Raw genomic sequence first — 56,946 nt, forward strand, 5'->3', positions numbered from 1 at the left:
TGGAAACGTCACGGACCGGCCCCATGGCTGCATATACATAGACCATCAACAACACGCGATCACTGCCCGCCGGAAGCCTGTCCAGCCTGAGCGTACAGCCAACATCCTGAGGGCCGCCGCTCCACTCCATCCAGCTCTGTTCCTGGTGCAGCAGCGCCGGGTCGCCCATGGGCTGGCGCTTGTCGTTGACCGCCAGCAAAGCGACTGCTGCGTACTCACCAAAAACCGAAGATTTGCCGCTCTCCAGATTCCAGGTGCAGTGGGCGTTTGCTAAAGCAGTGTTTGCACCTGGCGCAAGAAGCTTCATGCCCGATCCTCCCTGATAAGAGCGATTAGTGATAGCAAAAATCTATTATCCCGATCAAACCGTGGCCCGTACAGCGACCGTGATGGCCTTCACGCGGATATCCTCAAGCCAATGTGTTTCCGGTTCTTTCAAGCCGAGACGGCGTGTCACAAAAATACCCGGCAGGTTGACGCCGGTTTCACGCGTATAACCGATCCCGCCGGAGTAACGCGGGTTGATTTCCAGCAAACGCGGCTTGCCGTCAGCGTCGTCACGGGTCTGCACATTGATCAGCCCGTCGCAGGCAAAATGCTCCGCTGCGCGCACCGCCAGTTGCACCGCTTCGCTGTCGCGCTCGAAGGTCTGATTCAGCCCCACCTTGCGCCGCCCGACGAAAGCAACCGCCTTGCCGTGCTCGCAGACCATGTCCACCGAGCATTCACTGCCGGGCATATACGGCATCAGCAGCATCGCCGGTACGTCTTCGGCCTGACGATAAGCATTAAGGTACGCCTGAAAAGTCGTTTCACGCGCATCCGGATTGGCGAAACAGCGAAAATCGTCGACATCGGCCTTGAACCGCCAGAAGCCCCGCCCGTAAATCCCGACCACCGGCTTGATACACACCTCGCCAGATACCGACAACGAATCGTAAGCCGCCTGCAACTCCTCGGCGCTGCTCGCGGCAATTCCGGGAATGCAAGCCAGACCCGCCGCCTCGGCCGCCGCCGTGAAGCGGCTCTTGTCATCGACATTCATGAAGGTCTGCTGGGACGTTCCGCCCGTGACGAGGTCCAAACCCTCGGCAACAAAACGTGCACGCTGAGCTTCGTAAAAGCTGCCTATACGCCCGGCGACAATAGTCCGGACGCCCAGCGAACGAGCGGTCTCCAGCACCCAGTCGATACGCTCTTCATTATCGACAGGCTCTTGCAGTGCCAGATGGGCCTGCCCGGTAATTTCGGAGCGCTGCTGGCGATGCGAGGCGATAATCTGCACCGACGCAGGCAGCGCATCACGCGCGCCCATGATCACTTCACGCTGGCTGGACTGCCCTTCAAGGAACCAAATCATGTAAATCTCCGGAAGACAACGCCATCTGCAACGGCCTTGTCGAATTTTGTAATAACTGTTTTGCTTCGAAATGTTCGGATTAGGGCAAAGTCACGCAATTTTAAACAGAGGACGCTGGTATGAAGTGGCTGAGAAGGTCGATTTGGCTTGTGGTATTCGTGGCACTCGGGATCGGCGCATTAAGCCTTTATTACGTCTTGCCGCGCCATGATGTCGTGATGATCACCGGCGTGGAAGTCAAAAGAATGGACGCCGACGGCGTCATCAACGCCGAAAACCCGGCAGACGGCCCGACCCGCGACGTGTACTTCATCAACACCGAAGACCCGGACACCAAGAAAGTCGTGGTCTACCGCAACGAAGACACCGGCTGGAGCTTCCCGTGGTACTTCAAATTCGACTCCGCCGACATCCAGGCCAAAGCCCAGGGCTACTCGCGTGATGCCCAGCAACTGGCGCTGATTCGTTATTACGGCTGGAGGATAACGATCCTGTCGATGTTTCCCAACGTGACAGAGGTTGAGGCGGTGACGAGCCGTGATCAGCCGTTTCCGATTTTTAATACGATCTTTTTTGTGGTGGTGGGGTTGCTGGTGGTGATGGTTGTGGTTGGGGTGAGGAGGCGGTTTAAAGGGCGGGCTCGGGTTGATGGGGTTGTGCGTTAGCACTTAGCTCTGACTTACGGCCCTCGGCGGATAGTTTAAGGCGAGGGCCTTATTGAGCAGACGTGTCGTGCTTTACTGCGAGCATACCGCCCAGTAACAACCAAAGAGTGAGTAGAGCTTCGGAAGCCACGGTGGCCCATGCGGCGCCAAGGGCTCCATGAACAGGTACCAACCAAGCGTTGAAACACAGATTGACCAGCAGTGAAAACGCGGCACTGATCATGAAAAAGCGCTCACGATGAGTTGCGATTGCGCACTGAACGAGAACCAGATTCGGTAACTCGAAGATCAGAGAAATCGATAACCACCCCATGACAGGTCGAGTCTCGTCGGCATACGCGCTGCCAAACATCAGACCAACGCCCCATTCGCCCGAAGTCCAGCCTATACCCGCCAACGCGATACCGATTGCGAGGGCTACGAAGACAGCGTTACGGCTGAAGCCGACGCTGCCTTCCGGCGTCGCAGCCAGCCGCCGCATGCGTCGAAACATGACCAAGGCAATCGGTGTGGCTAGCAACATGACGCCATCGATCAGACGGCAGGCAACGGCGTAATAGCCGACCTCCCGCACGTAGCCCAGAACGCTGTGGAGAATGACTATGTCTACGCGATGGTAGATCGTGGTCAGCAGGTTCATCAGCAAAAAGACAAACGCACTGCGGTAAGCCCACACAGGCAATGCCAGCCGGATTCTGGGCAGCGCAGGCAGATCCCGGCGAAACCAGACGAAGGTCAACAGTAGACCAACCCCCCAGGCAGAAAAGATCACTACTGGCGTCAGGCCGAAAATAGCAATGCTGCTCAGGATCATCAGCGCGCTCAGGCTTCGCGCGCAAACCTGGAAAAACGCGTCCCTGGCAAAATCCCCGGCCCCCTTTAGCCACGAAGAGAGCCACATGACCAGTGTCATTGCGCCAAAACAAAATACGGCAGCGGCCAGTGACGTGCCATCCAGCCAGCGCGACGCCAGATAAGCACCCAGCATCAGCACCGCACTACTGATCACCAGATGCAGCAACGCTTGGCTTGGCAGGACCTGATTCAAAGTCTCTAGCGCAGCTGTGGGGGATGTCCTCTCACGCAGCAGCAGGGTTTTGAGACCCGCATCCTGGATCAACGCCAAAAACATCGCCAGAACATAAATGTAGGTGTAAGCGCCAAACGCGTCAGGCCCCATGCTACGTGCCAGGAAAATTGAAATGCCAAGCGACATCGCAGCGCCGTAAATCGTTGACATCCACTGAGCGATCAGAGGACTGCTTTTCCTCAGTAAAGAAAATAGCGAGAAGCCCGACGTGATTTCCGCACCCTGTAAAGGCATCTTTGGAGACATTGAATACTTCCGAAAGAAAGGGCTCTATTTACACGGTAAAAGGAACCCAGCTATCAAATATCACCGGGCTGAGCGAGTGGATATATGGAAAATGCTAGCACAAGCCAGGGGCTTACCTCCCAGATGGATGCGCAATAACCCCCTGCATCCAGAAACGTGGAAGATACCGACCACCGAAGTCTTCACCAAATTGCTGCATGCGTGTGTCCATGTCGGGTAGGTCGCGAACAATGGTGTAGAGAATCATGCCTGTCGCAAGCGTCAGGCAAAGCAGCCAAGCACGACTGAGCGCAACACTGGCCGGACGAGGGGCTGTTTGCCATTCATGCAACGCCAGTAGCCAGCCTACAATGATCGCCAGCCAGAGTTGTGAATAGGGCATGACGATCACGCCGTCGACCATCGACTGGGTCAGGGCACCAACGAGACTGGCGAACAGGCACAGGCGCATTAGGTCTACAGGCTCAAGAGACAGCGCGCGCTTGTGCAATAGTACCGCGGTGGTGCTCAACCCGTATAACGCAAGGCCTGCCACGCATAACGTCGAGGGAATCCCCCACTCACAGGCCCATTGCAAAATGGCCTGATGTGGGTGCGCTGCCACGGCATTCCATATATCAGCGAAATGCATGGGACCAAAACCAAGGAGCGGGCGCTCTTTGATCATTTCCCATGCTTGCTGCCAGAGAATTTCACGTGCGGACAGTGAGGTCGTCAGGCGGTCGCCTGCGAAATTGCTGACTTCGATACCCAGCAGGCCTGGCAGCACGTTGAACAGCAGGGTAAACAGCAGAAGCCCCGTCGAGGCCGCGCCCATCTGCCAACCAGCCCAACGGCGTCCGGCACGGCCGAGGCAGAACACAACTGCAACTGCGGCGGCCATGCCCAGCCATGTGCCCCGAGTCCCCCCACTGATCGCGATCATCCACCAGAGGCTGGTCAGGCAGAACAAACCGACCTTGATTGAGCGTCGCGTGGAGGGCAGTAGTAGTGGCAGCACTAGTAAGGGCAGAGTGAAGGTCTGAAATTGGCCATAAAAGCGCTTGTTGGAAAAGCCGTCGAGTAGCAGGTCAGTGTCCAGGGTTGGGGCGGAGCTGAGGAATGCTGCGGTGGAGGCGGATAGAAACTGGATTGTTTTAACAGTGCAGATAAGGATGACAAAGCCTATAAAGGCGCGATCCAGTTGGGCACCGTGATGTTGTCTTTGCAGTGTGAATGCAGTGGCAATTGCGCAGGAGAGTAGTAGAGTTGATAGTTCTGTCAGTGCCCAAGTTGGTTGATGAGCCATAAGACTGGACATAAGCCCTACCAATAGCAGACCTTGAAAAGCAACCTTGACCCAAAAAATAAAAACGCCACTGCTGGTAGCTTTCATTACGCGATGAAAAAAAAGAAAGGCAAGGGACATCACCCCAATGACACATTGACCCAACCTTTGAACATCGTGCGAAGCAAAACCATCAGTGTATATACTGACAAAAAGAACGGTGTAACATATTAGAAAAAAAGCATGAGTTCTCAGCACTGCTAGCAAAAATAAAACTCAACTAAGATATAGACTAAAAGCCCTCACAAGCCTGCTTTTTCTTGCAAGCGCACTGCGCATCTGCGAGGTGGTTATTTAAATTGATACGCCAAGTCAAAAACTTTTCAAAACAGTCTAAAACCACACATTAACAAATTGCAGTGATTTATAGTGACCGGACATATAACTTTATTGAAAAATAAGCACATTAGGGGCTCACCACCCTATCAGAGTGATGAGCCAGCCTGAACGTCAAGCTAGTTAGCTACCGGCGGCGCATGTGCTGGAAGCAGACTTGGCATTACTTACCGAGCAAGCCCAAGTCACCCCACTTGTAGTAAAGGTAGGAGCCAAAGTAGCGGTAGTTGCAGAAGTACCATTCCCAACCGACGCGCTAACCAACTTGCCCGTTGTACCATCACATGTAGCACTTGTAGGCAGGGTCACGTTAGTGCAGAGAGCAGTGAGCCCTTCTTGCGAATTGACTCCTACTTGAGTTTTCGCGGCATCAAGCGTGGCGACAGCGCTGGCGCCATTCGCGCGCGCGACATAGTTCTGGTATTGCGGAATTGCTACCGCCGCCAAAATACCGACGATCGCAACAACGATCATCAGCTCGATCAGTGTAAAGCCTTTTTGTGCGTTCATTTCTACTTCTCCGAGGCGTCAATTAGGTAGTGCCTTGGGAGCGTTGAAGCACAGGTCGTGCCAAAACCTATTCTCGGTTGCTGACATCACCAGCGCCATCTATGAGCGACAACGGACGTTCTGAAATCAGTAGAAACTGACAATTTTCGTCACATGCCTCTCTGCCATTTGGCAGCACAGCCCGACTGCGCTATAACCCACCCATTGTCTGTGTCTGGTGGTTTTATGACTGATGCTGTCCTCACTGGTTTGGCCAAACAGTTGGTCCACGCCGAGCTACTTACCGAATCTGTTGCGCAGCAAGCGTATCAGCAGGCGCGCCGTGACAAGATTTCGTTGGTGAGCTATCTGGTCCAGAGCAAATTGGTCAAAAGCCTGACGCTGGCAGAAATGGCTTCCGACCAGTTTGGCGTGCCATTCATGGACCTTGCCAGCCTGGACAAAGAAAGCCAGCCTAAAGGCCTGGTGAGTGAAAAGCTGGTTCGACAACATCACGCACTGCCGCTGTGGCGGCGCGGCAATAAACTGTTTATCGGGATTTCGGACCCGACCAATCATCAGGCGGTGACTGATATTCAGTTCAGCACGGGCCTGAACACCGAAGCTATTCTGGTCGAAGATGACAAGCTGACTATTGCTATAGATCGCTTTTTTGACAGTGATAGCGGTCTGGGCAATCTGGAAGATGTAGATCTGGGTCTGGACATCGAACCGGCTGACGGCAAGGAAACCTCCCTTGCTACTCAGAGTGACGCTGACGACGCCCCGGTAGTACGCTTCGTCAACAAGATGCTGATGGATGCTATCCGATTAGGGTCATCCGACTTGCACTTCGAACCCTACGAAAAGATCTTCCGCGTGCGGTTGCGTACTGACGGCATCTTGCATGAAGTCGCCAGACCGCCGATTCATCTGGCAAACCGTATTGCCGCGCGCTTGAAAGTCATGGCTAGCCTAGATATCTCGGAACGGCGTAAACCACAGGACGGACGTGTCAAGTTACGTGTGTCCAAAACCAAAGCCATCGATTTTCGTATGAATACCTTACCCACGCTATGGGGAGAGAAGATCGTGATGCGGATCCTCGATCCGACCAGTGCGCAGATGGGCATTGACGCTCTGGGCTACGAGCCAGAACAAAAAGCGCTTTATCTTGAAGCGCTGAAGCAACCACAAGGCATGATTCTTGTGACCGGCCCCACTGGCTCGGGTAAAACCGTTTCCCTATACACTGGCCTGAACATTCTCAACACTGTGGACATCAACATTTCCACAGCTGAAGACCCGGTAGAGATCAACCTGGAAGGCATCAATCAGGTCAACGTCAACCCGCGTCAGGGACTGGACTTTTCTCAGGCATTGCGCGCATTCCTGCGTCAAGATCCCGACGTAATCATGGTCGGCGAGATACGAGACCTGGAAACTGCCGAAATCGCCATTAAAGCATCACAGACCGGCCACATGGTGTTATCTACTCTGCATACTAACAGTGCCGCAGAAACCCTCACTCGCTTGCATCATATGGGCGTCGCAGCGTTCAACATCGCTACGGCGATTAACCTCATCATTGCCCAGCGGCTGGCGCGCAAGCTATGCAGCCATTGCAAGAAAGAGCTCGACATACCCCGGGAAACGCTCATCCAGGAGGGGTTTCCAGAGGAGAAGATCGGTACGTTTAAAATCTATGGCCCAGTAGGTTGTGAGCATTGCAACGGCGGCTACAGGGGCAGGGTCGGCATTTACGAAGTAGTCAAGAAAACACCAGAACTGGAACGCATCATCATGGAAGAAGGCAATTCGCTGGAGATTTCCAGGCAGATGCGCAAGGACGGCTTCAATGATTTGAGGACCTCCGGACTGTCGAAGGCCATGCAAGGTATTACCAGCCTTGAAGAAGTCAACCGCGTGACCAAGGATTAAGCATGGCCAGCAAGGCAGTTAAAGTCAGTGTTTACACATGGGAAGGTGTGGACAAGAAAGGCGGCAAACTCAGTGGCGAAGTGAGCGGGCACAATCTTGCGCTCGTAAAGGCTCAGTTGCGCAAGCAAGGTATCAACTTCACCAAGGTACGTAAAAAGCCCGTTTCGATCTTTGGCAAGGGCAAGAAGATCAAGCCGCTGGACATCGCATTCTTTTCTCGGCAGATGGCGACCATGATGAAGGCAGGTGTGCCGCTTCTGCAGTCATTTGACATCATTGCCGAGGGTGCGGAAAACCCGAACATGCGTGCACTGGTTGGCTCACTGAAGCAGGAGGTGTCGGCAGGGAACAGCTTTGCGACGGCTCTGCGACAGAAACCGGAATACTTCGATGACCTGTTTTGTAATTTGGTCGATGCGGGCGAGCAAGCAGGTGCACTCGAGAGTCTCTTGGACCGCGTCGCTAGCTACAAGGAAAAGACTGAAAAGCTCAAAGCAAAAATCAAAAAAGCCATGACATACCCTATTGCTGTGTTGATCGTCGCAATTATCGTGTCAGGTATTTTGCTCATCAAAGTGGTGCCGCAGTTTCAGTCAGTTTTTGCAGGCTTTGGCGCAGAGCTACCCGCATTTACTCTCATGGTAATCGGCTTATCAGATATCGTACAGAAATGGTGGTTAGCAATAGTGGGTCTTTTTTTCGTAGGCGCTTTTTTGTTCAAACGAGCTTATAAGCAGTCTGAAAAATTTCGCGATAATATTGATCGGTTTCTGCTGAAAGTACCGATCATTGGACCGCTTATTTTCAAGTCTTCCGTAGCTCGCTACGCGCGGACGCTTGCAACAACATTCGCAGCAGGCGTTCCTCTAGTGGAGGCACTTGACTCAGTTGCAGGTGCTACCGGCAATGTTGTTTTCAGAGACGCTGTAAACAAGGTCAAACAAGACGTTTCCACAGGCATGCAGTTGAATTTTTCGATGCGATCGACCGGTGTTTTTCCAAGCTTGGCAATCCAGATGACGGCCATAGGCGAGGAATCAGGCGCGTTGGACAATATGCTGGACAAGGTAGCGACCTACTACGAGGATGAGGTCGACAATATGGTCGACAACTTAACCAGCCTGATGGAGCCCATGATCATGGCTGTGCTGGGTGTCATAGTCGGCGGCCTTGTTATCGCCATGTACCTCCCCATTTTCAAACTCGGAAACGTCGTCTGACATGCCCCTCCTCGACCTCCTGGCCAGCTCACCGCTGGCCTTCGTCATTACCTGCTGCATCCTCGGCATGATCATCGGAAGCTTCCTCAACGTAGTCGTCTACCGCCTCCCCAAAATGATGGAGCGCGACTGGAAAGCCCAATCCCGTGAAATGCTCGGCCTGCCCGCCGAACCTGATCAGCCTGCCTTCAACCTGAACCGCCCCCGCTCCAGTTGCCCGCACTGCGCGCACAAGATCCGCCCGAGGGAAAACCTGCCGCTGATCAGCTATCTGCTGCTGCGCGGTAAATGCTCACAATGCAAAGCCCCCATCAGCATGCGCTACCCAATGGTCGAGCTGACCTGCGCAGTGTTGTCGGCCTACGTCGCCTGGCATTTCGGCTTCGGCTGGCAGGCAGCGGCGATGCTGGTGTTGAGCTGGGGCCTGCTGGCGATGAGTCTGATCGACGCCGACCACCAGCTGTTACCTGACTCTCTGGTGCTGCCACTGCTGTGGCTGGGCCTCATCGTCAACGCTTTCGGGCTGTTCACCTCGCTGAACGATGCGCTGTGGGGCGCGGTGGCCGGCTATCTGGCGCTGTGGTCGGTGTTCTGGCTATTTAAACTGGTGACCGGCAAGGAAGGCATGGGTTATGGCGACTTCAAGTTGCTGGCCATGCTTGGCGCATGGGGCGGCTGGCAGATTCTGCCGTTGACCATCCTGCTGTCATCGCTGGTGGGTGCGGTGCTTGGGGTGATCATGATGCGCGTGCGCAGGGTTGAAAGCGGTACGCCGATCCCCTTTGGTCCTTATCTGGCCATTGCGGGGTGGATCGCTTTGCTCTGGGGTGGTCAAATAACCGACTCTTACATGCAGTTTGCCGGTTTCAGATGACTCACCCTGATCAAAAACCCTGGATTCTTGGCCTGACTGGCGGCATTGGTAGCGGTAAAAGCGCAGCGGCGCAGTGCTTTACCAACCTTGGCATCGATACTGTGGATGCCGACCACGCCGCCCGCTGGGTAGTCGAGCCAGGGCGTCCAGCGCTGGAGCAGATAGCCGCGCACTTCGGTAAAGGCGTTTTGCAGGCCAGCGGCGAGCTGGATCGTGGCGCGCTGCGCAAGGTGATCTTTGAAAACCCGGAGCAGCGACGCTGGCTGGAAGCGCTGCTGCACCCGCTGATCAATCAGGAAATCGTCAGCCATCTGTCCAAGGCCAAATCGCCGTATGCCATTCTGGTTTCGCCGCTGCTGATCGAATCCGGACAATCCCGGATGGTGCAGCGCCTGCTGGTTATTGATACTCCGGCACACCTGCAAATAGAGCGCACGATGCTGCGCGACAGTTCCAGCCAGGAGCAGGTCGAAACCATTCTCAAGGTGCAGATCCAGCGTGAAGACCGTTTGCGCCATGCCAACGATGTGCTGGTCAATGACCGCGATCACGCCTGGCTGAACAGCGAAGTCGAGCGGCTGCACCACTTTTACCTTACTTTGCGTGGAGGCCAATCATGAGCCAACCAATGACCGTCCAATGCCCAACCTGCGATGCCCCGGTGGAATGGAGCGCCGCCAGCCCGAGCCGCCCGTTTTGCTCCGAGCGCTGCAAACTGATCGACCTGGGAGCCTGGGCTTCTGAAGAGCATTCGATTCCGGTGAGCCCGGATGCTGAGGATGAATTGTTCTCGGGTGATCTGGAGGCTCCGCACCGGGGGCATTGATACATTCCGGGATGCATGCACACGCTCTGCGCTCATCGTTCTACTCAACTACAGCTGACTCTCGTGCCAATGCTCCGCGTTGGCATGCATTCCGTGACGCTCCGCGTCACAAATCTGCGCCGCACCGCACATTCCAGGTTGGACGCAGAGCGTCCAGAAATGCATTCCCACGCGGAGCGCGGGAACGATAATGATCGTATTTACGGCCAAGGCTTCTCCAACGCAGTCCTCAACGCATCAGCATTGCCAAACTGCTGCTGACTGACCAACTGCCCGTCGCGCAACTGTAACCACAGCCCTTTATCGTCATCGCCTGCGTACTGCGGCACGATGCGCACCTCTCGATCAAGCATGACGCGATAGCTGTAATCGCGCATTTTGGGAATGGCGAACGTCTTGGCGATGGATGGCATTTTCTGGATGTCAGCGACGAACACCGTGTGGCGTGATCTCAGAACGCCTTTTGGCTTGTCCTGAAGAGCCTCGATAAAAGCAGCGCCTGCGGGCATTTTTCGCAAGCGATCAAAAAATGAATTGCCAGCCTACACACCTGCATTCACTCTTCCAGTCATGGCAACTTGAACGCTAAGCTTGGCCCTATGGATGACTCAGACTACCTACGCCTGTTGACGATCCAGGCCGAACAAGCCAACGCCTTTCTTTCCAATGCGCGGAAGTGGGAGCGTGAGCGTTGGGTTTGTCAGCGCCTGTTGCAGGGGCTGAACATTGCGCATCGCAACGAGGACTTCACGCCTGCCACTCAGGAGCCGCCGGATGTGCTGTTTCGTGACGGGCGTTTCGAGGTGTTTTTTGTGCTCGATGAGGGCCGTCGTCTCAATGATGAGTGGCGTGAGGAGCTGGCGCGACGACGTAGCGCTTTTTCGTTGAGCCAACTGGTACGTCGAGAGGCCAAGCCCAAACGGATTCCCGCCTCTGAACTGCTGCACCGACTCGCCCCTACCCTGCGCAAGAAATCCACCAATTATCGCGAACGCGGCATTGACCTGGGCGGGCTGGATATCATCGCCTTCGCCAGCCTCAAGCGCGAGGTGCTGGACCTCAACAGTCATTTTCCGCCACCGACCGAGTACCTGCGTCAGGGCTGGCGTTCGTTGTCGCTGGTGGGGCCGACCTTTGCTCGGGTATTGTTCGCGCATCCGGGCGCTCCGGACTTTTTGCGTACCAACCTGGGGCGCAGTGTCGTTTTCGATGTTGGAATCAGTTTATGAGCCCCTTGCAGGAACTGCTGGCCGATGTGCCTCAACAAGGCCGTGTGCGCTGGATTGGTGTGCGCCCGGAGTCGCGGGCCGAGATGATCGAACTGGACGCGGTGGAAGCGAGGCGCGAAGCGGGGCTGACCGGCGATCATTCGCGACCTGGCCCGCGCAATGCACGGCAGGTGACGTTGATCCAGTGGGAGCATCTGGCTGTGGTCGGTTCGTTGCTGAACCGCTCTGCGGATAACCCCATCGTGCCGCAGGATTTGCGGCGCAATCTGGTGATCAGCGGCATTAACCTGTTCAGCCTGAAAAACCGACGCTTTCGCATCGGCCAGGCGATTTTTGAAACCACTGGCTGGTGCCAGCCTTGTGCGCGTCTGGAGCAGCGCCTTGGTCGCGGAACCTTTCAGGCGGTGCGTGGGCATGGCGGAATCACTGCGCGAGTGTTACAAAGCGGCATCATCCGCCTGGACGATGTGTTGCAGGTAGAGCCGCTGGAAATCACTGATCCCTGGCCCCCTGCCCGTCAGCACGCTTGAGACAACGCATAAATTGAGCCGCCACCTGAACCCGGAACCGCAAAGGTGTGTCGAAGAGTACCTTCAGGCAAACCGGCATCCAGTCGAGCGCAGGCCGCTCCTGATCCCGGTGTTGCCGTGATGAACCCGTTTATTGAGCCTTCTGACGCTATGAGCTGCCTTGCGCTCGCGAAGATCAGGCTCCCCGCGAATTCCTTAAACCTTCCGAGTAATCCTTATGACGCATCGTATTGTTATCGTTGGCGGCGGCGCTGGCGGTCTGGAGCTGGCGACCAGCCTGGGTAAAACCCTGGGCAAGAAAGGTACGGCCAGTGTCACCCTGGTCGACGCCAACCTGACGCATATCTGGAAACCGCTGTTGCACGAGGTCGCGGCCGGCTCGCTCAACTCGTATGAAGACGAGCTGAACTACGTGGCTCAGGCCAAGTGGAACAACTTTCAGTTTCAGCTCGGGCGCATGATCGGGCTGGATCGCGCCAGTCGCCAGATTCACCTGGCCGAGACGCTGGATGAAAACGGTACCGAACTGGTTCCGGCACGCAGCCTGGGTTACGACTCGCTGGTCATCGCCGTGGGCAGCACCACCAATGATTTCGGCACCACGGGCGCGGCGGAACATTGCCTGTTTCTCGACAGCCGCAAACAGGCCGAGCGCTTCCATCAGCAACTGCTCAACCACTATCTGCGTGCTCACGCAGGTCAGGCTGACAGTGCTCAGGAAATCACCGTGGCCATCGTTGGCGCAGGTGCGACGGGTGTTGAACTGGCGGCAGAACTGCACAACGCGGCGCACGAGCTGGCGGCTTACGGGCTGGGCCAGATCAAGCCGGAAAACCTGCGCATTACCGTGATCGAAGCCGGGCCTCGGGTGCTGCCTGCATTGCCAGAGCGTATCGGCGCGCCGGTGCACAAGACACTGGAAAAACTTGGCGTGACGGTGCTGACCAATGCCGCGGTGAGCGAAGTGACCGCCGACGGCTTGATCACGGCCAGCGGGCAGGTCATTCCGGCCAGTTTGAAAGTCTGGGCGGCAGGTATTCGTGCCCCGGCGTTTCTGCATGAGCTGGATGGGCTGGAGAGCAACCGGATCAATCAGTTGCAAGTGCTGCCGACGCTGCAAACCACCCGTGACGAGAATATTTTCGCCTTCGGTGACTGCGCCGCCTGCCCGCAAAAAGGCACCGACCGCAACGTCCCGCCACGCGCTCAGGCTGCTCATCAGCAGGCGTCGTTGCTGGCAAAATCGCTGCGCCTGCGGATCGAAGGCAAGACCTTGCCGGAGTACACCTACAAGGACTACGGATCGCTGATCTCGCTGTCGAGCTTCTCGGCAGTCGGCAATCTGATGGGCAACCTGATGGGCAGCGTAATGCTTGAAGGCTGGCTGGCGCGGATGTTCTATGTGTCGCTGTATCGCATGCACCAGATGGCGCTGTACGGCACCTTCCGCACCCTGATGCTGATGCTGGGCAGCAAGATCGGCAAAGGCACCGAGCCACGGATGAAGCTGCACTAAGGCCCGCCAGCCGAGAGGCGTGCGGGAACACACCATCGTGCCCATGCTTCGCGTGGGCATGCCCTTCTGCGCGCCCTGCGTCCTCTCTTGAAGTGACCTGTGCAGCGCAGTCCGCAAGAACACCATCGTGCCCATGCTCCGCGTGGGCATGCCGTTCTGGACGCTCTGCGTCCTCCTTGAATTGACCTGTGCAGCGCAGACTGCAAGAACACCATCGTGCCCATGCTTCGCGTGGGCATGCCCTTCTGCGCGCCCTGCGTCCTCCTTGAATTGACCTGTACAGCGCAGAACTTGCGACGCAGAGCGTCGTGAAATTCATTCCCACGCTGGAGCGTGAGGAACGAGAGGCGTGCGGGGAGAACACTATCGTCATGCCGCTCTGGACGCTCTTGAGTGCATCTCGCTCTGCGCTGACTTGCAGTGCCCTGAATACCCGCTATTTTTAATCTGACCGGGCTCTGCGCGATGCGATCGGACGGAAGGCGCTCGTACAGGTATCAAGTTCGTCTGCACCGCGCAGATAACCATTGAGTCGTGTACAACGCTGCACTGTTCAAGGATCGAACCCATGATGTCGAATCATTCCAGCAGTACTCCTGCGCAAAGTCGTCCGCATTTCATCTGGTTTTCTCTGATTCCCGTCATACCTGCCGTTGCCTGGATCCTCACGCAATCCGGTACAAGTACGACCAATCTGCTTGCTTGTGCGGCACTGCTCGCTATAGGTCTCGGTGCCTGTGCACTGGCTGCCCGCACCCAGCAGAACGACGTGCGTCGCGCTGTTGCCCAAGCGCTGGACCATCACCAGGCACATAACGCTCAAACCAGTGCCATGTCCTCCCATGCACAGCTCAATGAAGTCTTTCTCGGTGCCATGCCGATCTGGGCCAAACAGGTCGAAAGTTCGCGCCAGCAGACCGAAACCGCCATTGTCGAGCTGAGCAGCCGCTTTATGGGAATTTCCGAACGCTTGCAGGAAACCGTGCAGGCCTCGCAGCACGCTGCCGGTGAGCTGGACGGTCAGAATGCCGATGGCGCTCTGAAAGTCCTGTCCCAGAGCGACAGCGAGCTGAGCCAGGTGATTGACTCCCTTAAAGCCACCCAGGCCAGCCGCGACCAGACGCTCTCCCAGGTTCGCAGCCTGACCGCCTACACAGGCGAGTTGCGCACCATGGCCGCGGACGTCGCAGCGATTGCTGCACAGACCAACCTGCTGGCCCTTAACGCCGCGATTGAAGCGGCGCGCGCAGGTGAAGCCGGCCGTGGTTTTGCCGTGGTCGCCGACGCAGTGCGCAGCCTGTCGAGCAAGTCCAGCGAAACCGGTCAGCAGATGTCGGCCAAGGTCGACATCATCAACAATGCCATCACGCAACTGGTGCAGGCCGCCTCCAGCGGTGCTGATCAGGACAGCCATTCGGTGGCAGCTTCCGAGCAAAGCATCCAGAACGTCCTGGAGCGTTTCCAGAGCATTACCGGTCGCCTGGCCGAATCCGCCGACCTGCTCAAGCAGGAGAGCTTCGGTATTCGCGACGAAATGACCGAAGTCCTTGTAAACCTGCAGTTTCAGGACCGGGTCAGCCAGATTCTCGCTCACGTACGCGACAACATCGACTCTTTGCACGCGCATCTGTTGCAAGCCAGCCAGTCTCCCGATGAGGCCGTCGCCATCGACGCCCGGCAATGGCTGGCGCGCATGGAGTCCACCTACGCGACCGACGAGCAACGCCGCACTCACCGCGGCGAATCGGCAGCACAGCAGAGTTCGCAGGAAATCACGTTTTTCTAGGAGTAGATCATGGCTAAGAGTGTATTGGTGGTCGACGATTCAAGCAGTGTCCGGCAGGTTGTCGGCATCGCGCTGAAAAGTGCCGGATACGACGTTATCGAGGCCTGCGATGGCAAAGATGCACTGGGCAAGCTGACCGGGCAGAAAGTGCACCTGATCATCAGCGACGTGAACATGCCGAACATGGATGGCATCACGTTCGTCAAGGAAGTGAAGAAGCTGGCCAGTTACAAGTTCACGCCGATCATCATGCTGACCACCGAGTCTCAGGAATCGAAAAAGGCAGAAGGTCAGGCGGCAGGTGCCAAGGCGTGGGTCGTCAAACCGTTCCAGCCAGCGCAGATGCTCGCAGCGGTTTCCAAGCTGATCCTGCCCTGAGACAACGGGCCATGGAGGCCAGCATGCCAACCCCAGACGACAATCAGCCTGACGCCACCCGCGTGCAGATCGACGGCGAGCTGACGATCTACACCGTGACCGCACTCGCCGCCCGTTTGCTGCCACAGATCACTGGTGCGGCGCGAGTGGAAGTCGACTTGTCGCAAGTTACCGAGATGGACGGTGCCGGCCTGCAATTGCTGGCAGTCATCCAGCGCGAAGCCGGCAAGACCGGGACCTCGCTGCGCATGACCGGGCAAAGCAAGGCAGTCACCGAAACCTTCGAATTATGTAATCCCGGTGTCGTGCTGTAGCGCGTCCATTTGCATTATTGCCGAGTGATGGATCAAGGAAGTCATCGTGAGTATTAATCTCGATCAGGCACAGCAGACGTTCATCGTTGAAGCGCGTGAGCTTTTGCAGGCCATGGAGGAATCTCTCCTGCAACTCGAAAGCGAACCGGGCGATCAGGACGCGATTGGCGCAGTGTTCCGCGCAGCGCACACCATCAAGGGTTCGGCCGGGCTATTCGGGCTGACGCCTATCGTCAGCTTCACCCACATCGTTGAAGACGTGCTCGACCGCCTGCGTGAAGGCAGCGTGTCGGTGGACGCCGGGCTGATCGCAGTGCTGCTCAAGTCCGGCGATCACATGCTTGAGTTGATCGACGTAGTGGCCAGTCGTGGCCAGACATTGCAGCCACCAGCACTGGAACGCGAAGCGGCGCTGCGTCAGGCGTTACAGGTCTATCAGGCGCCGGGCAATGCCCAGCCTGCTGACGAGGCGCAAGCGCCGAGTGTGATCGATGAACAGGCTGCCGAAGTGCTATGGCATATCTCGCTGCGTTTTGGCGTGGATGTGTTTCGCAACGGCATGGACCCGCTGTCGTTCCTGCGTTACCTCAATACGCTGGGGCAAATGGTTCAGGTCACTACCGTCACCGACAGCATCCCGGCGTTGGAAGCGTGGGACCCGGAATCCTGCCACCTGGGCTTCGAGATCGATTTTCGCTCGTCTGCCGGGCATGCCGCGATCAACGAAGTGTTCGACTTCGTGCGGGAAGACTGCGCCGTAGAAATCACCTTGATGAGCGAGACAGCAAACCACGTCGACCCCACTGGCACAGACCTGGTCTCGCAGACCGGACAAAGTCCTGCGGTTGCCAGCGGCGAACTGCTGGGTGACCAGCGTGCCGTGCCGCGTGCGCCTGCTGCGGCAACAGCTTTAGAGCGCCCTTCTTCGGCCAGCGAGCAGAAAAACAAGGACGGTCGTTATGTGCGCGTCAATGCCGACAAGCTTGATGAGCTGATCAATCTGGTCGGCGAACTGGTCATCGCTAGCGCCGGGGCCAGCCTGCTGGCCCGTTCGTGCGACAACGACCCGCTTCAGGAAGCCAGCTCGACCGTGTCGGGGCTGGTCGAGCAAATTCTGGATGGCGCGCTGCACCTGCGCATGATCCCCATCGGCGACACCTTCAATCGTTTTCGCCGCGTAGTACGTGATGTCAGTCAGGAACTGGGCAAGGACATCGACCTGATTATCAACGGTGCGGAAACCGAACTGGACAAAACCGTTGTCGAGAAGATCGGCGACCCGCTCATGCACCTACTGCGCAATTCCATGGACCACGGCATCGAAAGCGCCGAAGCACGTCGCGCGGCAGGCAAGCCGGCAAAAGGTCATTTGAGCCTTAATGCGTACCACGACTCCGGCAGCATCGTCATTGAAATTGCCGACGACGGTGCGGGGCTCAACCGCGAGCGGATCCTCGACAAGGCCCAGCAGCGCGGGCTGGTGGCAGCTGGCGCAAGCCTCACCGATCAGGAGATCTACAACCTGATCTTCGAGCCGGGTTTTTCTACCGCCGAGGCCGTCACCAACCTGTCAGGGCGTGGTGTCGGCATGGATGTGGTGAAACGCAATATCACCTTGCTGCGCGGCACTGTGGACCTGGACAGCCAGCCCGGTCAGGGCACCATCGTGCGCATTCGCCTGCCGCTGACGCTGGCGATCATCAATGGTTTTCTGGTCGGTATCGATCAGTCGACTTACGTGATCCCGCTGGACATGGTTCAGGAATGCATCGAGCTGGACGAACAGAATCGTCACCTGACCCGCGACAGCGGCTACCTCGACCTGCGTGGCGAAGTGTTGCCGCTGGTCTACCTGCGTGATCACTTCAACCATGAAGGCCCCGCTGCACGACGCCAGAACGTGGTGGTGGTGCGCTACGCCGAACACAAGGCCGGGTTGGTGGTAGATGACCTGCTCGGCGAGTTCCAGACCGTTATCAAACCTCTGGGCAAGCTGTTCGGCGCACTGCGCGGCATCAGCGGCTCGACGATTCTGGGCAGCGGTGCGGTGGCGTTGATTCTCGACATACCGGCCTTGCTCAACCAGATCGTACAAATGGAAGCCCGCTCGACCCAGGCGCCTCAATCCCTATTGCCCACTTCTCGCTGACGGATTTGCAATTCCCAAGGAGTTACTTCAATGAAATGGTTTTACGATCTGAAGATTTCCACCAAGCTGATTACCTCGTTTCTGGTGGTTCTGGCGTTGACCGCGGCCATGGGAGTCTTTGCCATTATCCAGCTGGGCCAGGTCAACCAGGCCGCCCAGGACATCAAGGAAAACTGGATGCCGTCCATGCGCGCGGCGTCGGGCATGCGCTTTTACGCAGCCAACTTTCGGCTGAAGGAAAACCGCCACATTGCTGCCGACTCTGCCCAGGAAAAGACGCAGATGGAGCTTGAGGCAGCAGAAGCGCGCAAACAGTTTGAAACGCGGCTGGCCACTTACGACAAGTTGATCGTCAGCGATCAGGACCGGCAGATGTTCAGTGCCGTGAGTGCCTCCTGGTCCGCCTACCTGAAAGTCAGCGACAATCTGTTCGCTCTCTCCCGGCAGGGCCAGGAGACCGAAGCGCGTGCCTTGCTGCGCGGCGAGTCCAAACTGCACTTCGACGAAGTCACCAACCAGTTGCAAAAGATGGTCGAGCTCAACGACGCTGGCGCGACTGCCGCTGGCGACAAAGGCACGAGCCTGTACGAAAGCGCGCGCATCTCGATCATTGCCGTTCTGGTTGCAGCCTTGCTGGTCGGCCTGGGTCTGGCGCTGTTCATTGCACGGATCATTTCCCGCCCACTGAAAGAGGCAGCGACTGCCGCCGAGCAACTGGCCGAAGGCAACCTGAACGCCCATATCGGGCACGGTTCCAAGGATGAAACCGGCATGGTGCTGAACGCCATGCGCAACATGGTCGGCAAGCTGTCACACATTATCGGCGAAGTGCGTAACGCCGCCGACAACCTGGCCAGCGCTTCGGAAGAAGTCAGCGCCACCGCGCAGTCAATGAGCCAGGCTACCAGCGAACAGGCGGCCAGCGTCGAAGAGACCAGCGCGTCGGTCGAGCAGATGAGCGCCAGCATCAACCAGAACACCGAGAACGCCAAAGTCACCGATGGCATGGCCAGCAAGGCTGCCAAGGAAGCGACTGACGGCGGCGAATCGGTGCAGCAGACCGTCGTGGCGATGAAGAAAATCGCCCAACGCATCAGCATCATCGACGACATCGCTTACCAGACCAATCTGCTCGCCCTCAACGCGGCCATCGAAGCAGCCCGTGCGGGCGAACATGGCAAGGGCTTCGCGGTAGTGGCCGCCGAGGTGCGCAAGCTGGCTGAACGCAGCCAGGTCGCGGCTCAGGAAATTGGCGAGCTGTCGTCCAGCAGTGTGGAAATGGCCGAGAAAGCCGGCAAGCTGCTGGACGAAATGGTGCCGTCGATCAACAAGACGTCAGACCTTGTGCAGGAAATCAGCGCGGCGTCAGAGGAACAGGCTGCCGGTGTGGCGCAAATCAACACCGCCATGACCCAGCTCAATCAGGTCACCCAGCAGAACGCTTCAAGCAGCGAAGAACTGGCCGCCACCGCTGAAGAGATGAGCAGTCAGGCCGAACAGCTGCAACAGGCCATGAGCTTCTTCACCCTCGATGCATCGCCAAGGGCCGTCGCACAAGGCAGCCCTGTCGACGGCCGCAGCAGCCCGAACCGCCAGCCCCCGCGCCCACCGCAACAGGCTCCGCGCAAGGCGTTTGCGCAAAGCATGGCGGGCGCCCCGGACGAATCGGAATTCACTCGTTTCTGATGACTGGCTGCTGATTGCCGGCCTCGATAGCGATTCACAGGGAGAACGACATGGGCTCATTGGTCACGACTCGACAGACCGCCACGGCGGTCGAGGAAGAGGCGCAGTACCTGACTTTCATGCTCGGTGGCGAGATGTTCGCCATCGGCATTCTGGGCATCAAGGAAATCATCGAATACGGCAGCCTGACGGTGGTGCCGATGATGCCCGCCTTCGTGCGCGGAGTGATCAACCTGCGCGGTGCTGTAGTGCCCGTGGTTGATCTGTCGGCGCGCTTCGGGCGACAGAACTCGGACATCACCCGGCGCTCGTGCGTCATCATCATCGAGGCCAGCAGCGAGGACGGCCAACCGCAGGACATCGGCCTGCTGGTCGATAACGTCTCGGCGGTGCTGGAAATACCGGCCTCGCAGATCGAACCGCCACCGAACTTCGGTGCGCGCATTCGTGCCGACTTCATCAGCGGCATGGCCAAGGTCGACGGCAAGTTCGTCATTGTCCTTGAGGTCGATCGGGTGTTGTCTATCGATGAAATGTCCAGCCTCGCCGAAGCAAGTCAGTCGCTGCCTTCCGACGCCGACGCGACGTGAGGCCTGCACATGCCTGATACAGCGTCGCTCACCGATCGCGAATTCGGCCAGTTCCAGAACTGGCTGTACAACGCTGCGGGCATCAAACTGACGCTGGCCAAGAAAGCGCTGGTCGCCGGCCGTCTGTTCAAGCGTCTCAAGCATTACGAGCTGGACAACTATGGCGAGTATTTCAAGCTGATCATGAACGATCAGCGCAACGGCGAGCTGCAAGTGGCGCTGGACCTGCTGACTACCAACGAAACGTACTTCTTTCGCGAACCCAAGCATTTTGATTTTCTGCGTCAGCAGGTGCTGCCCAAGGTGGCGCCGGGCAAGGTATTCAGGGTCTGGAGCGCCGCCAGTTCATCTGGCGAAGAGCCCTACAGCCTGGCAATGACGCTGGCGGAACAACTGGGCACCACGCCCTGGGAAGTGATCGGCTCGGACATCAGCACCCGCGTGCTGAGCAAGGCGCGCAGTGGGCATTACCCCATGGAACGCACCGAAACCCTGCCCCAACCGTTGTTGTTCAAATATTGCCTGAAGGGCATTGGCCGTCAGGAAGGCACGTTTTTGATCGACAAATCGCTGCGCAGCCGGGTCAGCTTCGTGCAGGTCAACCTCAACGAGACCCTGCCCGATCTGGGTGAGTTCGACGTGATCTTTCTGCGCAACGTGATGATCTATTTCGATCAGGAAACCAAGAGCAAAGTCGTGGCGCGTTTATTACCGCGCCTCAAGTCCGGGGGGTATTTCATCATCAGTCATTCGGAAAGCCTCAACGGCATAAACGACACGCTGAAACTCGTCTCCCCTTCGATATACCGCAAGCCATGATCAAGCCCGTCGGCGTGGCCGAAATAGTCCTGGCTCCCGGCGAAGTGGTCTTCGAGACCCGGCCTGCGCGCTTGCGCACATTGTTGGGCTCGTGCGTAGCAATCACGTTCTGGCACCCGTGGCGGCGTATCGGTGGTATGTGCCACTTCATGCTGCCAGGACGTATTCGCAAGGGTCAGCCACTTGACGGCAAATACGCTGATGAAGCGATGGAGATGCTTATTAGCCATGCGCTGGCCAGCGGGACGCTTCCGGAGGAATATCAGGTCAAGCTGTTTGGCGGCGGCGAGATGTTTCCGGCGCAGCGCCACGACCAGCAGATGCAGAACGTCGCAGATCGCAACATCAATGCGGCGCTGACGCTGGCCGACCGGCATCGCCTGAAGCTGATGGCTCAGGACCTGGGCAGCACCGGCCATCGCAACATCATCTTCGACCTGTGGAACGGAAACGTATGGGTCAGGCACCAACCAATGGAAGCAATCGAAAAAGATGCCAAACAAAAAAATCAGCGTATTGCTGGTCGATGATTCGGCCGTCGTTCGCCAGGTACTCGTGGCCATTCTCAACGACACCCCCGATATTCATGTCATGGGCGCGGCGTCGGACCCGATATTTGCCATGGCCAAGCTGGCTCAGGAATGGCCGGACGTCATCGTGCTGGACGTGGAAATGCCCCGCATGGACGGCATCACCTTTCTCAAGAAGATCATGAGCGAACGGCCGACACCAGTGGTGATCTGCTCGTCGCTGACCCAGAAAGGCGCAGAAACTTCGTTGCAGGCGCTGTCTGCCGGGGCGGTGGAAATCATCACCAAACCTACCACCGGCCTGAAGAACTTCCTCATTGATTCAGCCGCCGAGCTGGTCGCGGCAGTCCGCGCAGCGGCGAACTCCAACGTCAAAAACCTCGGTAAGCGCACGGCTCCGCCCGTTCTGGCCCCGGCAAGCAAACTCACCGCAGACGCCATTTTGCCCGCAGCCAGCGGTCACGCCATGGCGCAGACCACCGAGCGCATTGTGGCCATCGGCACCTCGACCGGCGGCACTCAGGCACTGGAAGCGGTGCTGACTGCCCTGCCCAGAGTCTGTCCGGGCATGGTCATCGTTCAGCACATGCCGGAAAAATTCACGGCCTCGTTCGCCGAACGTCTCAACGGCTTGTCGCAGATCGAGGTACGCGAAGCCAGAAACAACGACCGCATCCTGCCCGGCCTGGCCCTGATTGCGCCCGGCGGCAAACACATGATGGTCACTCGCAGCGGTGCCTATTACCACGTTCAGGTCATCGACGGCCCACTGGTCAACCGCCACCGCCCTTCGGTGGACGTGCTGTTTCGTTCGGTGGCCAAATTCGCCGGCAAGAATGCTACGGGCATCATCATGACCGGCATGGGCGACGACGGCGCACGCGGTTTAAAGGAGATGCTTGATGCCGGAAGCTCGACAGTGGCTCAGGATGAAGCCAGTTGCGTCGTGTTCGGCATGCCCAAGGAAGCCATCAAACTGAATGCTGCGCAGAGGATCATGCCACTGCAGGAAATTCATCAGGCGATATTGCACCGGTGAGATTGGAGGAGCGCCCTGGCTTGGGAACATATCAAGGTCAGGTTCGCCCGCATCATCGTGAAGACAGGCCCGGGAGAGCCGAGCATGGCCCACAAGGTGGATGAGTATTGTGAGGTCAGCAAACTTCAACAGTGCGTCGAGCTGTATGACGGTTTGATCGAAGACTGGGCAAACATTCAATCCACCGCTGCAGCACAACACACTAACGCATCACAATAATAGCCTTTTAATATTAAGCCACTGTCTTAGCACACCTGTACTATTTCTTTAGCCTGCGCACTGGTTAAGTATTGTAACGGCCACTTACACTTATCAGGCAATGACTGAAATGCCTGTAATGCGCTAATGGCTTACTGACCAGAAGCTTTGAAATAACACGACAAACAGGTGATTTCAAATGAATAAGGAATTAATGATGCGCGAACTCGACAATGAAGAACTGGCACAGATCGGTGGCGGTATGACAGTAACAGAAGGCTTGACAGCCATCGGTGTAGTAGCCGCTGCTGTGGCGGTGGCTCCGGTGACTGCGGTCGGTGCTGGTGTCATATTGGCCGGCGTGGCAGGTGCCAGCGCGATTGACGCCTTTCAGACCTACCAGATGGCGCAATAACACGCCTTGCCATTTCGGGTGGGCAGCGCAGTGCAGGCACCTACCGGGAAAACAGGAGAACATTATGATGCCCGATCGTCATAAGCTCTTTGGGAAAACCGTCAATTCGTCGAGACTGTTCTGGCTGGCAGCGCTCGCGTTTCTTATTGCCGCCAGTATTGATTTTCAATGGCATTACATTGGCCTTGCCGGCATGTTTACAGCGCTGGCCGCCACCGCTCGGCGTCGGCAGGAAACCTGACAAGCCCAGACTCATGATGAATGACTTGATCATCTAACCTCTTGCAACGGTTGGTCCGGCTGCAAAACTCACAGACCGCCAGCGCCTGGATACAACCGATTGCACACGAGGATCAAGCCGCCCGACCGCCCACTTGGTTTATAGTATTTTTCAATAACGACCACGAGGTTTGACATGATTATCCGCAATCAGAAAACCACTGGAACCACCGTCGACAATTATTCGGTTCATGCTCATGTACTGACCGACGCCGAGATGTACAGCGTCTCCGGTGGTGCCGATTTCACCATCATGCCGGTGCCTGGCATTGGTGTGATCAAACCGGACCCGATCTGCGTGTATCCATTCCCTGACGTGCCCCCGCCGTCGGATATTCGCGGGCCATTCATTACTGCCTGATGCCCCGTTATTCCCTGGCCCGTATGCACGCAGGTCAGGGAGTACTCATCCGCCGCTCGCGAATCGAGAGCAGGTTCAGACGCAGTTCCGAAGGCCGCAACGGCTTGGACAACACTGACACTTCCGCGCCCTGCATTGACTCAAGCACGACTTCCACTTCCCTCCCGGTAACAATCAGCGCAGGCACATCCCAGCCACGGGCAGCTCGTATACTCTCGATGCAGTCCAGACCATTGGCCACTGTGCCCAGATCGTAATCGGCGACGATAATGTCGCAATGAGTGGTGAGCCCCTCCGCCGATCGGGCGGTCTGCACTTCGCATCCCCACCTTTCAAGCAGCGCTGCGGTGGCCATCAGAACGTTCTGGTCGTCCTCCACCAGACACACCCTGACCCCTTTGAGCAGGCTCTCGCCCAATGCCTTCTTGGGTACCACCCGAACAGGCGCGCTCACCTCTTCAAGCCCATGAATGGTGACCGTAGTCCCGCGGTCTATTCGCGAGGCAATCGCGATTTGCACATTGAGAATCTGGCTGAGCCTTTTGACGATTGACAACCCCAACCCGACGCCCTCCACGTCTTTGTCGCGCACATGGCGGATGCGGTAGAACTCGTCACAGACCCTGGGCAGATGTTCGGCAGCAATACCCCGGCCCCGGTCATACACGCTGATCGACAGACGCCCCGCATGGCTGCGCACACCGATCAGCACCGGGTGATCAGGGGCATATTTGAGCGCATTGGAAATGATGTTCTGCACCATCGTGGCGAGCAACGTGGCATCGACCCTGACCCAGCGTCGACAAGGTCGCACCCGAAGCTCTACACCGGCCCAGCGGGCAGCCGCAGTGTTCTGATGAGCGACTTCATTGAGCATGTCACCCAGATTGACCACATCCGACTTGGCTGAAACCTTGCCGCTGTCCAGCGTGTAAATATCCAGAATCGAGCGAAACAGCTGCGACACGTTGTGCAGGGAGCGATCGATATTATCGACCAGTTGACGCTCATAATCGCCCAGCGGGCTGGACCGCAGGCAAGCGGTAAACATGCCGATGGAGTGGATGGGCTGGCGCAGGTCATGGCTGGCCTGAGCCAGAAACCGCTCTTTCTCGCGATTGGCCACGGTCGCCTGCTCTGACGCCTCGCGAGCCCTCACCAACAGAATGTGCGCATAGCCAGGCACCAGAATAGTGACGGCGACAAGCATCAGGACCATAAATGGCTGCGCCTGCCAGTACGGCGTCAATTGATAGATGACCAGTATCGCCAACAAGGCCAGGGACGCCGCAATTGCAAGATATCGCGAACCAAAGCGCATGCCGTTGCCTAGAGTGACCCAGACCATCACGCTGAAAACCGGCAGTGTTGCCTCCCCGCCAACGATCAGTCCGACGGAAATGGCAGTGTAGTCATGCACCATCCCGAATACACGGCGCAACGCAAATACACCTGGATAGCTGATGATGTGCTGGCGCAAGATCAGAGAAACCACCAGAAAGCCCGCATAATAGAAAATGATGGGCTGATAGGTGGCAACCTTGAGCCCCGGCAGAAGGCCAATCAACGATACATAGCTGATCGCGAACGTCGCCACGATCAACCGCAATGTGGCCTGATCCAGTTCAGCGTTTTTCTTTCGGTCTTTCATGGACGCACCTCGTTGTGCAGGGAGCGCAGTACATTCTTGCGTCCATGCAGTCGATCACCCGGGCCTGTGACGGCATCAGTCGCCGATGTTCAGGCTGCCAAGGTCAGATGCCAATTGCAGCTTGGCGTTATGCCAGTTGACCAGAGACTCCACGCGTTTCTGGGTCGCCGCGCTCAGATCGTTTTGCGAGCGCAGAAGCTCAAGAATACTGCCAACGCCTGCTTTGTAACGACCCTGGGCAATTTCGTAAGACTTGCTGGCACTCTCGACAAAAAGACGACTGATTGCCAGCGCCCTTGTTCTGGACTCCAGGGTCTGTCGACTCTTCCAGACACTGAGCGCAATACTGTTTTCAACCTCGTGCAGGGCCTGTTCGCGGGCGGCGCTTTCGTAACGGGCGGCCCGCGCTCTACGCCGATTGAGAAAGCCATCGAAAATCGGCACGGTGATTTGCACACCGATAGTCCAGGTGTTCACCTCCTGACGGGTTGAAACCTGCTCGATGGGTGTGTCCTGACGGCTGTAATTGCTGAACAGCGACACCGTCGGCAGCCCCTGGGCTTTTGCCGCATCGGCCTTGGCCTGGCTTGCCGCCCAGTCGGCGCGGGCCTTTTCGATAGCCGGATGGGACGCTCTGGCCTGCTCCATCAAACTATTGACGTTGCCCAGAAACACCCCTTCATCAGCCCCGGGTTCATCCAGTTCAACCAGCTTGAGCGGTGCTGATGGCGACAGCCCCAGTTGGCTGGCCAACTCGCCTTGTACCGCCGCCAGATCGCCCTCCGCCATGACCCTGTTCAATTGTGCTTCGGCATAACTGGATTGAGCCTGGAGACGATCCGTCTGCTCGCCGGCACCCTCGCGATACTTTGCGTCAGCGGCTTTCAGACTGTTGGCCGCCAGACGCTCGGCGCTGATTCTGGCGTTTAACAACGCCATGTTCGCCTGTACTTGATAGAAAACCCGGGCGGTGGCAAGCATCGACTTCTGCACCTCTTCGATCCGGCTGCTACTGGCGACATCCAATAACTGCCGGGCGCTTTCTACTTTGGCGGCGCGCAGGCCAAAGTCGAACAATACCCAGCTCAGGTTGAGGCCGTAGACGCTGGTGTTGGAGTTCAACCTGGAGTCGGCTTCGGGAAAACCCGGGTAGCGCGTGGTCTTGCCAGCCCGCCCCTTTTGAAACTGCCCCTGCACGGTCGGATAGTAAGCCGAATGCTCGGCATCCAGGTCAGCCTGCCGTGCCAGCTCGGTCAGCCAAACCTCACGCAATTTCGGGTCGGCACACAGCGCGACAGACACGGCCGTTGCCAAACTCAATGCGTCTGGCAGACGACTGGAGCCGGGGCATGCGTCCACACGGGCATCGGCCATGCACAACGACGTCATTAACAGGCAGAACGCGCTCAACATACACCGCCAGCCAGCGCAACGAATCATGCCCCGCCGCCTCACGCTGAAGGAGCCTCATTGAGCACCGGGCCGTCGTAGGCAACCCGGCCTTGCGCAAGTGCCACGACCCGATCCGCCGTGCGGATGGTTTCCGGACGGTGGGCAACTATGATGCGGGTGATGTTCAACGTTTGCAGCGCCTGATTGACTGCGGCTTCCCTGTTGATGTCCAGGTGGCTGGTCGCTTCATCGAGAAACAGGAGTTGCGGGCGCTTGTAGAGGGCGCGGGCCATTAGCACCCTTTGCTTCTGCCCACCGGACAGTACCGTGCCCATGTCGCCCACCAGCGTGTTATAGCCCATCGGCATCTGCGCTATATCATCGTGGACTGCAGCGAGATGCGCGCATTGCTCGATCCATTTCTGATCGGCACCGGTCTCGAAAAAACAGATGTTGTCGCCGATGGAGCCGGCGAACAGCACATCGTCCTGAAGCACCGTGCCGGTGATACGGCGCAGCCTGCCGATGTTTTCCGGCCCGACCGGCAAGCCATCCAGCAGAACACTGCCCGCGCAGGGTGCCAGAATGCCCAGCATGACATTGAGCAAGGTACTTTTACCGCCACCCGAGGGACCGACGATGGCTACCGATTCGCCTGCGCGGATATGAATCGACACGTCGTCCAGCACATACGGTTCATGCTCGGAATAGCGAAAGCGCAATTGCCGTACTTCAAGGCTGGGCACCCTGTCGTTGCACGCGTCATCGAACGTATCCGGACCGGCAATCGGCTCGGCATCGTGCAGCACGATGTCGGCGAGCCGCTCACCGTGCAGGCGCAACATGATCACGTCGACAATCTTGTCGATCAGACCAGCCACCCGACCGTTGAACTGCTCCTTGTACGAGTTGAACGCAATCAGCATACCGGCGCTGAATTGCCCTTCCAGAACCAGTCTGGCACCCATCCAGATAACAATGATCGTGACCAGCCCGAACAGCACGCCGTTGAAGGCCCGATAGGCCAGTTGCAGTTTTTGCGGGTGCAGACCGGCATTGATTTCCTCGACCAGTAAAGCGCTCCAGGCACTGCAACGCTGCTCATGCCGATTGAACAGCTTGATGGTGCGCACGCCGCGCGCGCTTTCCAGAAAGTGCGACTGCTGACGAGCAGCATGGACTAGCTGGTTCTCGCTGGCACGCCGCAACGGCCCGAACCAGATCCAGCGCGCCAGGCCGTAGATAATCATCGCCACCACTGCAACAAGCGCCAGCTTCGGGCTATAGGCAATCATCAGCCCCAGCGTGACGACCGTCATCAGCCCATCCAGCAGGGCCTCAATGAACGATGTGGTAACGGTCTGCTGGATGGCCTTCAGAGAACCGAAGCGCGAGACGATATCGCCCAGATGACGACGCTCGAAAAATGCCACCGGCAGGCGCAGCAGATGGGTAAAGACATTGATCTGCCACTGTGACCCGAGCATCGTGCCCAGGTACATCAGCGCCCACGCACGGGCCAGCGCAACGGTGTGCTGAATGATCAGCAATAGGCCAAAGCCGATCGCCAGCACCGTCAGCAGGTCCAGGTCTGCGCTGACCAGCACCTTGTCGATAACCGTCTGCATGAAAAACGGACTGAGGATGGTACACAGCTCCAGCGCCAGGGCCAGAAGCAGCACCTGCGTCAGCACCCGGCCAAAGCCCTGTACTCGCCCCAGCAGTTTGCGCAGCGGGATCGGCGGCTGTGCAGCGGCGGGCTGAAAATCACTTTCCGGCCACAACTCCAGTGCCACGCCGGTGAATGCTGCCGACACCTCGTCAAGCGTCAGCTTGCACAGGCCACGCCCCGGATCATGCACCACAACACCGCGTGCATTGACCTCCTTGAGCACTACGAAATGGTTGAAGTTCCAGTGCAGCACGCAGGGCAACTGCAACTGACCGAGCGCATTCAGCTCGACCCGCAACGCACGGCTGCCCAACCCGAGCCGCGCAGCCATGTGGGTCAGTTGCTTGAGGTTGACCCCTTTCATTGAGGGCGAGAGACGTTGCCGCAACGACAAGAGGTCACTGTGCTGGCCGTGATAGCTGGCGATCATGGCCATGCACGCCAGGCCACATTCAGTGGCTTCGGCCTGGAGCACAACCGGCAGCTTTCTCCCCACACCAAAAGCGAAGGTATTTCTCAGGTTCAAAGCCGCTTTCCTATTCCGCGCAAAGGCTCCAGCATCCACTCATAGAGCGGCAGCCTTTCCTGCATGATGTCGGCGTCCAGTTGCATGCCGGAACGCAAGCGCTCGTGCATGCCCTGGCCGTCGATGGTTTGAGACGCCAGGGCAACCGTGACCCGGTAGAAAGGCCCCTGTTCACGCATCGGCTCAGAGACGTTGCCCAGGGTCATGACTTCATCGGCCGGCAAGGCGGTACGCGAGATCGATGACACCCTGCCCGGTTGCAGTCCAAAGCGTTGATAGGGATAGGCCTGGTAACGCAACATCACCGTGTCACCAGTGCGCACGAACCCCACGGAGCGGCTGGGCAGATACAGTTCGGCGTGCAGTTTTGCGTCGGCAGGCACAATGCTCAGTAACGGTCGCGTACTGTCGACTCGTGATCCATTGGAGACCGCGATCGCCGTGGCCTCACCCAGCGTCGGTGCGGTGATGAAAATCTCTCGTTTGGTTTCACTTTCGATCAAGCGGTCCTGATTCTCGGCCAGCCTGCGTCGCAGATCGGCAAGCTGCTTGCTCTGGTTGAACGGCAGCTCGACCAGTTCCGCCCGCAGCCTGGTGCTTTCGGCACGAACCGTCAGCAGCGAGCGATTCAGCTCTTCGCCCCGCAAGCGCATGTCCAGAACTGCATCCTGCTTTTCCTGAAGCTGGTCACGGGACACGTAGTCCTGGCGTTGCAAGTTGGCGTAGCGCTCGGCAAGGCCCTTGGTCAAAGCCAGCCGCTGACGCGTCAGGTCGATTTGCGCGAGTATTTTCTGCTGCTCGGTTTCAAGCGCCGCGACCTGACGTTTCTTGCCCTCCAGCTCCTGAAGATGCAGAGCGAGCGTCTCGTCGATTTCCTGAGCGAGGCTTTCCTGACGACGTTTGATCGACAGGCTGATCGCCCGTTGCGCGCCACCCGCCTCACCGCTTTGCGTGTCGCTGGACAAGGCCATCAGCACGGCGCCGTCTGTAACGTGTTGCCCCTCGACGATGTCGAGCCGGGTGATCACGCCAGCTTGTGGTGAGTAGATCCTGATCAGGCCGGTTTCAGGCAGCAGTACGCCGCTTGCGGCTGTACGTTTGGTGTAGGTGGCGAAGGTCAGGAACAGGCCCATGCTGATGCAGAACAGCAACGCCACCGCAGCGGCCAGCCTCATCGACAATGGACTGACCAGCAAAACCGTCCCCAACGTACTGCGCTTTTGCGCATCAAGCGCCTCAGATCGAAAGAGCATGAATGACCATCGCTTCAATCATCAGGAATGCTCCATAAAACAGGCACCATAAACGGGCGACGCATTACAGCCCTGACGACAAGTAACCTCAATAGCACACATGAACTAATGGCCAAAAGACACACTAAAAAGTAGCTCATTTGTGCTATTGAGGTGTTTGTAAGCGGTGACTTTAATGATGCTGTCTTCCGTCGTTCAACGGTACGGAAGCCCTGATTTATCAATGACACTTTCAGAGGAAACAACGCCATGACTCAAGCAGTGAACCCACAACAGGCACATAATGCGCTTCCTGCCGGACCAGCACTTCGAGTGCTGAACGAGACCGAGTTGAGCCAGGTCGGCGGTGGTATTGAATTCAGCGCATTTGGTTACACCTTCGCAGGCGGAGAGTCATTTGCGCCAGGTTTCAATTATGCATCCATCACCAACTCGCGGGGTATTCCGGTTTATTACACAACCTGGCAGAACTGACAGCGTTATCAATGCGCGGCTTACAGAACCCGGACATTGTCCGGGTTTTATGCTGACGGCTTCTATTTCTGAAGTGTGAATTCGGCTTTGTCAAAAGACAGCCAGCAAGCATCATTGTCGGTCCACTTTGATTCACTGGTGCCCAACACACCTTTCACAAGAACCCTGTCGCCCTTCTTGAAGCTGCTTATTTTTTTCTTGTTGACCAACAGGTCATCGCGGGTCAAGCCCTGGCCCGTGCATTTGGGATTGGACGGATCGCTGAAGATGACCGCAATCTGATTCTGACCGACCGCCGTCCCGGTTTTAGTAATGCGCTGTACGACGCCAGGAATGATCAGTGTTTGAGCGTCCCATTTTTCTTTCGCGGTAACCTCATTGGTCTGCCAATCGCGCCATATTTCTGTCAAGGTTGTTTCTCTGGCTTCGGCCAGCCCTCTGAAATCCCCGCTCAGTACATCACCCGTTTGATCAAGAACGCCATTGGTCATTGACATGGCCTGATCAAGACCCGCACACCCCGACAATGCCAGAATCAACGGAAACAAGGCTACACTTTTCATTCATACACTCCACTGACTGGCACACCAGACACCTAACGCTGCCACCCATTATTTAAATAATTAACGTCGAATAATTTCGCACGCAACCGTAGTCACGGCATAACAGAATATCAATAGTACAGATGCACTACGCCATCCCTGACTAGCTGATCAACCCAGGCATTAATATGTGCCACTAGTACATACGCGTACGTGCCACTAGTACATACGCGTACGTGCCACTAGTACATGCGTGCTATTTCCATTCAACCTTCGCCTCTCAATACTCCCGTTGTTGGCACCCCGCCGAACGGAAACGCCTAAGCCCTCAGGGCTGGCAGCCACCCCTTGTGGTTTTTATGGAGTATCTGGAGTCGCTATGAACCCCTTATTCAAACTATCCCCGCTTGCTTTTGCGGTTACTCTTGCACTGCTTCCAGATGCTCAGGCAGCGGATTACGTTCTTACCAATGGTCAGGAAACCTTTAACAGCGACCGTTTGATCGATGGCGCGATCGACGTCAATGCAACTGACGGCAACACTTCTACCCTGACAATCAACAGCGGCGCAACCGTGACCAGCGAAGGTGGCAGCATCGTTGGCCAAGGCAGCAGAACCGGCGTCAATATGGCTCAGGCCAATGTTGTGGTTGAAGGGGCAGGTTCGCGCTGGGTAGTACCGCGTACCTCATTTGTACTGGGTAACACGATCGTTGTCGGTGGGGTCGGTCAAGGCGACCTGAACGTGCGCAACGGGGGTCAGGTGTCGGTGCGGGATCTGGATCTGGGTGAAGTCAACGGCTCCCGCTCCAACGCATTTTCAAACGCGCAGTTGCTGGTGAGTGGCCAGAACTCCCTGGTCGACGCGGTCAATATCGAAGCCGGTGGGGTGTTTGTCTACAGGTCGAGCATAACGGCCAATGATGGCGGCAAGATCAACAGCCAGCAGGTAGACATCGACTCCGTCGTCAATCTTTCCGGTGCCGGAACCCGCTGGGACAACAGTGGCGCGTTCAGAAACAGAAACAACCTTACTCTCGATAACGGCGCAGTACTGACCACCGACTCGCTCTTACTGGGTTCGGCCATCATCGGCCGCAGCAATCAGGTGAGTATTTCCGGACAAGGCACCCGCCTGGCAGCGCAAAGCATGACGCTCGGCACCAGTGACTCTCGCACTTACCTGACGCTGTCCGACGGTGCCGAGCTGAGTTCTACCAACGGTATTCTCATCAGCACCATCAGCAGCATCAACAATCCGACACGCGGCACGCTTGCTGTGGGCGGTCCGGTCGTGACCGACCCCAACCGTACCGATATCGATTCGACGACTGCCGGAACAGCTCAGGCGGCCGGCCGACTGGACCCGCAAACCGCCATTAATTTCGGCACCGGCAACGGGGGGCATTTGGCGTTCAACCATACCGATACTGATCTGCAGGTTGCCAACACGCTGAACGGAACGGGCCGAGTGTATGCGTTCAACGGCAACACCACATTGAGCGGCGACCTTACCGGGCTGGCCGGCAGCGTCGTTGTGCGCGGCGGGCGACTGGTGCTGTCGGGGAACGTCGACCAGGTCAATCAGCGCGGCAATACAGCCACCACCCAAAGCCTTTCGCGGTTTAACGTAGGCAATGGCACCCTGGTGGTCAATGGTATTGCCGGGCGCACCGAATTCGGGACTTATACCAACAGTGCCCAGGTACTGGACGGCGGTGTTCTGGCCGGCGTCGGTCAGGTGGGTACTACGCAGGTAGCTTCCGGCGGTACCCTGTCGCCCGGCGAAAGCGCCATAGGTGCGCTGGCCATACAAGGCGACCTCGACATGGCCGCAGGCTCACGTTACGCCGCGGACATCGCAGGCGACGGTAGAGCCGACAAGATCAACGTAAGCGGCACAGCCACACTGCGCGGTACGCAGGTCAACGTCACTGCGCTGGATCCTGCGCAGAGCTATCAGAGCGGCAGGACTTACACCCTGCTCTCTGCTCAGGGCGGTGTGGTCGACGGTGCCGCCGCAGGCACCGCCTATGCCCAGGCGCTGACCAACTCGGCGTTCCTGAATGTCGGACTGCAGCGCACCGCCAATGATCTGAACCTCACCATCGAGCAAAAAAGCGTAGAGCCTACACCTACGCCAACTCCAACTCCAACTCCTGAGCCAACTCCAACTCCAACTCCAACTCCAACTCCAACTCCAACACCGACACCGGAGCCAACTCCTACTCCTGAGCCGACACCGACACCAACACCGACACCAGAGCCTACACCTACGCCCACTCCAGAACCCGCACCTGCTCCGGGCATCTTTCAGACGGTCATGCTGACTCAAAACCAGTTCAATACCGCTGGCGCGCTGAGCGTACTCGAGCAAAGCGGTGAGCCGCTGCGCCTCTACAACAACCTGCTGGTTCTGGATGCCGAAAGCGCTCGCAACGCAGCCGATCAACTGTCTGGCGACTACCTCGGCAGTACCTCGACGGCCCTGATCGCCAATAGTCAGGTGGTATCGGGAGTGCTGGGCACTCGTATGCGTAATCTTCTGGATACGGGAACATTGCGCATGCCAGCCATGGCACTCAATCTGATGCCAAGCACACCGACCACGCAAAACGGCGCCTGGGTGCAGCCATTCGGCAACTGGACCAAGACAAGCGGCAATAACGGTGCCGGTGGTCTGCACCAAAGCACTGGCGGCCTGCTGTTCGGGGCAGACGGTAGCTTCACACCGGATTGGCGCGGTGGCGTCTACGCCGGGTACAGCCGTTCGAAGTTCGACGCCGATGACCGCGATGCCGACGGCCACAGCGACAACTATCATCTGGGCCTCTACACCGGTGGTCAGATCGATGCCCTGCGCCTCAGTGCTGACGTCGGTTACACCTGGCACAAGCTGGAAAGTGAGCGGAACGTGGCGTTTGCCGGATTCAGTGATCACTTGACCGGCAAACGCAATGCCCAGTCGCTGCAGGCAAGTGGTGAAGCGGCCTACCGCATACCGGTCGGCAGCATGGCTCTGGAGCCTTTCGCCGGTCTTTCCTACGTGCGCTACGACGCCAAAGGCCTGCACGAAAAAGGCGGACCAGCCGCACTGGACGTGTCCAGCGATAAACAGGACACCTTCTTCTCGACACTGGGTCTGCGCGCGTCGTCGAGCATCAATGTGGCGAACGTCAATACGCAGGTTTACGGCTCAGTAGGATGGCGACGTGCCTACGGTGACCTGGACCCGCGCAACGTCCAGTCTTTCGCTGGCGGGCCAAACTTCGAAGTGCAGGGCGTCGCTCAAACGCGCGACACCGCCTTGACTGAAGTGGGCGCGAAACTGCGCTTGAACAGGCAGACCGATCTGGACCTGTCCTACCAGGGGCAGTTCGGCACCGACACGCGTTTCCATTCGGTTAATGCAGGCGTGACGGTTCGCTTCTGACCGTAGTTGTAGCGCTCGGCGTTATACACAAGTCTGCTCTCGATTCTGGCCAAAGGCCGTGGGAGCAAGCTTGCTCGCGAAGGGTCCAGTACAGCACCGAAAACGGGGCGTCTGGACCCTTTTTTGTTGAGCAGGCTCATCACGGACTTCAGGGTCGAACTCACTCTCGAATGAAGACAGATCGCACTTCTCGCTCCGCTGCCTGAAGAACCTCGAACGCAGCGTAGCGCCTGCGATGCTGGTCTGCGAGCGCTCCCTGTACCGGTGTAAATACGCGGTTCAGGCTCGCCATGCGTTCCATGACATCAAGCAGACGCAGACCCGCTTCAGCAGCAACGGAAATTCGGGCACCACGTGCAGACCGTCGGCCAGGCTCAGCGCCGCGCCGTGCTGCCGAGGGAGCCGCCCCCGTCCGCATGGGCGTCGATCAGGGCGGTGCTCAACGGCTCCTGGCGAAAACGACGGATCAAGGAGGCGACGGCGTAGCTCATCCAGTCTCTCGCTGACGAACACGGCTACAGCACCAATCTGCAGGCCCGTGGCCTGCGACAGTCTCGTTCCGGCCTGGTCGGGCTGATGCTGCCGCGATCCGCAGTTGGAGCTTAGTACCGTGGAGTCGCTGCTGGCCTACTCCATCGACGAGCTATTCATCGTCGACGCTACCGATCCGGACAGCATCCACAGCGCCTGCGCGCGTGCCGGCGTGCGGCATCTCAATCTCGACCTGCCGGGTACCCTCGCGCCATCGATCACCAGTGACAACTACCCCGGCGCCTTCGAGCTGACGCAGGCAATCCTCAGCGAACTGGCGCCCATCAGCGACCTGTCATCGACGGACCTCTGCCTGTTCGGCGGCTACTACGACTATGCCAGCCGGGAACGGATCGGCGGATTTCTGGCCGCCAAGCGAGCGCATTTCGGCGAAGCTACCAGCGATGACGTCTTCAGCGAGGTGCCCTATGTTCAAAGCGGTCTCGGCTGAAAATTTATCCTTGAACAAAAAAAGCGTCCCTGGGGACGCCTTTTCTGTTGAGCTCAATCTTCAAGTCGGGCTGATACCTGGCTCAAGCTTGCTCGTCTTGTTTGTCATCGTCGTCGTGCTTGAGTGCTGGCTTCATGCCTGGCTGAGGCGCGTGTTCAGCGTTGGGCGCGATTTCTTCGCCGTGGTTCTTTTTCTCTTGCTGAACTTTTTTGTCGTGGGCGACGTTACGTGGGTCGGTCATGGGAATTCCTTGATTGGGCAGAGGATTCAAGCACCCATCGACGTGATACGTTGGCTTTGAGCGCCGGGGCAAGATTTGGAGTCAGACTGGGCGGAGGCGTTCAGTGTATTTCTACCGGCGAGCACGCGACCACTCACGCTCATCTCTGATGAATGGAGGCAAGGACGACCGACCCCGGCAACTAACGCTTTTGGCCGTTTGTTCAATACCGGAGTACTAGCGCGAGGGCCAGTTGACCCGGTGTGCTGCCGGCAGAACACAAAACGTTCGCATTTATCCATCCTGCCAAGGTCAGATCCAGAGGATCCGTGCAAGCCTCTTCCCAATCCGTTCGGGTTCCATGCCTAAAGGACAATGTCATGGCGTCAATCGATAGCAAGGCCACCATCAACTACATCGTGCGAACAGGCCCGGGGACAGTGCAGGTCGACCCCTCCACGGGTAGCGATTCAAACTGGAGCATCATCCTTCAGCCTGACGGCAAAATCCTTGTCGGTGGCGAAAGCTTCCAGACTGCCATTGGCTATCCTGGCTCGCCGGGCGATGAAAGCTATGGTACGCGCGGCAGCTACACGGCGGTGCGCCTCAACGCTGACGGCAGCCTGGACAACAGCTTCGGCCAAGAGGGAATTGCCCTCGTGCCCGGCAACCTGGACCCGGAAGATTATGCTTACTACGTAATGGCGGTGCAGGCCGACGGTAAAGTGCTATCAGCACAGCCAGGGCTTGGCGGTTTGAAGGTAGAACGTTTCAACGTGGATGGCACTCTGGATACCACATTCGGCAATGGCGGTGCCGCGGGCCTTGATGTACCGATCGGCGCTGATGGAATGGCTATTTACGCCACAGCAGATGGCTCGGTGTACGTCAGCCTTCGCGGCACGTCCCAAGCGATCGTATTCAAGCTGGACAGCACCGGGGCGCCGGTCGAGGATTTCGGTGCCAACGGCGCACTTCTCCTCAACCCGACCGGGCAATACGGCACCGGCAATATCGCCACGGTCGTGCAGCCCGACGGCAGCGTATTGCTCGGCAGTTGGCTGTACGTGGGTGCCGACGGCCCCCACGACCCGGGCGATCCGGTTTATGCCGTTCAGCGACTTGCAGCCGACGGCAACCTGGATACCGCGTTTGGCGTGGACGGCGTGGTGTATTTCGATACCGCGCTGGGGCTGGACTACCGCGCTGCGATAACCGTGCAAGCCGATGGCAAGATCATTGTGGCCGGCGAGAGTAACGACAATAACGCCTTCAACGTACTGCGGCTGAATGCGGATGGCTCGTTCGACACCTCCTTTAGTAACGATGGCAAGCTGACGATCCAGGTACCCCAAGGCGCGTCGAACTATGCCCACTCGGCAATCGTTCAGCCCGATGGCAAAATCCTTATCGCCGGCGACGTGATCACCCGTCTGAACGCCGATGGCAGCCTGGACACCACCTTCGGCAGCCAGGATGGCCAATACCATGTGGACGGATCCAGCCAGGCCAATCACCTGATTGGCAACGACACGGCCGAGATTATCCGTGGCCTGGGCGGAGACGATGTGCTGCAAGGCGCGGGTGGCCGTGACGTGCTGGCAGGCGGGATGGGCGCAGATATTTTCCGCTTCACCCAGATCAGCGACAGCTACCGTACCGCTACCGAAACAGGCAGCGACCGGATTCTGGACTTCGACGCCTCTCAGGACCGTGTCGATCTGACTGCGTTGAGCTTTACCGGCATTGGCGATGGCCACAATGGCACGCTCGCCGTCCAGGCCAACGCCGAGGGTACTCGCACATACCTGAAAAGCTTCGATGCCGACGCCAACGGACAGCGCTTCGAACTGGCGTTCGAAGGCAACCTGACGGGGCAGTTGAACAGCACCAACCTGGTGTTCACGGCCCCCACCGTCGAAGGAACGGCTGGCAAGGACGTAATCACGGGGAGCGCAATGTCGGAAGTCATTTATGGCCTGGCTGGCAACGACCGTATCGACGGCGGCAGAGGCTCGGATGTGATCATCGGAGGCGCGGGCGCCGACTTGCTGATCGGCGGCGACGACCCGAACCTTTCGGTCTATGGCCGTAATGGCATCAATGACGCTGACGTGTTCCGCTACACGGCAGCCACTGACAGCTACCGCACGGACAGCCAGAGCTTCGTGGACCTGATTGCCCGATTCGCAGACAACAATGACAAGATCGATGTGTCGGCGCTGGGTTACACAGGGTTCGGCGACGGTACCGGCACTACGCTGAAGATGGCCTATAACGCGGATCTGGACCGCACCTATCTCAAGGATGTGGAACCTGACGCTGAGGGCCATCGGTTTGAGATTGCCCTCACCGGCGACTGGACCCAGGATCTGGGCAACAACGATATGATCTTTGCGCCAACCGCGCAGGTGTCTCTGGTGGGTGTGGCTAGCGCGGCCACCCAATCAATAGACATGGTGTAAACCAGGCATAACGCCTGCGGGGGTTGTAGGAAGCCGGGGGTCGCCTTGAGACGGTTGTGCGTAGCCAGACAGCGTGCAAGCAGTCTTACAGGCAACCCTCTAACGGCCAGACCGTAAACAGGTGGGGTCAGGCGTACGAAGTATTAATCGCTTCATGAGTGTTGTAGCTATAAATCTCCAACAAAAAAGGCGTCCCGAAGGACGCCTTTTCTGTTGAGCTCAAAACAATTGTTTTTGAGCTCTGATCTTCAACCCTGATACAGCTGGGCGAAAATGGTCGGGGTAAGGGGATTCGAACTCCTGACATCCTGCTCCCAAAGCAGGCGCGCTACCGGACTGCGCTATACCCCGATGATGCTAAAAAACACCTCCGAGGAGGCGTTTTCTATTTGGGTGACGCTTGTGGCGTCACTCCCTAAGATCCAGCCAGATACAAACTGACCAAAAATGGTGGGTCGTGTGGGATTCGAACCTACGACCAATTGGTTAAAAGCCAATTGGTTTCACACCCTCAGTTTAGGCAGAACCTCCTGATGAAGGCTCTGGATCCAATCCGCAGTCTCTAATGTCCCCATTAGAGGCTTCAAATCATGTACATAACCTCGCTTTTGTCCACCAAAGGTGGTGTCGGTAAAACCACTTTGGCTGCCAACATCGGCGGCTTCTGCGCCGACGCCGGCTTGAGGGTCCTCCTCCTCGACATGGACCCTGTACAGCCTTCACTGTCCTCCTATTACCCAATGGCACAGGAAGTCAGCGGCGGCATATTCGACCTCATCGCACATAACCTGACTGATCCAGAGCGAATCATATCGAGGACAAGCATCCCGAACCTGTCCTTGATCTTGTCGAACGACCCCAACAACCAGTTGATTAGCCTCCTGCTTCAGGCTGCGGATGGTCGTCTGCGATTGGCTTCTCTGCTGAAAGCTTTCGAGGGTCAGTTCGACCTGATTCTCATTGATACCCAGGGCGCACGAAGCGTCATGTTGGAGATGGTGGTTTTAGCGTCAGATCTTGCTGTATCCCCGTTGCCACCGAACATGCTCAGCGCCCGCGAGTTTAACCGTGGGACGTTGCAAATGCTTGAAGGACTGCGTCCTTACTCGAGGCTTGGACTGCACGTCCCTCCAATCAAGGTTGTAGTCAACTGCCTCGACCAGACCGTTGACGCTCGCGGGATTCATGACGCCATCAGAAAGACCTTCGCGGACAACATGGAAGTCGATGTCCTCAACAGCACAGTTCCTGCTTCAGTAATTTTCCGCGAGGGATCTACAGCAGGCATGTCGGCACATCGGCTCGAATACAAAAAACCTTCCAATCGACGCGCGCCTAGCGCGCTACAGGTCATTCGAGAGCTTGTGGTTGAGCTTTTTCCGCAGTGGACCGACCGTTTCGAGGCGATGACTGAATCCGCCGTAGAGGCCCTGGTAAAAGGGGGTCAATGAGATGGCAAAGACAAATCTCACGGAAGCTTCCGGCATTACTCCTCAGTTGATGCAGAAGCTCAACGAGCAGTACGACTCATCACAACTGCGCGCCGCTCAGACCAAGCTTACGAACACGTCACGTGAGCTCCGCAATTTAAGCTCCGGCCATAAGATGGGCCGCGGCTTGATTAGTCGACTGGGTGATTACTTGAGCGTGGAACAGCGTGAACTGCTCTCACAGGCCGCGCAGCTCCTTGAATCAGTGAACTCTCATGTCGAGCATGCCAAGGAAAAACGTGTACGCGACGAGAAAGCGGTTAAACGTCGGCAGGAGGCTCGGAACGCAAGAGCGAAACTACTGATTGCGGCCACATATCCCCTGCCCACTGAGAGCCTGGACCAGAAACTTGAGCTCCTGAAAACGGCGCTGTTATTCAACCGCATCGGCGCATATGACAGTTTCTACTCCGCAGTCGAGCTTAATAGCGAGATCCGAAGCACCTTACTGACGCCGTTCAGCAGACTGATAGGTTGGGGAAGCCTGACCGCTTACCGACTCAGTTGCCTAGACTCGCTTCGTATCCGGCTCGTTGAGGCACTGACTAATGACATCTCTTACGACGATGGATCTGAGGTCGAGGATCGGCTAGCCGCTCTGCAGTCAAAAGTCCGTGATGCGAATGCTAAAGCCGCGCTCACAGCTGAAGAACATGAAACCCTCAGACTCTGGAAAGAGGCTCTGGCAGTTGAGGCAGTACCGGAGGTACGGCCATGAGCATTGACCGCCAACGGATAATCGACAAAGTCATCAAATGCTTCGCACTGGCACGTTCTGCGGGTGCCTCTCCTAATGAGGCTGAGACAGCCCTGCGGCAAGGCCGCAAGCTTATGGAGCAGTACCAGCTCGAAGAGCTTGAGGTGGACGCCCACCTCGCACGTGAGGCGTCAGTATCTGCCGGCACAAAGCGAGCGCCAGCGAGTTGGCTGCACAGCCTGGCAGGCACGTGCGCGAGCGCTTTCGACTGCGATTGTTTTGCTTTCCCCTCACGGCCTGGAGACTGGCATTTCAAGTTCGTCGGGTTAGGTGTATCGCCCGATCTGGCGTGCTATGCCTATTCCGCTCTTCATCTGCAGCTTGTTTCGGCGCGTCGTCAGCACGTTTCGCAGCTCAAACGCTGCAATCCAACCACCAAAAGACGACGTGGACGGATTTTTGCCGAAGCATGGATCAATGCGGTGGCCACCAACGTTTACAAATTCGCCGGTCGACAAAATGCTGAAGCTCAGCAAGCGATAAGCGCTTACCTCAGCCTGCACCACCCCACCGTAGTCGAAAAAGAGCTTGTGCCCACCTCTGTTAAGGGCCACGACCTGAAATCTCAACATCAGGGCTGGACGCAAGGTTCTAGAGCAGCGTTGCACAGAGGCGTCGATCAGCACTCCCAGTCCCCGGCAAGAATCGGGAGGGCTTGATGGACATTTCTCATATGTCACCTCCCCACTCCGTTGAAGCCGAACAAGCTGTGCTTGGCGGACTGATGCTTGATAACGATTCCTGGGACCTGATCGCAGACCGTATTAAAGCCGATGATTTCTACCGGGCCGAGCACCGTCTGATATTCCAGAGCATTGCTGGGCTGGCTGAATCGAACAGGCCATTTGACGTGGTCACGGTTTCCGACTCCATTACAGCAATAGATGCTGCTGGGGGCTTGGCTTATCTCAGTGAGCTCGCCAAAAACACGCCTTCTGTGGCCAACATCAAGGCTTATGCAGAAACAGTGAGTAACCGAGCTCATCTACGCCGGATTATTTCACACGGCTATGCATGTACCCGGGAGGCTTCAGATCCTCAAGCGAATGCGTCTGAGGTTCAGGACGTCATCGAGCAGCAACTTTTTGCTTTGGGGCAAGGACGGCAGACTTCCGACTTTGTGGACGTCAACCAGATGCTTATGCAGGTGGTCGACAAGATCGATCTTCGCTTCAACGCTGGGGAGTCGGTCGTTGGATTGCCCACAGGGCTTTCCGATCTTGATGAATTGACGGGCGGACTACAACCAGCCGATCTGATCATCATTGCGGCCAGACCCTCCATGGGCAAAACCAGCCTGGCGCTCAACTTGGTAGACGCTGCGCTTCAAAAAGATACTCAGGCCACTGTTCAGGTCTACAGCCTCGAGATGCCGGCAGAGGCGATCATTTACAGGCTCATCTCGATCCTGGGGCACCTGAACCTGGAGAAGTTGATACGCGGGCAGTTGGAGGATGAGGACTGGCCGAAGCTCGCGATGGCAGTGCAAAAGATCAACTCGTATGGCGATCGCCTTGTAATTGATGATCAAGCTGACCTCACTCCCTCGGCAATTCGTGCGCGGGCTCGCAGAGGCGCACGGCGTTTCGGAAAGCCAGTCCTGATATTGATCGATTATCTGCAAATGATGAAATGTCCAGGTAAAGAAAATCGGACCAATGAAATCAGTGAGATATCTCGGTCACTCAAGGCTTTGGCCAAAGAGTTCGACTGTCCTGTCGTGGCGCTCTCTCAGCTCAACAGAGAACTTGAGCGGCGTCCGAACAAGCGACCTATCAATGCAGACCTCCGTGAGTCGGGCGCGCTTGAGCAAGACGCTGACCTGATTCTGTTCGTATATCGGGACGAGGTTTACAACCCCGACAGCGAGCAAAAAGGGGTCGCCGAACTCATTCTCAGCAAGCATCGAAACGGCGCGCTCGGCACCGTCCGAACGGCCTTCATCCCCCAAAACACCCGTTTCGAAAACCTCTCGGCCGCCGCATGGCAAGGAGCTCGATCATGAGCGCGCGCAATAAACCTCTTTGCATAACTCATGAGTGCCGCACGTGCGGCCACCACCACCCTTTCACCGCGGTCATGCCAGCAGGAAAACGTGCGCCCGAGTGCCCTTCGTGCCATAGCGGTGAAGTCGTAGAACTGGAGCTGGTGCACCCACAGTGGAGCGTTGTGGCCTCCAGTAAAGCACCAGACAGCAAGGAGTACACCGTCGTGTTCCGCATGAGCCCAGGTACTTCCAGAAAAGCCTTCATGAAAAAACTCACTGACACCTTTGTCGACCACGAGGTTGAAATCCTAGAGATCCAGTCGGGTGACAAGCTCGGCGGATTGGGAGGCCAGTGACATGCAGCTATATCACACTACTGAAGAAGATCTGCCGGTCCAGTCGGACCGGGAAAAAGAGCGCCTCCGGAGCGATATCGAGAAGGCGATGGCTGATTACTTAAGTCGTGGGGGCGCTATCAACCAGGTTGAAGCGAGCCAGCGCTCGAATGACAGCTCATTCATTATCAACCCTGAAAAAACCGCACAGTTGAAGGCGGATACCAGCGCTCGTGGGCGGAAAAAAACAAACGATCTGACCGACACAGAGCTGGCGCGACTGCTGAAAGCTCACTGCACAGCAGGGGCATCACTGGCGTCCGCCGCTGCGACGCTCAATCAAACGCGGAAGCGTTGTGAAGCCATAGCTCGTCGCTATCAGATCCCCTTCCGCTCTGCTGCTTTTACAAAAGCGAGGGCGCGGTCATGAGCAATACATCTACGTCTCTTCGAGGCAGGAAAAAGTCCCTGCAGGACTTGGCTGACTTCGCCATCTCACAGGGATGGGCAGTGCATCGCACTCATGGTGGGCATATCAAGTTCACCAAAGGTGGGTGTTCACCCATCTTCACTTCTTTCACACCCAGCGACCACAGGGCCGGCCTCAATGCTCGCGCTCAATTGCGCCGCGCACAAAACCAAAGCCAGATTGGAGATCGCCATGCTGAATAACGAAGCTGTGAATATTCGTGAGGACGACAAAGACGAGAAGTTCGTCATCCGCCTACCTACTGGAATGAGGGGCCGGGTCCGTGGGGCTGCAAAAGCAAACCATCGCTCAATGAACTCAGAAATCATAAGCCGTATTGAAGCGACGCTTCGTCACGAGCAGGAGATTGCGAGGCTTACGGCTGTGATCGATGTGCTGCTCAAAGGCGGAACACCGACCAGCAACGTCATCCAACTTCCTGAGGCGGGCCAATAATCATGGCTGGCAAACTGACTGCAGATGAAATCTCGGGCAAGTTGTTACAAGGCTCATTCAGTCGTTCTGGCCCGACGGTTGATCAACTGCCGGACCCGATTGTAGATACGCCCATGGTTCTTACCCTGGACGAGATGAAAGCCTTCGAGCAAAACCCTCGCACCGTAACCAATGCGAAGTACAAGGAGATCAAAGACTCCATCAGGCAGCGCGGCTTGGATCACCGCCCTACAGTAACGCGTCGACCTGGCGAAATTAAATACACCATCAACAACGGCGGCAATACACGTCTGCAGATTCTTCGGGAGCTGTACAGCGAAACCGGCGAAGACCGTTTCTATCGGCACAATGTTCTGTTTCGGCCCTGGGACTCAGCACGTGGGGAGATTATCGCTCTCACAGGTCACCTTTCGGAAAACGATCTTCGCGGTTCTCTGATGTTCATCGAAAGGGCGGTGGGCATAGAAAATGCTCGTGCCATCTATGAGAAAGAAGCCGGTGAGTCCATATCTCAAAGGGAACTGGTTCGGAGGCTCAGTGCCGACGGCTATCCGGTTTCCCAGTCACATATCAGCAAGATGCAGGATACGGTTCGCAGCCTTCTTCCAGTGATACCCAGTGCGCTTTACTCAGGGTTAGGAAAACACCAGGTGGAGCGTCTCCTTTCCCTACGCAAGGCCGCTGGCCAGACCTGGATCACGCATACAGAGGGGAAAGAACACATCCCTGACTTCGAAGGTTTGTTCCAGGACGTACTATCTCTGTTCGATGGCGATGCGAGCGAGTTTGTCTACGAGCGGGTTCAGGATGAGTTGATCAGTCACATGCAGTCGGGAACGGGGCTGTCTTACGAGCAGCTCCTACTCACATTGAGTGAAAATCAGAACCAAGCACGACGTTCATCTGTGATCGATACCCCAGTGAGTTTGACGCCAGCTCAACAGCCTGGACCTGCTGGCCTTCCGCCTGAAGCTGACGACGGTCCGGGTAGCCATCAGCAACAGGAACCAGCCATTCAGGCTCGCCCTTCTGAGGCTGGCAAAAACAAGGGCAAACAGGACGTATCGCCAAGGTCTTCGAAAACCGAAACTATCGATAACAAGCCCCCTCAGGCTCCTGAGCTCACCGAGCAGGAGCGCGCAGAAAGGCTTGCTGGGCATATCGTTAGCCCGATATCCACCACCGAACGTGTGCAGGATGTGAAGCGGCAGTTGGCAGCCCTCGATGGGGAAAATCTGCCCGACTTCAAGACAAATGCGCTGATTTCGATACCGGTCCAAGCGGGTGGGTTACATCCTATCTCTGACGTCTGGTACATCGAACGTATCCTCGACCAGCCGGATGAATTGCGGCCGGTAATCGCTCAGCTCGCCCGAGAGATCGCCCACCTGTCAGGCATCAATCCAGACAGCGTGATTGATGTCCCGGGTGGTTTGGGCTTCCTCTGCCAAGACCCTCCTGAAAATTTAGACCTCAGCGATCTGGCCAATAACGTACTGACCCTTCTCCAGTCGATTAGTGGGGTGTATGCAATTGCCTTGATCAAAGAGTCCCCCGAGCAACCACTGGATGTGTCCGAGTTTCAGTTCACCGCCGCGCTGGCCCAGTTGCTGTTAGGTAGCCCGAGATACGAAGACCGTGAAGCAATACTCCAGGGGCGCTTGGACGATACCTGCATCGTTAAGCTTTTCCGACTCATTCGCCTCGGCCGACGGTTGGTGGAGCTGGAAGTTGGAAGCGTCAGCGTGGTTCAGACCCCATGAGGTTTTTTTCCGGCGTTGTGAGACAGGAGTTTGGTCATGTCGAAAAAACATAACCCCCTCAACGAAGCCATGGTCGCGCAAATTCTGCATCACTTGCGCAACGGTGAAGTGAGGCGTTGCCTTGATATGGGACTGGACCCAGAAATTCTGGCAATGCTCCAGCATCCCTCATCACAAAGTGTGTTGCTGAACTCTGCAGTTATCTGGTGCCGCGTGGCGGTTGATCCGGACATGGTGAAGCGTCTGCTGGCGAACAAGGAGCGCACTGATCAGGAAAACCGAATCGTGCAGCGCGCGCTTCGTTTGGGGGCGACGACCCCAATGCTGCAGGAGTTCTTCGGCATGTCCCCCCAAGAAGTTTCCTTGCAACGGGTACTGGTAGGTGTTCCTGGACGCCCTGGGCGATTCAGAGACATTCCCGATGACGCACCTCTGTGGCATAGGTTTGTGCAACTGATGGAAGAGTACAACGTGGATCATACGGATGGTGTCGCATTACTTGATATCGCGATGATGCTGACGGAGGAGGTAAACATCCCTCCTGAAGAGCCCCACATCGTGCCTCCGGATCAGATCACCCTGGGCCTCGTCTGGAACAAGATTCAAGGATGGCTGGCTCAGGACCTATACCCGACTGGCAAGAAGCGTAAATCGGCAAGCCTCGTAATGCTGGGGGAGTCGCGGCAACAGTCTAAAGCAAACGCTAATCGGAGCCGGCCGGGTCAAAGCCAGGCGAACAAGCCCGTGGGCAAGGTAGAAGGCGACCGGATGTGATAAGGATGAACCGGCGCCCTTCTCTGGGGGGAGCCATTAATGCCGCTGCCGGGGCTCTACAAAATCATCTGCTGCTCCAGCAATTAAAGCTGGCCCAACAGCAGAGCTCTGGCTCAGATAATAGAAAGTCGGTTGCTGGCTCAGATACTGAGGACACACTCGACGGTATCGTTTTCAGTGGAAATCCACATGAGACGGTGCCGCGAAGCCTCCTGCTTGATGATCGACTTTCACCGCTTGAGCGCAATGCTTGGCAAGTCTTCAGACTGCTTATTAACGCAGATGGCATCACAGCCTTTCCGACTTATGAACAACTTCGTCCCTACCTTGGCTCAGTCCCAGGAAAATTCGCATCCAGAGAGACTGTAGCGAAGGCTCTGACAGTGCTTCGCTTGACGCGCTGGCTTAGTCTTGGACGGCGAGTAAGAGACTCTCTGAGCGGTCGAATGCAGGGAAACGTCTACATCCTGCATGACGAACCGGTCGGGTGTGTTGAGGCTATGGAGCTTGATCGCGACTACCTGTTGCTTGTAGGCCATTCCCTCGAGCATGCAAATAAAGCTGTCAGGACCGTGGCAGATTTGGCATTCAAAGAATTCGCAGCCGACCCTAATCAATCGACAGGTATGCTGCCCACGCGGCTTGATGTCATTGAGGGTAGATGGCGTAGTCAGGGTTGGCATGATGCACCGAATGCCGTGGATCGCGAAGAAAACCAGCCTGAGTTCGGAATCCGAACTCAGCAAGAAATCGGGCCCTCAGCACTGAGTTCGGATTCCGAACTCAGTAAAATCAGCGAGAAAGCGAATCTCGAAAGACCGAGTTCGGAATCCGAACTCAGTCTAAAATCAGCATCATTCGGCACAGTTCGGATTCCGAACTCATATAGTACGTATACGAATACAAATACATCTGTATGTAAAAGCTCTGTACCGCGCGAGGCTGTGAGCGCTCCAGTCGATCTACCTCCAGGGTTTGAAAGGTTTACTGAGGATCAACGCTTCAGGGCGATGACCGCATTGCAGAGCGTCGAGCCGACACTGCGAGAACCGTTGCTTGATCAATGGCGCCATCGTTGCAATAGCGGTTCCGTGAAGAACCCATTCGGTTATCTGTTGAGCTGCATGCAGAAAGCCCTGAGTGGGGAATTCAACGCCCAGTGGCAGGCTCCTAGAGCGTCAGCTCAAAATCCACAGGCGCACTCCCCCCAGCCGAAACATGTCAGCAACGCGCCTGATCAACCAAAGCCAACTCCCCCGCCTCCCGTCAAAAAAGTCTCGCCGCAAGATCGTGACGAGTCTTCACTGGCTGCCGGGCGCAGCTCAATGATGGACATCAAGCGGATAATTCGACCGAGATCACAGGGTTGAACAGATCAGCTGAATGCTGCAATCAAGGCAAGCACTGTGACTCCACTGGCATCAGTTCAAGCATCGACCGAGGTGATTCCCCGGGAATCACTATCGGCACCGGTCTGGGTGATGCCACTGACATCACTTTCAGCATCGACCGAGGTGATTCCCCTGGAATCACCTCCGGCACCGGTCTGGGTGATGCCACTGGTATCACTTTCAGCGCCGATCAGGGTGATTCCCCGGGAATCACTACCAGCTCCAGTCTGGGTGATGCCACTGGCATCACTTTGAGCGCCGAACAGGGTGATTCCCCGGGAATCACTTCCAGCACCGCTCTGAGTCATTCCACACGCAAGCCCACGAAAATAAGGGTCTCCGCCAAAAAACCATTCCGATCAAGAAACGGTTTGTTACTGACCCTGAGTTATACGCGCAGGCAGTCTTGCCTCGCCCTATCAATCATTTCTTATAAAGGAAGCGCTCAGCATGGCTGACAACTTTCAGCTCAACCTCGGTTCATTGCGAAGCAGCGTCAACCTGACCCTGCACACCCACCATGCCTCGCGCCTCTGGTTTGGGCGTCAACGCACCGAAGGCAAGCCTGGCATGATCGGCCTGAGCGGCTTTGCCAACATCCTCAATCGCATCAAGCGTGGCTGTGAACAGGACGATCCTTATTCAGACTGGTTTCTGATCCTTATAGAAGAAAAGATCGAAGCCTCTGAACAGGAAATGAAAGATATCGACGCCAGGCTGGACGAAGTTATGGCCTCACTGCCGCCGATGCTTTCAATAGGTCAAAACCTATCCGTGCAGCCGGTGACACTGCCGCTGTTCCTGTCCACGCCGCTGGCGTTCAAAGCGGTCTTTTTGCTCACTGCCTACGACGAGCTGGTGCGGCGCATTCTTCTGGCCAGCCACGTCGGCCTTATAGACAACAACGCCAAAGGCCAGTGGCTCGATGAGGGGGCTGCAATCCTGCGTCGTCTTTTCGGTTTGAGTCAGCGCTGGAAGTTCTCGGGAGCAAGCCGAGATGATTTTGCGGCCAAGAACGCACGTTCCGAGCAGGCTCGTGAGATGTACGCATCGTTTGGTGAAATCCCCCAAGATATTTTGGAAGGAACTCGCAAATCAAGCTTCGCGCCGTCCCCCTCTTCGGCATCAAATGCCGCGGTCAGTGAAGACGGTGATGACGACGGCTTCGAGGAGACCATCACGCTGGGCCAGCCGCACCCTGACAAGTCTGAACCTGAGTCCGCAGAGTGATTAACGTGACGGCCAACCCCGCGCACCAGAATCAAGAGCGCCAGAGCCTGCAACAGGGTGCCTTCCAACCCCTGCAACAGGATGCCTTCGTAGCACTGCAACATGCGCCCTTCCTAAAAGGCCTTTTAAAACCTTTTAAAGGTAAGGGGGGGATGCTCCAGTTGGCAGAGTTATGCCGGTCCCTTGAAGCCGATCTGAATGCGCTGGCTGAAGATCAAGTGCTGGCCCAGGCGAACAGGCATCCCTACACCCTTCTACCTGTGCGGATGGTTCGGCAACGCACAAGCGCTGGCACAGTTTTTCTCCGCTGGCAGGAAATGGGAACGCGGCAGATGGGCGTCACTGTTTGGTCCAGCTTGCTGGCCGATCCCAGAACACCCGAATCACTGCTCCAGGATCTGCACTCCATGGAACAGCAACGCGTCGCTTTGAATATGCAAATAAGTCTGGTCCATACCATCGGCCGGCAGGCCGCCGAATGTGCCGAAAAGATGGCCCAGGCAGATGCCGTTTACTCAGGACGGCTGCAACAGATCTCACAATCCAGCGGCATTTCACCGCACACGCAGAAGGAGTCCTAACATGGGCACATCAGTAGACTGGGAAGGTAACCTTGGCTCTGCTCCAGAATTTAAGGAGTTCGCCAACGGCAACAAAGATCCGCGCCGCTTGCTACGGCTGAACGTTTACTTTGACAATTCAATTCCGAAAGCCGATGGATCAGGCTTTGAGGACAGAGGCGGTTTCTGGGCCAACGTAGAATATTGGCACCGCGATGCGGAACACTATGCCAACCTGTTCCAAAAGGGCATGCGGGTCATGATCCAAGGGCGAGCGATCATTGATAACTGGACCAAGGACGGTAAGGAGTTTTCTGCGTTGAAAGTGCAGGCATCGCGGGTCGCAATCCTTCCCCACCGGGTTGAAGCGGTGCAATTGGCCCCTTCCCAGTCATACAACCAGCCGCAAAGCGAGCAACAGCATACCGACCGGAATTCAACTCAAAATGATGCAGCTCCGCATTTCGACGACGATATTCCTGTGTAGGAAACCTGTGCGAAAAATCGCGCCCTCTGCGTGAAGCTGCTGGTGGAAACGACACTGATCAACGTTGTTCTCCATCAGCAGGCAGGTACTTCTGCATTGTTCACCCGCTGGCGAAAAACGCCCTCCTCGTGGATCTGCTGGTTAAATGAATCTGCGAATCGGGAAGCCCACTTGACGACTATTCTCTTACAGGTCGAATCCAATGAGTGACATCAACAACTTCGTTACCTATGTCATCCGCATGCCAAACGACACCGTATCAAGGACCGCCCTGACTACTGAATTGAATGAGGCGGTTATCAGTAATGGAGGAGTCATCACCGGGACATCAGTGGAGGATGAAATGACACTGAATGAGCTGTTTGAAGCCCGTATGAACGACCTGGATGTCCAAGAAGCCCGGCGGGCAGCTAAGGAGCTGGCGACAACTGAATACCTTGAAGAGTGAAAAATTCGCCTCGTTCGTGAAGTCTTAGATGTATGCGATCTACTCCACGGGAACCCTCAGTTGTGAGAACAGCCCCCTACAGCGACGCACGAGACTTCGGATCGGCGTCGATTCAACAATCCTCACCATGCCGTGATGCTCGCGGGTGCTGAAGCGGCACTTAAAGGCATCCCTCTCCACGAATGCCTCTACCGGCATCCAGCCATGCGCGCATCGTGGCTAAAGGGGTTTGCCCAGGAGCAACAGCAAAGCTTCAAGTTCTGACTCAGCGCGATTAACCCACTCTCCCACGTTAACGGTTACGCATGGCGAGCGAAGATCAGGTCTAGGACAGTGCTGCCTCAAGTCACTTTGAGCTCATTGATTCATGACCGCCGAGCCTATTTGCGAAACAACTCTCGTCCAAACTCTTCTCGATATTGCGAAATTCCCAGAACGTCATCGAGCTGTCGCCAACACTTGGGCTGATCATTTCAACGTACCGGCGGAAGCACGTGACGAGTTCATACTGCACTACCTGACTCACACCTCCTCAACTCGATGCTGGTGCGTTGCTCTGCATAACGATGGCTCGGTTGCACGTCCAACTGTGGCGCGGATCGGAAGGCAGCTGCAATACTTCGATGGCCAGCTGATTTCAGCTGTGCGATTTGATGAGAAGAGAAAAGTCCCCGGGCACGCACCAAGTCCGAGCCAAGCTTTGAAGCTGGCTCATAAGTTGATTACTCATGACAGCGCGGATGCACTTCTGACCTCATTCTGCAAACCAGCACGGGACCTGGCGCGGGGTGAAGCGGAACTTAGTATAAGACCGCTGGTGAAATACAATATGGGCGCGCTTAGTTCAGAGGGCCGGAACAAACGTTTCTACGCGCCACGCGGCCGCTTTTACATCACCTGTATCGGCGCGGCACTGAAGAGGTTTTGTCAGAACCTCGACCAGGAGCTGTTGCATGCAGTGCGTTCTGTGCAGTGCCCTTCTGCCAAACTTTACAACTGGCTCGCTCAAGGCGATCGCACACGTCGACTACAGGCCTTGAAAGCACAACCGGTGTTGGTGCCGGTGTTGATCGTTGGGGTTGGAATGCCGTGGCCCATGATCGCAGGTGGACTGCTGGTGGAATGCCCATGGTTCGAACTTCAGGGGTTTTGCTGCTCCTGGGAGGGTGAAACCATCATGGACGGGGCCGGGTTCGTGGGAAAGGCAGTCGACACTGGCTTGCCGCTTAACAGGGTTCTGGCATGGCTGTTCTCGGTACCGACGTCCTCGATCCGTTTCCTTGGCCAGCAGCGGGTCTACGACACCGGCAGCGCGCTCAGTCGTTTGAATTCTGAGGGCCTTGAGGCAGGCTGGGAGCATTTGATCGCGGGCTCTCTGCTAGGCAATCGTCGCCCGAGAACCAAAGCAGAATGGCGTTTTTTCTATTCGTTCAGATCAGCGATTCCATGGGAATTACTCCGACCATTGCGTGATATGAACAATCTTTTGGCGGGCTGCCCTACTGACTGGGCGGACCCCGCCTGGTCAGGCATAGCGACCAAACTTGTTGATTTCAGAGAGCTGTTCGACAATCTAGACCGCGCTGGAAGTTGCGAGGCTCGTAACACCAAGCGCCGGCTGTACGCGTTCTTAAGCGGTTTAAACTTCCGCCAAATATCCAATGTAGTCGATGCGTTCCATGGCGCACTCGCAGACATCAGAGCGAGGCTGGAGCGGGATCACCCGCCTGAGCCATCTGACTGTTTCACAAGGTGGCCGGGGCTGCTGCTGGGCAGTGATCCAATCACCTGCAGTACGACCGGTTTGCAGATCGTCGAATTACGCTGCCCAGCAGACTTAGACCAGGAGCATCGCTCTCTGGGTCACTGCATCGACACATACGACTTCCGTGCATATTCGGGCAACTGCCGACTCTTATCCATCCGATCTGAAGGGCTGCCGCTGGCATCGGTCGAGCTCACACTGAGAACAGGCCGCAATGAGCGAGTGACTGGCGATTTTACACCTCAGCATCTGCATATCGCTCAGATTAGAGACCACGAAAACAAAACCCCAGATGCTCACTCGGTAGTGATGAACGCTTTTGAGTTATTCATGGCCGCAGTCAGAAGCGGTCGTATGCCCGTGCTCCTGGAATGGCCAAATATGGCGATGAAGATGGCGCGTTACGCTGATGAAAAATCGGTGTTCAACATCCGCTTTGGGGAAGAGATCGTGGGCTGGGCTAACAGTTTGTTGGACAAGGGGCTCTGAAGATGGCATCGGCCCAATTGATGAACAAGCGTCCGGTATTGCTTCGCAAAGCCATTTTCGATGGCTACGACTTCGGGCTGTCCCTCAGTTACCTACAAGGTGCAAACAAGCTTTTGCTTCGCCGGAGGGGCTTTTTCATACGCAGGTCTGATCACCCACTGAACCAGTTTTGGCGTGTGCCCAAAGACAAGCTACTCGATGACCTCGATGTGCTCTATCGGGAGCTGGCAGAGCTCGCAGATGGCAAACACATCGAAAGCTGGCAAGCATTCAGAGACAGGATTACCTCTGCCCAGTCCGACGTGCACCGTGACGCATTCACCTGGGGGATGAAGTTCAGGCTCGCGCCGCTGGCGGAAGGCGGTGTGATCCTGTCGGGAGATTTTCATCCTGGTGCTGTAGCAATCGCCAAGCGCATGCGTGGGGTGTTCCTCTCGGCGGGCAAAGCCTGGCGAGTGCAGGGCACACCAGAATTGGTTCGCAGTAATCTGATTCTGGAACTGGGATTGGACGAAGATCAGTTCGAAATTCTGGACACGCTGCAGGAGTTGCTCGCTGACGGGTCGGTCAAGGCGGTGAATGAGGTCACCAGTATCAGTCTGGGTGGCCACTCTCCGGAGTCGACCAAAAGCGAAGAGGAAGTTTCAGATTCAGGTATCTACCTGGCATCTGTCCCATCCATCAAAAACACCGAGCTGACCAGTGCCGATATCGATAAGGCGCTGGAAGGATTCTCGCTGATGGATCATCAGCCAGCAGGAATCAAGCACCTGCTGCAGCGCACGAGCGCGCTACTGGCCGACGACATGGGACTGGGCAAAACTCGCCAGGCTGTGATCGCCGCTGGCATACGCGCACAAGGTAAACCGGTTCTGGTTATTGTGCTCAACAGCCTGATCATCAACTGGCAGCGCGAGATCCTGATGGTGTTTCCCCAAGCTCAGATCGCCATGCAAACCTTTGATGCCAGTGCTGGCTGGATCATCGTGAACTACGAGAGGCTGGGTGATTTTGTCATGCACGCGAGCCGTTTCGCGGTGATGGTCATTGACGAGGCTCACCGACTCAAGGAACCCACTGCAGCGTGGACACGCCACGGCTTCGACATTGCTGCCCAGGTACAAAACCGCTACCTGTTGACGGGCACGCCAGTGCTCAATCGCGAAGCGGAGCTGCACACACTGCTGAGGCTTTCAGGCCATCCAATCGGACAACTGCCCCTCAATGAGTTCTGCGAGCGATTCGCCGGCAGTCCTGAGTTTCGCAAGACGCTTAGAGATGAGATATCCGACTGGATGCTTCGTCGCCGTAAGGATGTGCTGCCCAACCTGAAGGGGAAGCAGCGGCAGACTGTACCGGTGATACTGAGCCAGATAGAACGTGACGAGTACAACCAGATCATGCGGAGCGACCAGCACCGATTCGCAAGGCTGGGCGCACTGCGTCAACTGCTCGAACGCGTGAAGGTACGGATCCTGGCGGATCTGATGGCCGAGCTGGACGTCGACGACAAGGTTATCCTCTTCTGCGAGTATCAGGAATCCGTGGCCACGTTGCGTGAGCACTGCATCAAGATGGGCGTCGGGTGCGTGACGTTGGTAGGCAGTGACTCGCCCAAGAAACGACAGAAGGCGATTGATGCTTTCCAGCAGGATCCGGACTGCAGGGTGTTCATCGGGACCAGGTCGGCCGCCGGAACAGGTTACAACCTGACTGCTGCGAACTATGTCTTTTTTTTGGGGCTTCCATGGACACCGGGGCTGCAGGACCAAGCTGAGGATCGAGCTTATCGCAACGGGCAGTTGCGCATGGTTGTCGTCAAAATCCCTCTAGCTGAGGACACCATCGACCAGCAGCTGTGGCAGATGCTCATGGATAAGCGCGCCCTGGCCAGCGATCTGATCGATCCGGAAGCGGAGGAGTCGAGCAAAAAAGCCCTTGCCGAGATTCTTTAATCGGCTGTGGCAGGAGGCCATGACTTCGAGCTATGTTGCTTAGCCAAGCCGCGTGGAGTCGTTACATGCCATGCCCCTTCAAAGCGCGCCAAAGAAAAAGGACGATCTGAGTGCTGAAACCAATTCTGAAAGAACCCAGTGTCAACGAGAGTGAGAGGGTCCTGTCTGCCATCGTGTCAAACACGTTCTTCAGTCTCTGGTGTTATCCGAGCCTGTTCCGCTCAACAGGCAAGGGTAAAGAGTTCGCCGACCTGACGATTTATTTCAACAACACTCTCGTCATTTTCTCGGACAAAGGCCATGTCAACTTTCAGGAGCACAATGATATCCAGTTGGCCTGGAGCCGCTGGTACCGGGCTGCAGTCAAGGAGTCTGCCAAGCAGCTGCATGGGGCTGAGAGTTTGGTCAGAAACCATCCCGACAAGCTCTTTCTCAACAGTAAGCTGGAGGATCCGTTCCCGTTCGATTTGACTAAACCAGGGTTGAAGATCCATCTGGTAGCGGTCACTGGCGGGATTGGTCAGCACGCCCAACGTTTCTTCGATTCGGTAGGACCTGGTAGTAATGGAACGCTGGTGTACCACTACGAGGTTCCTGAAGATCTTTTGTTGGAGGAGCCGTTCCTCGTAGGCGATGTCGATCCACGAAAAACATTCGTCCATGTACTTGATGAAAGCGGTCTGAAGCTGCTTTTCGAGGAGCTGTGCACACCGGAAGATTTTATCCACTACCTGGAGACGAAGGAGCGGGTTATTCGTAATGGAACCTTCTTATCCAGCGCTGGAGAGGAGGAGACGCTCGCAACATATCTGCAGGAAGATGGTGGGTACGGTTTCGGCGATCTGAGAGCACCGAAGGGCTATGAAGGCCACGCCTTCAGGATCCCGGAAGGGGAATGGAAGCATTATCGTCAGACAGTGGCTTACGCGCTCCGGTATGGCCATAAGAAAAAGGCGAAGCTCTGGAACGAGATCATCGCTCGATTCGCTGATGCCATTACCGAGGCATGTGTAGGTGAGGCCAAGGATCTTCCTTTGATTGGCCATTCAAATGCTCTTCAGATTTTGGCGTCTGAGAACCTGTATTCAAGCAGCTTTCTGGCATCGGCAATGCTCGATAAGTTCGACTTGGTGCCCAAGGGCATCCGCTCTGCGCGCACGTTACCGTCCACCGCCAAGCCAGACCGATTGTATGTATTCGTGTTCTTCCCTTGGGATGATGGCTTTGCGTCATATCAGGATTACCGAGAGGCACGGACGGATTGCATGCAGCTTTACGCATACGTCGCGATGTACAAATACCAGAAAGCGAAGGAGATATTAATTTTCGGAGCTGACACAAAAGGCGGCCAAGGTGGATCTGAGACGATCTTCGCGGTTGATGCGACCGTTCCTCTTTCAAGCGAGGAACGAGAGATGGCTCAGCATACGATGAAGACCTTAAGGATCCTGGATCACGTTGTAGAAAGAGTGATCCAAACATCCAATTCTGGCGCGGATGTCGGACGTAATGAGCCGTGCCCGTGTGGATCGAAGAAAAAATACAAAAAGTGCTGCATGGGTACCGGCATGCATTGAGCTGTGGAGTTGTCGCGTAATTGAGGACCGCTTCCGTCCACATGCATCTCTTCCATAGATAACCTGAAGCGATCCGTTAAGGGTTTAGCAGTGCTTTGCAACCTAAGCGCTGGCACCTTGGCCACCATCAAGAAATGGGGTCAAGGCACACATGATCAGGCAGCTTTCTACACTTTCCATACTCGCGTTGTTCGCCGGATGCACGTCTGT

Annotated in this window: 57 protein-coding genes, 1 tRNA gene and 3 pseudogenes (2 of these 61 running past the window's edge); 47 read left to right on the forward strand and 14 right to left on the reverse strand. The window is 56.7% G+C overall.

Features of this window, described 5'->3' with window-relative positions; genetic code table 11:
• Together RYB66_RS07540 and RYB66_RS07545 are read right to left on the reverse strand one after the other, a co-directional pair.
• Positions 1-307: the start of a trypsin-like peptidase domain-containing protein gene (locus RYB66_RS07540; RefSeq protein WP_122359039.1), read on the reverse strand. It extends 833 nt beyond the left edge of the window; the window shows 307 of its 1,140 coding nt (coding positions 1-307); its start codon is at positions 305-307; its stop codon lies beyond the left edge, outside the window.
• Between the two features lie 54 nt (positions 308-361).
• Complete coding sequence (locus RYB66_RS07545; RefSeq protein WP_005782703.1) at positions 362-1,360, reverse strand: ATP-grasp domain-containing protein; 999 nt, start codon at positions 1,358-1,360, stop codon at positions 362-364.
• 119 nt (positions 1,361-1,479) lie between these two features.
• Here RYB66_RS07545 and RYB66_RS07550 point away from each other — a divergent pair, with 119 nt between their 5' ends.
• Positions 1,480-2,025: a DUF1523 family protein gene (locus RYB66_RS07550; RefSeq protein WP_005745486.1), complete on the forward strand. Its 546-nt coding sequence runs from the start codon at positions 1,480-1,482 to the stop codon at positions 2,023-2,025.
• Between the two features lie 49 nt (positions 2,026-2,074).
• Here RYB66_RS07550 and RYB66_RS07555 read toward each other — a convergent pair whose 3' ends face one another.
• The 3 genes from RYB66_RS07555 to RYB66_RS07565 all read right to left on the reverse strand — a co-directional run bounded on the left by RYB66_RS07555 (position 2,075) and on the right by RYB66_RS07565 (position 5,534).
• Positions 2,075-3,361 carry a polysaccharide biosynthesis C-terminal domain-containing protein gene (locus RYB66_RS07555; RefSeq protein ID WP_046835325.1) on the reverse strand — a complete coding sequence of 429 codons (1,287 nt, stop codon included), beginning with the start codon at positions 3,359-3,361 and terminating at the stop codon, positions 2,075-2,077.
• A gap of 112 nt (positions 3,362-3,473) precedes the next feature.
• On the reverse strand, positions 3,474-4,661 hold the full coding sequence (locus RYB66_RS07560) for an O-antigen ligase family protein (protein ID WP_371913363.1): 1,188 nt from the start codon (positions 4,659-4,661) through the stop codon (positions 3,474-3,476).
• Between the two features lie 486 nt (positions 4,662-5,147).
• Positions 5,148-5,534 carry a prepilin-type N-terminal cleavage/methylation domain-containing protein gene (locus tag RYB66_RS07565; RefSeq protein ID WP_005745483.1) on the reverse strand — a complete coding sequence of 129 codons (387 nt, stop codon included), beginning with the start codon at positions 5,532-5,534 and terminating at the stop codon, positions 5,148-5,150.
• A 225-nt stretch (positions 5,535-5,759) separates the two neighbouring features.
• On the opposite strand from RYB66_RS07565, the gene pilB reads away from it, so the two are divergent.
• From pilB to yacG, 5 genes are read left to right on the forward strand one after another with little or no spacing between them, the layout of a single operon-like run.
• Entirely contained in the window at positions 5,760-7,454 is a 1,695-nt protein-coding gene (gene pilB / locus RYB66_RS07570; RefSeq protein WP_005745482.1) for a type IV-A pilus assembly ATPase PilB, read from the forward strand.
• Positions 7,455-7,456: 2 nt separating this feature from the next.
• Positions 7,457-8,674 (forward strand): type II secretion system F family protein, encoded by a 1,218-nt coding sequence (locus RYB66_RS07575; RefSeq protein WP_005745480.1) that lies wholly within the window; start codon positions 7,457-7,459, stop codon positions 8,672-8,674.
• A 1-nt stretch (position 8,675) separates the two neighbouring features.
• Complete coding sequence (locus tag RYB66_RS07580) at positions 8,676-9,548, forward strand: prepilin peptidase (protein ID WP_005745479.1); 873 nt, start codon at positions 8,676-8,678, stop codon at positions 9,546-9,548.
• Complete coding sequence (coaE, locus tag RYB66_RS07585; RefSeq protein WP_005745478.1) at positions 9,545-10,168, forward strand: dephospho-CoA kinase; 624 nt, start codon at positions 9,545-9,547, stop codon at positions 10,166-10,168. Before RYB66_RS07580 ends, coaE begins: the two co-directional genes overlap by 4 nt.
• Positions 10,165-10,374 carry a DNA gyrase inhibitor YacG gene (yacG, locus tag RYB66_RS07590; protein ID WP_005745477.1) on the forward strand — a complete coding sequence of 70 codons (210 nt, stop codon included), beginning with the start codon at positions 10,165-10,167 and terminating at the stop codon, positions 10,372-10,374. The genes coaE and yacG overlap by 4 nt, the downstream gene beginning before the upstream one ends.
• Positions 10,375-10,574: 200 nt before the next feature.
• Here yacG and RYB66_RS07595 read toward each other — a convergent pair.
• A pseudogene (locus RYB66_RS07595) lies at positions 10,575-10,859 on the reverse strand (hypothetical protein); the annotation flags it as partial.
• Between the two features lie 114 nt (positions 10,860-10,973).
• On the opposite strand from RYB66_RS07595, the gene RYB66_RS07600 reads away from it, so the two are divergent.
• The 17 genes and pseudogenes from RYB66_RS07600 to RYB66_RS07680 all read left to right on the forward strand — a co-directional run bounded on the left by RYB66_RS07600 (position 10,974) and on the right by RYB66_RS07680 (position 24,193).
• Positions 10,974-11,603, forward strand: a complete 630-nt coding sequence (locus RYB66_RS07600; RefSeq protein ID WP_003430735.1) for a DUF1780 domain-containing protein — start codon at positions 10,974-10,976, stop codon at positions 11,601-11,603.
• The gene (locus RYB66_RS07605) at positions 11,600-12,133 is read left to right on the forward strand and encodes an MOSC domain-containing protein (protein WP_005745473.1); all 534 of its coding nucleotides are present in this window, start codon (positions 11,600-11,602) and stop codon (positions 12,131-12,133) included. The genes RYB66_RS07600 and RYB66_RS07605 overlap by 4 nt, the downstream gene beginning before the upstream one ends.
• 13 nt (positions 12,134-12,146) lie before the next feature.
• On the forward strand, positions 12,147-12,254 hold the full coding sequence (locus tag RYB66_RS07610; RefSeq protein ID WP_080164415.1) for a DUF3094 family protein: 108 nt from the start codon (positions 12,147-12,149) through the stop codon (positions 12,252-12,254).
• A 96-nt stretch (positions 12,255-12,350) separates the two neighbouring features.
• Positions 12,351-13,649 carry an NAD(P)/FAD-dependent oxidoreductase gene (locus RYB66_RS07615; RefSeq protein ID WP_316894181.1) on the forward strand — a complete coding sequence of 433 codons (1,299 nt, stop codon included), beginning with the start codon at positions 12,351-12,353 and terminating at the stop codon, positions 13,647-13,649.
• A 952-nt stretch (positions 13,650-14,601) separates the two neighbouring features.
• Positions 14,602-15,435 (forward strand): methyl-accepting chemotaxis protein, encoded by an 834-nt coding sequence (locus RYB66_RS07620; RefSeq protein WP_371321922.1) that lies wholly within the window; start codon positions 14,602-14,604, stop codon positions 15,433-15,435.
• A 9-nt stretch (positions 15,436-15,444) separates the two neighbouring features.
• Positions 15,445-15,813: a response regulator gene (locus RYB66_RS07625; protein WP_002553206.1), complete on the forward strand. Its 369-nt coding sequence runs from the start codon at positions 15,445-15,447 to the stop codon at positions 15,811-15,813.
• A 23-nt stretch (positions 15,814-15,836) separates the two neighbouring features.
• A complete protein-coding gene (locus RYB66_RS07630; RefSeq protein ID WP_316894183.1) occupies positions 15,837-16,127 on the forward strand; it encodes an STAS domain-containing protein in 291 nt (96 codons plus the stop codon).
• A gap of 46 nt (positions 16,128-16,173) precedes the next feature.
• Positions 16,174-18,276: a chemotaxis protein CheA gene (locus RYB66_RS07635; protein ID WP_316894185.1), complete on the forward strand. Its 2,103-nt coding sequence runs from the start codon at positions 16,174-16,176 to the stop codon at positions 18,274-18,276.
• A gap of 30 nt (positions 18,277-18,306) precedes the next feature.
• Positions 18,307-19,962 carry a methyl-accepting chemotaxis protein gene (locus RYB66_RS07640; protein ID WP_057407858.1) on the forward strand — a complete coding sequence of 552 codons (1,656 nt, stop codon included), beginning with the start codon at positions 18,307-18,309 and terminating at the stop codon, positions 19,960-19,962.
• Between the two features lie 50 nt (positions 19,963-20,012).
• The gene (locus tag RYB66_RS07645; protein WP_002553202.1) at positions 20,013-20,552 is read left to right on the forward strand and encodes a chemotaxis protein CheW; all 540 of its coding nucleotides are present in this window, start codon (positions 20,013-20,015) and stop codon (positions 20,550-20,552) included.
• Between the two features lie 9 nt (positions 20,553-20,561).
• Complete coding sequence (locus RYB66_RS07650) at positions 20,562-21,371, forward strand: CheR family methyltransferase (protein ID WP_316894188.1); 810 nt, start codon at positions 20,562-20,564, stop codon at positions 21,369-21,371.
• Positions 21,368-21,901 carry a chemoreceptor glutamine deamidase CheD gene (gene cheD, locus RYB66_RS07655; protein ID WP_057423312.1) on the forward strand — a complete coding sequence of 178 codons (534 nt, stop codon included), beginning with the start codon at positions 21,368-21,370 and terminating at the stop codon, positions 21,899-21,901. Before RYB66_RS07650 ends, cheD begins: the two co-directional genes overlap by 4 nt.
• The gene (locus tag RYB66_RS07660) at positions 21,864-22,940 is read left to right on the forward strand and encodes a chemotaxis response regulator protein-glutamate methylesterase (protein WP_004663674.1); all 1,077 of its coding nucleotides are present in this window, start codon (positions 21,864-21,866) and stop codon (positions 22,938-22,940) included. Before cheD ends, RYB66_RS07660 begins: the two co-directional genes overlap by 38 nt.
• A 66-nt stretch (positions 22,941-23,006) precedes the next feature.
• Positions 23,007-23,159 (forward strand): annotated as a pseudogene (locus RYB66_RS07665) (M20 family peptidase); the annotation flags it as partial.
• A 178-nt stretch (positions 23,160-23,337) separates the two neighbouring features.
• Positions 23,338-23,553, forward strand: a complete 216-nt coding sequence (locus tag RYB66_RS07670) for a hypothetical protein (protein ID WP_002553189.1) — start codon at positions 23,338-23,340, stop codon at positions 23,551-23,553.
• A 64-nt stretch (positions 23,554-23,617) separates the two neighbouring features.
• The gene (locus RYB66_RS07675; protein WP_005745449.1) at positions 23,618-23,794 is read left to right on the forward strand and encodes a hypothetical protein; all 177 of its coding nucleotides are present in this window, start codon (positions 23,618-23,620) and stop codon (positions 23,792-23,794) included.
• Positions 23,795-23,968: 174 nt separating this feature from the next.
• Positions 23,969-24,193, forward strand: a complete 225-nt coding sequence (locus RYB66_RS07680; protein WP_002553187.1) for a hypothetical protein — start codon at positions 23,969-23,971, stop codon at positions 24,191-24,193.
• A 34-nt stretch (positions 24,194-24,227) separates the two neighbouring features.
• On the opposite strand, the gene RYB66_RS07685 is transcribed toward RYB66_RS07680, so the two are convergent.
• From RYB66_RS07685 to RYB66_RS07700, 4 genes are all read right to left on the reverse strand, one after another.
• Complete coding sequence (locus RYB66_RS07685) at positions 24,228-25,844, reverse strand: hybrid sensor histidine kinase/response regulator (protein WP_016981122.1); 1,617 nt, start codon at positions 25,842-25,844, stop codon at positions 24,228-24,230.
• Between the two features lie 75 nt (positions 25,845-25,919).
• Positions 25,920-27,284: a TolC family protein gene (locus tag RYB66_RS07690; protein ID WP_316894192.1), complete on the reverse strand. Its 1,365-nt coding sequence runs from the start codon at positions 27,282-27,284 to the stop codon at positions 25,920-25,922.
• An 11-nt stretch (positions 27,285-27,295) separates the two neighbouring features.
• Positions 27,296-29,434: a peptidase domain-containing ABC transporter gene (locus RYB66_RS07695; RefSeq protein WP_316894194.1), complete on the reverse strand. Its 2,139-nt coding sequence runs from the start codon at positions 29,432-29,434 to the stop codon at positions 27,296-27,298.
• On the reverse strand, positions 29,431-30,687 hold the full coding sequence (locus RYB66_RS07700; RefSeq protein WP_316894196.1) for an HlyD family secretion protein: 1,257 nt from the start codon (positions 30,685-30,687) through the stop codon (positions 29,431-29,433). The genes RYB66_RS07695 and RYB66_RS07700 overlap by 4 nt, the downstream gene beginning before the upstream one ends.
• A 249-nt stretch (positions 30,688-30,936) precedes the next feature.
• Between RYB66_RS07700 and RYB66_RS07705 the strand changes: the two genes are divergently transcribed.
• Complete coding sequence (locus RYB66_RS07705; protein WP_004658688.1) at positions 30,937-31,161, forward strand: hypothetical protein; 225 nt, start codon at positions 30,937-30,939, stop codon at positions 31,159-31,161.
• 62 nt (positions 31,162-31,223) lie between these two features.
• On the opposite strand, the gene RYB66_RS07710 is transcribed toward RYB66_RS07705, so the two are convergent.
• Positions 31,224-31,724 (reverse strand): hypothetical protein, encoded by a 501-nt coding sequence (locus RYB66_RS07710; RefSeq protein WP_004663667.1) that lies wholly within the window; start codon positions 31,722-31,724, stop codon positions 31,224-31,226.
• 358 nt (positions 31,725-32,082) lie between these two features.
• On the opposite strand from RYB66_RS07710, the gene RYB66_RS07715 reads away from it, so the two are divergent.
• On the forward strand, positions 32,083-35,136 hold the full coding sequence (locus tag RYB66_RS07715; RefSeq protein WP_316894198.1) for an autotransporter domain-containing protein: 3,054 nt from the start codon (positions 32,083-32,085) through the stop codon (positions 35,134-35,136).
• A gap of 610 nt (positions 35,137-35,746) precedes the next feature.
• Complete coding sequence (locus RYB66_RS07720) at positions 35,747-36,118, forward strand: LacI family transcriptional regulator (RefSeq protein ID WP_054079035.1); 372 nt, start codon at positions 35,747-35,749, stop codon at positions 36,116-36,118.
• 82 nt (positions 36,119-36,200) lie between these two features.
• Here RYB66_RS07720 and RYB66_RS07725 read toward each other — a convergent pair whose 3' ends face one another.
• Positions 36,201-36,359: a hypothetical protein gene (locus RYB66_RS07725; RefSeq protein ID WP_005732296.1), complete on the reverse strand. Its 159-nt coding sequence runs from the start codon at positions 36,357-36,359 to the stop codon at positions 36,201-36,203.
• Between the two features lie 359 nt (positions 36,360-36,718).
• Between RYB66_RS07725 and RYB66_RS07730 the strand changes: the two genes are divergently transcribed.
• Complete coding sequence (locus RYB66_RS07730) at positions 36,719-38,803, forward strand: M10 family metallopeptidase C-terminal domain-containing protein (RefSeq protein ID WP_316894201.1); 2,085 nt, start codon at positions 36,719-36,721, stop codon at positions 38,801-38,803.
• A gap of 274 nt (positions 38,804-39,077) precedes the next feature.
• Here RYB66_RS07730 and RYB66_RS07735 read toward each other — a convergent pair.
• A tRNA-Pro gene (locus RYB66_RS07735) sits at positions 39,078-39,154 on the reverse strand.
• A gap of 239 nt (positions 39,155-39,393) precedes the next feature.
• Here RYB66_RS07735 and RYB66_RS07740 point away from each other — a divergent pair.
• From RYB66_RS07740 to RYB66_RS07790, 11 genes are read left to right on the forward strand one after another with little or no spacing between them, the layout of a single operon-like run.
• Entirely contained in the window at positions 39,394-40,254 is an 861-nt protein-coding gene (locus RYB66_RS07740) for a ParA family protein (protein ID WP_005895559.1), read from the forward strand.
• Position 40,255: 1 nt separating this feature from the next.
• The gene (locus tag RYB66_RS07745) at positions 40,256-41,011 is read left to right on the forward strand and encodes a hypothetical protein (protein ID WP_011267080.1); all 756 of its coding nucleotides are present in this window, start codon (positions 40,256-40,258) and stop codon (positions 41,009-41,011) included.
• Complete coding sequence (locus RYB66_RS07750) at positions 41,008-41,709, forward strand: DUF2786 domain-containing protein (RefSeq protein ID WP_011267079.1); 702 nt, start codon at positions 41,008-41,010, stop codon at positions 41,707-41,709. Before RYB66_RS07745 ends, RYB66_RS07750 begins: the two co-directional genes overlap by 4 nt.
• Positions 41,709-43,055, forward strand: coding sequence for a replicative DNA helicase (dnaB, locus tag RYB66_RS07755; RefSeq protein ID WP_316894203.1), 1,347 nt, complete (start codon positions 41,709-41,711; stop codon positions 43,053-43,055). Before RYB66_RS07750 ends, dnaB begins: the two co-directional genes overlap by 1 nt.
• Complete coding sequence (locus RYB66_RS07760) at positions 43,052-43,393, forward strand: hypothetical protein (RefSeq protein ID WP_003424982.1); 342 nt, start codon at positions 43,052-43,054, stop codon at positions 43,391-43,393. The genes dnaB and RYB66_RS07760 overlap by 4 nt, the downstream gene beginning before the upstream one ends.
• 1 nt (position 43,394) lies before the next feature.
• Positions 43,395-43,802 (forward strand): hypothetical protein, encoded by a 408-nt coding sequence (locus RYB66_RS07765; RefSeq protein WP_087677450.1) that lies wholly within the window; start codon positions 43,395-43,397, stop codon positions 43,800-43,802.
• The gene (locus RYB66_RS07770) at positions 43,799-44,044 is read left to right on the forward strand and encodes a hypothetical protein (protein ID WP_024661822.1); all 246 of its coding nucleotides are present in this window, start codon (positions 43,799-43,801) and stop codon (positions 44,042-44,044) included. Before RYB66_RS07765 ends, RYB66_RS07770 begins: the two co-directional genes overlap by 4 nt.
• The gene (locus tag RYB66_RS07775; protein ID WP_003317584.1) at positions 43,980-44,297 is read left to right on the forward strand and encodes an Arc family DNA-binding protein; all 318 of its coding nucleotides are present in this window, start codon (positions 43,980-43,982) and stop codon (positions 44,295-44,297) included. The genes RYB66_RS07770 and RYB66_RS07775 overlap by 65 nt, the downstream gene beginning before the upstream one ends.
• 2 nt (positions 44,298-44,299) lie before the next feature.
• Positions 44,300-46,060, forward strand: a complete 1,761-nt coding sequence (locus RYB66_RS07780; protein WP_087677449.1) for a ParB family protein — start codon at positions 44,300-44,302, stop codon at positions 46,058-46,060.
• Between the two features lie 36 nt (positions 46,061-46,096).
• Complete coding sequence (locus RYB66_RS07785) at positions 46,097-46,834, forward strand: DUF2857 domain-containing protein (protein ID WP_011267074.1); 738 nt, start codon at positions 46,097-46,099, stop codon at positions 46,832-46,834.
• Between the two features lie 5 nt (positions 46,835-46,839).
• Positions 46,840-48,204 (forward strand): STY4528 family pathogenicity island replication protein, encoded by a 1,365-nt coding sequence (locus RYB66_RS07790; protein ID WP_176394378.1) that lies wholly within the window; start codon positions 46,840-46,842, stop codon positions 48,202-48,204.
• 56 nt (positions 48,205-48,260) lie between these two features.
• Here the strand turns inward: RYB66_RS07790 and RYB66_RS07795 are convergent, their stop codons facing one another.
• Entirely contained in the window at positions 48,261-48,533 is a 273-nt protein-coding gene (locus RYB66_RS07795; RefSeq protein ID WP_176394377.1) for a hypothetical protein, read from the reverse strand.
• A 142-nt stretch (positions 48,534-48,675) separates the two neighbouring features.
• Here RYB66_RS07795 and RYB66_RS07800 point away from each other — a divergent pair, with 142 nt between their 5' ends.
• From RYB66_RS07800 to RYB66_RS07840, 9 genes and pseudogenes are all read left to right on the forward strand, one after another.
• Positions 48,676-49,455, forward strand: a complete 780-nt coding sequence (locus RYB66_RS07800; protein ID WP_005895544.1) for a PFL_4669 family integrating conjugative element protein — start codon at positions 48,676-48,678, stop codon at positions 49,453-49,455.
• Positions 49,452-50,036: a DUF3158 family protein gene (locus RYB66_RS07805; RefSeq protein ID WP_005895541.1), complete on the forward strand. Its 585-nt coding sequence runs from the start codon at positions 49,452-49,454 to the stop codon at positions 50,034-50,036. Before RYB66_RS07800 ends, RYB66_RS07805 begins: the two co-directional genes overlap by 4 nt.
• 1 nt (position 50,037) lies before the next feature.
• Complete coding sequence (locus RYB66_RS07810; protein ID WP_005895538.1) at positions 50,038-50,502, forward strand: single-stranded DNA-binding protein; 465 nt, start codon at positions 50,038-50,040, stop codon at positions 50,500-50,502.
• A gap of 202 nt (positions 50,503-50,704) precedes the next feature.
• Positions 50,705-50,950, forward strand: coding sequence for a hypothetical protein (locus RYB66_RS07815; RefSeq protein WP_024666896.1), 246 nt, complete (start codon positions 50,705-50,707; stop codon positions 50,948-50,950).
• Between the two features lie 75 nt (positions 50,951-51,025).
• Positions 51,026-51,214 (forward strand): annotated as a pseudogene (locus tag RYB66_RS07820) (CrpP family ICE-associated protein); the annotation flags it as partial.
• A gap of 103 nt (positions 51,215-51,317) precedes the next feature.
• Complete coding sequence (locus tag RYB66_RS07825) at positions 51,318-53,204, forward strand: hypothetical protein (protein WP_087677447.1); 1,887 nt, start codon at positions 51,318-51,320, stop codon at positions 53,202-53,204.
• 2 nt (positions 53,205-53,206) lie between these two features.
• The gene (locus tag RYB66_RS07830) at positions 53,207-55,159 is read left to right on the forward strand and encodes a DEAD/DEAH box helicase (RefSeq protein WP_003424996.1); all 1,953 of its coding nucleotides are present in this window, start codon (positions 53,207-53,209) and stop codon (positions 55,157-55,159) included.
• Positions 55,160-55,269: 110 nt separating this feature from the next.
• Entirely contained in the window at positions 55,270-56,736 is a 1,467-nt protein-coding gene (locus RYB66_RS07835) for a YecA family protein (protein ID WP_011267071.1), read from the forward strand.
• Between the two features lie 151 nt (positions 56,737-56,887).
• Positions 56,888-56,946, forward strand: partial view of a TcpQ domain-containing protein gene (locus tag RYB66_RS07840; RefSeq protein ID WP_074291191.1) — the beginning only. It continues 1,075 nt past the right edge of the window; only the first 59 of its 1,134 coding nucleotides appear in the window; it begins with the start codon at positions 56,888-56,890; the stop codon falls past the right edge of the window.

Source organism: Pseudomonas syringae group sp. 243L2, from assembly GCF_032587875.1.
Taxonomy (GTDB): domain Bacteria; phylum Pseudomonadota; class Gammaproteobacteria; order Pseudomonadales; family Pseudomonadaceae; genus Aquipseudomonas; species Aquipseudomonas amygdali.

Bases quoted from the DNA above. Each gene is read 5' to 3' on its own strand.
- RYB66_RS07825 (WP_087677447.1), top strand. From the start codon at position 51,318: ATGACCGCCGAGCCTATTTGCGAAACAACTCTCGTCCAAACTCTTCTC.
- RYB66_RS07815 (WP_024666896.1), top strand. From the start codon at position 50,705: ATGAGTGACATCAACAACTTCGTTACCTATGTCATCCGCATGCCAAAC.
- RYB66_RS07545 (WP_005782703.1), bottom strand. From the start codon at position 1,360: ATGATTTGGTTCCTTGAAGGGCAGTCCAGCCAGCGTGAAGTGATCATG.
- RYB66_RS07575 (WP_005745480.1), top strand. From the start codon at position 7,457: ATGGCCAGCAAGGCAGTTAAAGTCAGTGTTTACACATGGGAAGGTGTG.
- RYB66_RS07745 (WP_011267080.1), top strand. From the start codon at position 40,256: ATGGCAAAGACAAATCTCACGGAAGCTTCCGGCATTACTCCTCAGTTG.
- RYB66_RS07775 (WP_003317584.1), top strand. From the start codon at position 43,980: ATGCTCGCGCTCAATTGCGCCGCGCACAAAACCAAAGCCAGATTGGAG.
- dnaB (WP_316894203.1), top strand. From the start codon at position 41,709: ATGGACATTTCTCATATGTCACCTCCCCACTCCGTTGAAGCCGAACAA.
- RYB66_RS07765 (WP_087677450.1), top strand. From the start codon at position 43,395: ATGCAGCTATATCACACTACTGAAGAAGATCTGCCGGTCCAGTCGGAC.
- RYB66_RS07615 (WP_316894181.1), top strand. From the start codon at position 12,351: ATGACGCATCGTATTGTTATCGTTGGCGGCGGCGCTGGCGGTCTGGAG.
- RYB66_RS07800 (WP_005895544.1), top strand. From the start codon at position 48,676: ATGGCTGACAACTTTCAGCTCAACCTCGGTTCATTGCGAAGCAGCGTC.
- RYB66_RS07725 (WP_005732296.1), bottom strand. From the start codon at position 36,359: ATGACCGACCCACGTAACGTCGCCCACGACAAAAAAGTTCAGCAAGAG.
- RYB66_RS07740 (WP_005895559.1), top strand. From the start codon at position 39,394: ATGTACATAACCTCGCTTTTGTCCACCAAAGGTGGTGTCGGTAAAACC.
- RYB66_RS07750 (WP_011267079.1), top strand. From the start codon at position 41,008: ATGAGCATTGACCGCCAACGGATAATCGACAAAGTCATCAAATGCTTC.
- RYB66_RS07700 (WP_316894196.1), bottom strand. From the start codon at position 30,687: ATGCTCTTTCGATCTGAGGCGCTTGATGCGCAAAAGCGCAGTACGTTG.
- RYB66_RS07560 (WP_371913363.1), bottom strand. From the start codon at position 4,661: ATGTCCAGTCTTATGGCTCATCAACCAACTTGGGCACTGACAGAACTA.
- RYB66_RS07790 (WP_176394378.1), top strand. From the start codon at position 46,840: ATGAACCGGCGCCCTTCTCTGGGGGGAGCCATTAATGCCGCTGCCGGG.
- RYB66_RS07550 (WP_005745486.1), top strand. From the start codon at position 1,480: ATGAAGTGGCTGAGAAGGTCGATTTGGCTTGTGGTATTCGTGGCACTC.
- RYB66_RS07630 (WP_316894183.1), top strand. From the start codon at position 15,837: ATGCCAACCCCAGACGACAATCAGCCTGACGCCACCCGCGTGCAGATC.
- yacG (WP_005745477.1), top strand. From the start codon at position 10,165: ATGAGCCAACCAATGACCGTCCAATGCCCAACCTGCGATGCCCCGGTG.
- RYB66_RS07625 (WP_002553206.1), top strand. From the start codon at position 15,445: ATGGCTAAGAGTGTATTGGTGGTCGACGATTCAAGCAGTGTCCGGCAG.
- pilB (WP_005745482.1), top strand. From the start codon at position 5,760: ATGACTGATGCTGTCCTCACTGGTTTGGCCAAACAGTTGGTCCACGCC.
- RYB66_RS07730 (WP_316894201.1), top strand. From the start codon at position 36,719: ATGGCGTCAATCGATAGCAAGGCCACCATCAACTACATCGTGCGAACA.
- RYB66_RS07605 (WP_005745473.1), top strand. From the start codon at position 11,600: ATGAGCCCCTTGCAGGAACTGCTGGCCGATGTGCCTCAACAAGGCCGT.
- RYB66_RS07660 (WP_004663674.1), top strand. From the start codon at position 21,864: ATGCCAAACAAAAAAATCAGCGTATTGCTGGTCGATGATTCGGCCGTC.
- RYB66_RS07715 (WP_316894198.1), top strand. From the start codon at position 32,083: ATGAACCCCTTATTCAAACTATCCCCGCTTGCTTTTGCGGTTACTCTT.
- RYB66_RS07685 (WP_016981122.1), bottom strand. From the start codon at position 25,844: ATGAAAGACCGAAAGAAAAACGCTGAACTGGATCAGGCCACATTGCGG.
- coaE (WP_005745478.1), top strand. From the start codon at position 9,545: ATGACTCACCCTGATCAAAAACCCTGGATTCTTGGCCTGACTGGCGGC.
- RYB66_RS07600 (WP_003430735.1), top strand. From the start codon at position 10,974: ATGGATGACTCAGACTACCTACGCCTGTTGACGATCCAGGCCGAACAA.
- RYB66_RS07710 (WP_004663667.1), bottom strand. From the start codon at position 31,724: ATGAAAAGTGTAGCCTTGTTTCCGTTGATTCTGGCATTGTCGGGGTGT.
- RYB66_RS07650 (WP_316894188.1), top strand. From the start codon at position 20,562: ATGCCTGATACAGCGTCGCTCACCGATCGCGAATTCGGCCAGTTCCAG.
- RYB66_RS07580 (WP_005745479.1), top strand. From the start codon at position 8,676: ATGCCCCTCCTCGACCTCCTGGCCAGCTCACCGCTGGCCTTCGTCATT.
- RYB66_RS07680 (WP_002553187.1), top strand. From the start codon at position 23,969: ATGATTATCCGCAATCAGAAAACCACTGGAACCACCGTCGACAATTAT.
- RYB66_RS07645 (WP_002553202.1), top strand. From the start codon at position 20,013: ATGGGCTCATTGGTCACGACTCGACAGACCGCCACGGCGGTCGAGGAA.
- RYB66_RS07565 (WP_005745483.1), bottom strand. From the start codon at position 5,534: ATGAACGCACAAAAAGGCTTTACACTGATCGAGCTGATGATCGTTGTT.
- RYB66_RS07670 (WP_002553189.1), top strand. From the start codon at position 23,338: ATGAATAAGGAATTAATGATGCGCGAACTCGACAATGAAGAACTGGCA.
- RYB66_RS07640 (WP_057407858.1), top strand. From the start codon at position 18,307: ATGAAATGGTTTTACGATCTGAAGATTTCCACCAAGCTGATTACCTCG.
- RYB66_RS07810 (WP_005895538.1), top strand. From the start codon at position 50,038: ATGGGCACATCAGTAGACTGGGAAGGTAACCTTGGCTCTGCTCCAGAA.
- RYB66_RS07620 (WP_371321922.1), top strand. From the start codon at position 14,602: ATGGGAATTTCCGAACGCTTGCAGGAAACCGTGCAGGCCTCGCAGCAC.
- RYB66_RS07795 (WP_176394377.1), bottom strand. From the start codon at position 48,533: ATGACTCAGAGCGGTGCTGGAAGTGATTCCCGGGGAATCACCCTGTTC.
- RYB66_RS07705 (WP_004658688.1), top strand. From the start codon at position 30,937: ATGACTCAAGCAGTGAACCCACAACAGGCACATAATGCGCTTCCTGCC.
- RYB66_RS07690 (WP_316894192.1), bottom strand. From the start codon at position 27,284: ATGATTCGTTGCGCTGGCTGGCGGTGTATGTTGAGCGCGTTCTGCCTG.
- RYB66_RS07830 (WP_003424996.1), top strand. From the start codon at position 53,207: ATGGCATCGGCCCAATTGATGAACAAGCGTCCGGTATTGCTTCGCAAA.
- RYB66_RS07770 (WP_024661822.1), top strand. From the start codon at position 43,799: ATGAGCAATACATCTACGTCTCTTCGAGGCAGGAAAAAGTCCCTGCAG.
- RYB66_RS07555 (WP_046835325.1), bottom strand. From the start codon at position 3,361: ATGTCTCCAAAGATGCCTTTACAGGGTGCGGAAATCACGTCGGGCTTC.
- RYB66_RS07760 (WP_003424982.1), top strand. From the start codon at position 43,052: ATGAGCGCGCGCAATAAACCTCTTTGCATAACTCATGAGTGCCGCACG.
- cheD (WP_057423312.1), top strand. From the start codon at position 21,368: ATGATCAAGCCCGTCGGCGTGGCCGAAATAGTCCTGGCTCCCGGCGAA.
- RYB66_RS07675 (WP_005745449.1), top strand. From the start codon at position 23,618: ATGATGCCCGATCGTCATAAGCTCTTTGGGAAAACCGTCAATTCGTCG.
- RYB66_RS07780 (WP_087677449.1), top strand. From the start codon at position 44,300: ATGGCTGGCAAACTGACTGCAGATGAAATCTCGGGCAAGTTGTTACAA.
- RYB66_RS07785 (WP_011267074.1), top strand. From the start codon at position 46,097: ATGTCGAAAAAACATAACCCCCTCAACGAAGCCATGGTCGCGCAAATT.